The organism is Streptomyces sp. NPDC043867 (assembly GCF_056435845.1).
This window is the reverse complement of record NZ_JBWKDS010000002.1, coordinates 142,834-195,687: the sequence shown is the minus strand read 5'-3', so window position 1 is coordinate 195,687 and position 52,854 is coordinate 142,834. Positions and strand designations below refer to the sequence as shown.

At 72.7% G+C, this 52,854-nt stretch carries 48 protein-coding genes and 1 pseudogene (1 of these 49 only partly in view); 27 read left to right on the top strand and 22 right to left on the bottom strand.

Features of this window, described 5'->3' with window-relative positions:
• The first annotated feature begins 183 nt into the window (after positions 1-183).
• A complete protein-coding gene (locus AC069T_RS02855; RefSeq protein ID WP_478781000.1) occupies positions 184-1,488 on the top strand; it encodes a DUF6986 family protein in 1,305 nt (434 codons plus the stop codon).
• A gap of 82 nt (positions 1,489-1,570) precedes the next feature.
• Here the strand turns inward: AC069T_RS02855 and AC069T_RS02850 are convergent.
• Positions 1,571-1,660, bottom strand: a pseudogene (locus tag AC069T_RS02850) (GntR family transcriptional regulator); the annotation flags it as partial.
• 186 nt (positions 1,661-1,846) lie between these two features.
• Between AC069T_RS02850 and murJ the strand changes: the two are divergent.
• Positions 1,847-3,412: a murein biosynthesis integral membrane protein MurJ gene (gene murJ, locus AC069T_RS02845; protein ID WP_478780999.1), complete on the top strand. Its 1,566-nt coding sequence runs from the start codon at positions 1,847-1,849 to the stop codon at positions 3,410-3,412.
• Positions 3,413-3,576: 164 nt separating this feature from the next.
• Here the strand turns inward: murJ and AC069T_RS02840 are convergent, their stop codons facing one another.
• Positions 3,577-4,659 carry a LacI family DNA-binding transcriptional regulator gene (locus tag AC069T_RS02840; protein WP_478780998.1) on the bottom strand — a complete coding sequence of 361 codons (1,083 nt, stop codon included), beginning with the start codon at positions 4,657-4,659 and terminating at the stop codon, positions 3,577-3,579.
• 201 nt (positions 4,660-4,860) lie between these two features.
• Here AC069T_RS02840 and AC069T_RS02835 point away from each other — a divergent pair, with 201 nt between their 5' ends.
• From AC069T_RS02835 to AC069T_RS02825, 3 genes are all read left to right on the top strand, one after another.
• On the top strand, positions 4,861-5,811 hold the full coding sequence (locus AC069T_RS02835; RefSeq protein WP_478780997.1) for an ROK family protein: 951 nt from the start codon (positions 4,861-4,863) through the stop codon (positions 5,809-5,811).
• Positions 5,812-6,148: 337 nt separating this feature from the next.
• The gene (locus tag AC069T_RS02830; RefSeq protein WP_478780996.1) at positions 6,149-6,343 is read left to right on the top strand and encodes a hypothetical protein; all 195 of its coding nucleotides are present in this window, start codon (positions 6,149-6,151) and stop codon (positions 6,341-6,343) included.
• A gap of 151 nt (positions 6,344-6,494) precedes the next feature.
• Positions 6,495-7,535, top strand: coding sequence for an NUDIX hydrolase (locus tag AC069T_RS02825; protein WP_478780995.1), 1,041 nt, complete (start codon positions 6,495-6,497; stop codon positions 7,533-7,535).
• 232 nt (positions 7,536-7,767) lie between these two features.
• Here the strand turns inward: AC069T_RS02825 and AC069T_RS02820 are convergent, their stop codons facing one another.
• A complete protein-coding gene (locus AC069T_RS02820; RefSeq protein WP_478780994.1) occupies positions 7,768-9,123 on the bottom strand; it encodes a M20/M25/M40 family metallo-hydrolase in 1,356 nt (451 codons plus the stop codon).
• Positions 9,124-9,369: 246 nt separating this feature from the next.
• On the opposite strand from AC069T_RS02820, the gene AC069T_RS02815 reads away from it, so the two are divergent.
• From AC069T_RS02815 to AC069T_RS02805, 3 genes are all read left to right on the top strand, one after another.
• Positions 9,370-10,599 carry a geranylgeranyl reductase family protein gene (locus AC069T_RS02815; RefSeq protein WP_478780993.1) on the top strand — a complete coding sequence of 410 codons (1,230 nt, stop codon included), beginning with the start codon at positions 9,370-9,372 and terminating at the stop codon, positions 10,597-10,599.
• Positions 10,600-10,787: 188 nt separating this feature from the next.
• Positions 10,788-12,026, top strand: a complete 1,239-nt coding sequence (locus AC069T_RS02810) for a sensor histidine kinase (protein WP_478780992.1) — start codon at positions 10,788-10,790, stop codon at positions 12,024-12,026.
• Positions 12,023-12,688, top strand: a complete 666-nt coding sequence (locus tag AC069T_RS02805; protein WP_478780991.1) for a response regulator transcription factor — start codon at positions 12,023-12,025, stop codon at positions 12,686-12,688. Before AC069T_RS02810 ends, AC069T_RS02805 begins: the two co-directional genes overlap by 4 nt.
• Here the strand turns inward: AC069T_RS02805 and AC069T_RS02800 are convergent.
• Positions 12,649-12,924, bottom strand: a complete 276-nt coding sequence (locus tag AC069T_RS02800) for a DUF6332 family protein (protein WP_478780990.1) — start codon at positions 12,922-12,924, stop codon at positions 12,649-12,651. The two genes, AC069T_RS02805 and AC069T_RS02800, sit on opposite strands and share 40 nt — an antisense overlap.
• A 133-nt stretch (positions 12,925-13,057) precedes the next feature.
• Complete coding sequence (locus AC069T_RS02795; protein ID WP_478780989.1) at positions 13,058-14,560, bottom strand: MFS transporter; 1,503 nt, start codon at positions 14,558-14,560, stop codon at positions 13,058-13,060.
• An 85-nt stretch (positions 14,561-14,645) separates the two neighbouring features.
• Here AC069T_RS02795 and AC069T_RS02790 point away from each other — a divergent pair, with 85 nt between their 5' ends.
• Positions 14,646-15,056 (top strand): MarR family winged helix-turn-helix transcriptional regulator, encoded by a 411-nt coding sequence (locus tag AC069T_RS02790; RefSeq protein ID WP_478780988.1) that lies wholly within the window; start codon positions 14,646-14,648, stop codon positions 15,054-15,056.
• 95 nt (positions 15,057-15,151) lie between these two features.
• On the opposite strand, the gene AC069T_RS02785 is transcribed toward AC069T_RS02790, so the two are convergent.
• From AC069T_RS02785 to AC069T_RS02775, 3 genes are all read right to left on the bottom strand, one after another.
• Complete coding sequence (locus AC069T_RS02785; protein ID WP_478780987.1) at positions 15,152-15,937, bottom strand: maleylpyruvate isomerase family mycothiol-dependent enzyme; 786 nt, start codon at positions 15,935-15,937, stop codon at positions 15,152-15,154.
• A gap of 180 nt (positions 15,938-16,117) precedes the next feature.
• Positions 16,118-17,287 carry an MFS transporter gene (locus AC069T_RS02780; protein ID WP_478780986.1) on the bottom strand — a complete coding sequence of 390 codons (1,170 nt, stop codon included), beginning with the start codon at positions 17,285-17,287 and terminating at the stop codon, positions 16,118-16,120.
• A 424-nt stretch (positions 17,288-17,711) separates the two neighbouring features.
• A complete protein-coding gene (locus AC069T_RS02775; protein WP_478780985.1) occupies positions 17,712-18,491 on the bottom strand; it encodes a DeoR/GlpR family DNA-binding transcription regulator in 780 nt (259 codons plus the stop codon).
• Between the two features lie 131 nt (positions 18,492-18,622).
• Between AC069T_RS02775 and AC069T_RS02770 the strand changes: the two genes are divergently transcribed.
• Positions 18,623-19,513, top strand: a complete 891-nt coding sequence (locus tag AC069T_RS02770; RefSeq protein WP_478780984.1) for an SIS domain-containing protein — start codon at positions 18,623-18,625, stop codon at positions 19,511-19,513.
• 33 nt (positions 19,514-19,546) lie between these two features.
• Positions 19,547-20,398, top strand: a complete 852-nt coding sequence (locus AC069T_RS02765) for a class II fructose-bisphosphate aldolase (RefSeq protein ID WP_478780983.1) — start codon at positions 19,547-19,549, stop codon at positions 20,396-20,398.
• A gap of 159 nt (positions 20,399-20,557) precedes the next feature.
• Here the strand turns inward: AC069T_RS02765 and AC069T_RS02760 are convergent, their stop codons facing one another.
• Positions 20,558-21,733, bottom strand: a complete 1,176-nt coding sequence (locus AC069T_RS02760) for a methyltransferase (RefSeq protein ID WP_478780982.1) — start codon at positions 21,731-21,733, stop codon at positions 20,558-20,560.
• A gap of 166 nt (positions 21,734-21,899) precedes the next feature.
• Between AC069T_RS02760 and AC069T_RS02755 the strand changes: the two genes are divergently transcribed.
• Both AC069T_RS02755 and AC069T_RS02750 read left to right on the top strand, forming a co-directional pair.
• A complete protein-coding gene (locus AC069T_RS02755) occupies positions 21,900-22,562 on the top strand; it encodes an alpha-ketoglutarate-dependent dioxygenase AlkB family protein (protein WP_478780981.1) in 663 nt (220 codons plus the stop codon).
• Between the two features lie 31 nt (positions 22,563-22,593).
• Positions 22,594-23,835: an ROK family protein gene (locus AC069T_RS02750; RefSeq protein WP_478780980.1), complete on the top strand. Its 1,242-nt coding sequence runs from the start codon at positions 22,594-22,596 to the stop codon at positions 23,833-23,835.
• A gap of 23 nt (positions 23,836-23,858) precedes the next feature.
• Here AC069T_RS02750 and AC069T_RS02745 read toward each other — a convergent pair whose 3' ends face one another.
• From AC069T_RS02745 to AC069T_RS02735, 3 genes are read right to left on the bottom strand one after another with little or no spacing between them, the layout of a single operon-like run.
• Complete coding sequence (locus AC069T_RS02745) at positions 23,859-24,767, bottom strand: phosphotriesterase family protein (RefSeq protein WP_478781124.1); 909 nt, start codon at positions 24,765-24,767, stop codon at positions 23,859-23,861.
• Positions 24,764-25,348 (bottom strand): DUF4865 family protein, encoded by a 585-nt coding sequence (locus tag AC069T_RS02740; protein ID WP_478780979.1) that lies wholly within the window; start codon positions 25,346-25,348, stop codon positions 24,764-24,766. Before AC069T_RS02740 ends, AC069T_RS02745 begins: the two co-directional genes overlap by 4 nt.
• A gap of 50 nt (positions 25,349-25,398) precedes the next feature.
• Positions 25,399-25,959 (bottom strand): TetR/AcrR family transcriptional regulator, encoded by a 561-nt coding sequence (locus AC069T_RS02735; RefSeq protein ID WP_478780978.1) that lies wholly within the window; start codon positions 25,957-25,959, stop codon positions 25,399-25,401.
• Positions 25,960-26,145: 186 nt separating this feature from the next.
• On the opposite strand from AC069T_RS02735, the gene AC069T_RS02730 reads away from it, so the two are divergent.
• Together AC069T_RS02730 and AC069T_RS02725 are read left to right on the top strand one after the other, a co-directional pair.
• Positions 26,146-26,436 carry an SHOCT domain-containing protein gene (locus AC069T_RS02730; protein ID WP_478780977.1) on the top strand — a complete coding sequence of 97 codons (291 nt, stop codon included), beginning with the start codon at positions 26,146-26,148 and terminating at the stop codon, positions 26,434-26,436.
• A complete protein-coding gene (locus AC069T_RS02725) occupies positions 26,433-26,573 on the top strand; it encodes a hypothetical protein (RefSeq protein WP_478780976.1) in 141 nt (46 codons plus the stop codon). The genes AC069T_RS02730 and AC069T_RS02725 overlap by 4 nt, the downstream gene beginning before the upstream one ends.
• Positions 26,574-26,811: 238 nt before the next feature.
• On the opposite strand, the gene AC069T_RS02720 is transcribed toward AC069T_RS02725, so the two are convergent.
• A complete protein-coding gene (locus tag AC069T_RS02720) occupies positions 26,812-27,330 on the bottom strand; it encodes an ATP-binding protein (RefSeq protein WP_478780975.1) in 519 nt (172 codons plus the stop codon).
• Between the two features lie 182 nt (positions 27,331-27,512).
• On the bottom strand, positions 27,513-27,836 hold the full coding sequence (locus AC069T_RS02715) for a hypothetical protein (RefSeq protein WP_478780974.1): 324 nt from the start codon (positions 27,834-27,836) through the stop codon (positions 27,513-27,515).
• 315 nt (positions 27,837-28,151) lie between these two features.
• Between AC069T_RS02715 and cds1 the strand changes: the two genes are divergently transcribed.
• A complete protein-coding gene (gene cds1, locus AC069T_RS02710; protein ID WP_478780973.1) occupies positions 28,152-29,276 on the top strand; it encodes an L-cysteine desulfhydrase Cds1 in 1,125 nt (374 codons plus the stop codon).
• A gap of 364 nt (positions 29,277-29,640) precedes the next feature.
• On the opposite strand, the gene AC069T_RS02705 is transcribed toward cds1, so the two are convergent.
• Entirely contained in the window at positions 29,641-30,471 is an 831-nt protein-coding gene (locus tag AC069T_RS02705; RefSeq protein ID WP_478780972.1) for a DeoR/GlpR family DNA-binding transcription regulator, read from the bottom strand.
• Positions 30,472-30,740: 269 nt separating this feature from the next.
• On the opposite strand from AC069T_RS02705, the gene AC069T_RS02700 reads away from it, so the two are divergent.
• Positions 30,741-33,170 (top strand): hypothetical protein, encoded by a 2,430-nt coding sequence (locus AC069T_RS02700; RefSeq protein ID WP_478780971.1) that lies wholly within the window; start codon positions 30,741-30,743, stop codon positions 33,168-33,170.
• On the opposite strand, the gene AC069T_RS02695 is transcribed toward AC069T_RS02700, so the two are convergent.
• The 4 genes from AC069T_RS02695 to AC069T_RS02680 form a co-directional block, all read right to left on the bottom strand.
• Positions 33,140-35,578: a right-handed parallel beta-helix repeat-containing protein gene (locus tag AC069T_RS02695; RefSeq protein WP_478780970.1), complete on the bottom strand. Its 2,439-nt coding sequence runs from the start codon at positions 35,576-35,578 to the stop codon at positions 33,140-33,142. The genes AC069T_RS02700 and AC069T_RS02695 overlap by 31 nt on opposite strands.
• Before the next feature lie 192 nt (positions 35,579-35,770).
• Entirely contained in the window at positions 35,771-36,376 is a 606-nt protein-coding gene (locus AC069T_RS02690) for an Rv1733c family protein (RefSeq protein ID WP_478780969.1), read from the bottom strand.
• 230 nt (positions 36,377-36,606) lie between these two features.
• On the bottom strand, positions 36,607-37,437 hold the full coding sequence (locus AC069T_RS02685) for an MOSC domain-containing protein (protein WP_478780968.1): 831 nt from the start codon (positions 37,435-37,437) through the stop codon (positions 36,607-36,609).
• A 53-nt stretch (positions 37,438-37,490) separates the two neighbouring features.
• A complete protein-coding gene (locus tag AC069T_RS02680; protein ID WP_476750968.1) occupies positions 37,491-37,925 on the bottom strand; it encodes a DUF6643 family protein in 435 nt (144 codons plus the stop codon).
• Between the two features lie 304 nt (positions 37,926-38,229).
• On the opposite strand from AC069T_RS02680, the gene AC069T_RS02675 reads away from it, so the two are divergent.
• Positions 38,230-39,552: a TerD family protein gene (locus AC069T_RS02675; protein ID WP_478780967.1), complete on the top strand. Its 1,323-nt coding sequence runs from the start codon at positions 38,230-38,232 to the stop codon at positions 39,550-39,552.
• Positions 39,553-39,556: 4 nt separating this feature from the next.
• On the opposite strand, the gene AC069T_RS02670 is transcribed toward AC069T_RS02675, so the two are convergent.
• Positions 39,557-40,777, bottom strand: coding sequence for a glycosyltransferase (locus AC069T_RS02670; protein ID WP_478780966.1), 1,221 nt, complete (start codon positions 40,775-40,777; stop codon positions 39,557-39,559).
• A 16-nt stretch (positions 40,778-40,793) separates the two neighbouring features.
• Between AC069T_RS02670 and AC069T_RS02665 the strand changes: the two genes are divergently transcribed.
• The 6 genes from AC069T_RS02665 to AC069T_RS02640 all read left to right on the top strand — a co-directional run bounded on the left by AC069T_RS02665 (position 40,794) and on the right by AC069T_RS02640 (position 47,426).
• Positions 40,794-41,579: a glutamate racemase gene (locus tag AC069T_RS02665; RefSeq protein WP_478780965.1), complete on the top strand. Its 786-nt coding sequence runs from the start codon at positions 40,794-40,796 to the stop codon at positions 41,577-41,579.
• Positions 41,580-41,682: 103 nt separating this feature from the next.
• Positions 41,683-42,231, top strand: a complete 549-nt coding sequence (locus AC069T_RS02660) for a hypothetical protein (RefSeq protein ID WP_478780964.1) — start codon at positions 41,683-41,685, stop codon at positions 42,229-42,231.
• Between the two features lie 197 nt (positions 42,232-42,428).
• Positions 42,429-44,054 (top strand): apolipoprotein N-acyltransferase, encoded by a 1,626-nt coding sequence (gene lnt, locus AC069T_RS02655; RefSeq protein WP_478780963.1) that lies wholly within the window; start codon positions 42,429-42,431, stop codon positions 44,052-44,054.
• A gap of 45 nt (positions 44,055-44,099) precedes the next feature.
• A complete protein-coding gene (locus tag AC069T_RS02650) occupies positions 44,100-44,573 on the top strand; it encodes an NUDIX hydrolase (protein WP_358852173.1) in 474 nt (157 codons plus the stop codon).
• A gap of 60 nt (positions 44,574-44,633) precedes the next feature.
• Positions 44,634-45,434: a 3-hydroxybutyrate dehydrogenase gene (locus AC069T_RS02645; protein ID WP_478780962.1), complete on the top strand. Its 801-nt coding sequence runs from the start codon at positions 44,634-44,636 to the stop codon at positions 45,432-45,434.
• Between the two features lie 66 nt (positions 45,435-45,500).
• Positions 45,501-47,426, top strand: coding sequence for a helix-turn-helix domain-containing protein (locus AC069T_RS02640; protein ID WP_478780961.1), 1,926 nt, complete (start codon positions 45,501-45,503; stop codon positions 47,424-47,426).
• 45 nt (positions 47,427-47,471) lie between these two features.
• On the opposite strand, the gene AC069T_RS02635 is transcribed toward AC069T_RS02640, so the two are convergent.
• Positions 47,472-48,875, bottom strand: coding sequence for an MFS transporter (locus AC069T_RS02635; RefSeq protein ID WP_478780960.1), 1,404 nt, complete (start codon positions 48,873-48,875; stop codon positions 47,472-47,474).
• Between the two features lie 158 nt (positions 48,876-49,033).
• Positions 49,034-49,201 carry a hypothetical protein gene (locus tag AC069T_RS02630; RefSeq protein WP_478780959.1) on the bottom strand — a complete coding sequence of 56 codons (168 nt, stop codon included), beginning with the start codon at positions 49,199-49,201 and terminating at the stop codon, positions 49,034-49,036.
• Positions 49,202-49,368: 167 nt separating this feature from the next.
• Here AC069T_RS02630 and AC069T_RS02625 point away from each other — a divergent pair, with 167 nt between their 5' ends.
• The 3 genes from AC069T_RS02625 to AC069T_RS02615 all read left to right on the top strand — a co-directional run.
• Positions 49,369-49,941, top strand: a complete 573-nt coding sequence (locus AC069T_RS02625; RefSeq protein WP_478780958.1) for a PadR family transcriptional regulator — start codon at positions 49,369-49,371, stop codon at positions 49,939-49,941.
• A gap of 213 nt (positions 49,942-50,154) precedes the next feature.
• Entirely contained in the window at positions 50,155-51,879 is a 1,725-nt protein-coding gene (locus AC069T_RS02620) for an acyl-CoA dehydrogenase family protein (protein WP_478780957.1), read from the top strand.
• A 390-nt stretch (positions 51,880-52,269) separates the two neighbouring features.
• On the top strand, positions 52,270-52,854 hold the 5' portion of the coding sequence (locus AC069T_RS02615; RefSeq protein ID WP_478780956.1) for a type III polyketide synthase. It continues 600 nt past the right edge of the window; only the first 585 of its 1,185 coding nucleotides appear in the window; the start codon lies at positions 52,270-52,272; its stop codon lies off the right edge, out of view.

Below are 52,854 nucleotides of genomic sequence, written 5' to 3'. Positions count from 1 at the left end.
CCCCCCCCCCCCCCCCCCCCCCCCCCCCCCCCCCCCCCCCCCCCCCCCCCGCCCTCCCCCCCCCCCCCCCCCCCCCCCCCCCCCCGGCCGGTTCCGGGGGACCATTGACGCAGATCGCGACCGCCTATTAACTTCGCCATACGGATTTTTGATTCCGTGCAGCGGAAAACAGGAGGGTGTGGGATGGGTCAGGGTCAGCAGGAGAAGGTGGCAACGAGCCTCGCGGGCGCCGTGAGCGAGGAGATCAGCGCCTCCCTCGCCCCGGTCGACGCGGAGCTGGAGCGCGTCTATCCGGGAGACCCCGGCACCCGGCAGCCCGTCCACACGGTGTACGTCCCCGGTGACGCCTTCGCCGCCGACACCATCCGCTCCTGGGGTGACCGGGCCCTGGCGGCCCTGGACGAGCACGCCCCCGATGCCGCCTCCTTCGCCGCCGTCCTCGGCCTCGCCGACGACCTCGCGGGACCCGTGTACGACCGCGTGCGGGCCAAGCTGGAGCATGAGCCCGTCGAGGACCTGCGCGTCGACTTCGAGGACGGCTACGGCCCGCGCCCCGACGCCGAGGAGGACGCGGCCGCGGCGCGCGCGGCGCGACTGATCGCCGAGGCGTACGCGAACGGCACGGCGGCCCCGTACATGGGCATCCGCATGAAGTGCATGGAGGCCCCGGTCCGCGACCGCGGCATCCGCACCCTCGACATCTTCCTCACCGGCCTGATGGAGGCCGGCGGCCTGCCCGGGGGACTCGTCCTGACGCTGCCGAAGGTGACGTACCCGGAGCAGGTCACCGCGATGGTCCGGCTCCTGGAGGAGTTCGAGAAGGCGCGCGGCCTCGAGCCCGGCCGGATCGGCTTCGAGATCCAGATCGAGACCAGCCAGTCCATCCTCGCCGCCGACGGCACCGCCACCGTCGCCCGCATGATCCAGGCCGCCGACGGCCGCGCCACGGGGCTGCACTACGGCACCTTCGACTACAGCGCCTGCCTCGGTGTGAGCGCCGCTTACCAGGCCGGCGACCACCCGGCCGCCGACCACGCCAAGGCGGTCATGCAGGTCGCCGCGGCGGGCACCGGCGTCCGCGTCTCGGACGGCTCGACCAACGTCCTGCCCGTCGGTCCGACCGCCAAGGTCCACGACGCCTGGCGCCTGCACTACGGGCTCACCCGCCGCGCCCTCGCCCGCGCCTACTACCAGGGCTGGGACATGCACCCCGGGCACCTCCCCACCCGGTACGCGGCCGTGTTCGCCTTCTACCGCGGAGGCTTCGAGCAGGCCGCCGCCCGCCTCGCCCGCTACGCCAACCAGGCCGGCGGCGACGTCATGGACGAGCCCGCCACCGCGAAGGCGCTCAGCGGCTACCTGCTGCGCGGCCTCGACTGCGGTGCCCTCGACGTCGCCGAGGTGGCCCGGCTCAGCGGCCTGACCCGCGCCGACCTGGAGGCGTTCGCGTCCCCCCGGCGCGGCGACCTGACCGCGTCGGCCAAATAACCAGGTGCGGTGCGTGTACCGCTGGATCGTCGAAGACGACGAGGTGATCGGCGGGATCGCGCTGAGGCACGGCCCCGACGAAGTCCTGATCCAGACTCGTGTGGAGGGCTTCGAGGACGGGGACGCATGGCAGTAGGTCCAGGACGGAAGCTTCCTCCGGCGTCGACATCTTCAAGTGCGGCGTGCCCGCGGGCGGTTGCAGCCGTGGGACCCCGTGGGCATAGGTTGACGGCATGGAGCAGGGGCGAACTCCGCGGTGTCGCAGGCCGTGCCGCGGGAGCATGAGGCAGGCGGGCGGCCTGCCGCCCGGCGGAACAAGGAAGAGAGCAGGGGTGGGGCGGCTCGTTCGTCGTTGCTGATGGCCGTCGGCACGGTGGTCTCACGGGCGACCGGGCTGATCCGTCAGGTGCTGCAGGCCGCGGCGTTGGGGACGGCCCTGCTGGCCAGTACGTACAACACGGCGAACACGGTGCCGACGAGCCTGTACACGCTGCTGATCGGTGGCGCGCTCAACGCCGTGCTGGTCCCGCAGCTGGTGCGGGCCCGGGCGACGCAGCCCGACGGCGGGCGTGCCTACGAGCAGCGGCTCGTCACGCTCGTGGTGTGCGTGCTGGCAGCGGGGACGGCGCTGGCGGTGTGGGCGGCGCCGCAGATCGTGGGCGTGTACATGCGCGACACCCCGGACGGCCACCAGGCGTTCGAGCTGACGGTCACGTTCGCCCGGTTCCTGCTGCCGCAGATCTTCTTCTACGGCCTGTTCGGCATCTACGGTCAAGTCCTGAACGCCCGCGAGAAGTTCGGCGCGATGATGTGGACCCCCGTCCTGAACAACGTCGTACTCGTCGCGATGTTCGCCGCCTACCTGGGGCTGATGAACGTTCCCGGTCAGGTGGCGGACGTCACCGCCGCCCAGGTGCGGTTGCTGGGCATAGGGACGACCGCGGGCATCGCCGTGCAGGCTCTGGCGCTGATCCCGTTCGCACGGGCCGCGGGATTCCGGTTCCGGCCGCGGTTCGACTGGCGGGGCACGGGCCTGGGCGGGAGCGTCCACGCGGCGAAGTGGACGCTGCTGTTCGTCCTGGCGAACCAGGTCGCCCTGGCCGTGGTCACGAACTACGCCAACGCCGCCGACCAGGAACTGCCCGAGGCCGGCGCGGGCTACTCGGCCTACACCTACGCCCAGACCATCTGGATGCTGCCCCAGTCCATCGTGACCGTGTCCCTGGTGACGGCGCTGCTGCCCCGCATGAGCCGGGCCGTCACCGAGGGACGCATCCCGGATCTGCGCGCGGACCTGTCCCGGGGACTGCGGATCAGCGGGGCGGTCATCGTGCCCGCCGCCTTCCTCTTCGTCGCCCTGGGACCGCAGATCGCGTCGCTCCTGTTCGCCCATGGAGCAGCGGACGCCGACTCGGTCCGTCCGCTGGGGTACATGCTCCAGGCGTTCGGGCTCGGGCTGATCCCGTTCTCCGCCCAGTATCTGCTGCTGCGCGGTTTCTACGCGTTCGAGGACACCCGCACCCCCTTCTTCATGGCGGCCTGGACCGCGGGCGTCAACATCGCCCTGGCCACGGCCTGCCATCTGCTGCTGCCCCCGCGCTGGGCCGTGGTCGGCATGGCCGGGGCCTACACCCTGTCCTGTCTGGCGGGCCTCACCCTCACCGCGTGTCTGCTCCGCAGGAAGCTCGGTGGCCGCATCGACGACGGAGGTGTGCGCCGCACCTACGTGAAGCTGCTGGGCGCCGCGGGCCCGGCAGCGGCGCTGGGCTGGGCCGCGGCGCGTACGTGCACCGCGCTGGGGAGCGGAGCATGGCCGACCGCCGCCGCGCTGACCGCAGGCGCACTCACGACCGTTCTGGGGTACCTCCTGCTCGCCCGGCTGATGAAGGTCGCCGAGCTGCGCCGCCTGCCCGGCATGCGCTGAGCCGGAGGGCTTCGCCTTCGGCGTCGCGCAGGCTGGTGGGAGCAAGTCGGCTTCGCAGGAGGAAGTAGGGGCCGCGACGAGGCGCGACGCCGCGATGCGGAGACCAGGAGCGTGGCCCCGGTCCTCCGGTGCGGGCGTGCGCAGCGGGGTCCGGACTCCGGCGGTCAGCCCGAGGGGGGCAGTTCGCCCGAGCCCCGGGTGATCAGGCGGGTCGGCAGCTCGATGCGTTCGGGGGTGACGAGGCTGCCGTCCAGCTGGCGGAAGAGACGCTCGGCGGCGGTGCGGCCGAGGGCTGCGGCGTCCTGGGCGACGACGGTCACGCCGGGCTGAAGGAGATCGGCCAGCTCGAGGTCGTCGAAGCCGACCAGGGCGACGGGCCTGCCGCGCTCGGCGATGACACGGACGACGGTGACGGTCACACGGTTGTTGCCCGCGAAGACCGCGGTGACGGGGGAGGAGCCGGACAGCATGTCCTCGGCCGCGCGGCGCACCCGCTCGGGGTCCGTGACACCGAGGGACATCCAGGCGTCCTCCACCGGTATGCCCGCGTCCTGCATGGCGGTCCGGTAACCGCGCAGACGCTCGGCGGCGGTGTGGATGCGCGGCATGTCACCGATGAAGCCGATCCGCCGGTGACCGTGCGCGATGAGGTGGGCGACGCCGTCGCGGGCACCCCCGAAGCTGTCCGACAGCACGACGTCGGCGTCGACCCTGCCCGCGGGGCGGTCCACGAAGACCGTGGCGACGCCCGCCTTCATCTCCGGCTCCAGATACCGGTGGTCGTCACCGGCCGGGATGACGACGAGCCCGTCCACGCGGCGGGCGCACAGGGCGAGCACCAGCTCCTGCTCGCGCTCCGGGTCCTCCGCACTGGACCCGTTGATCAGCAGGGCGCCGTGGGCGCGGGCGACCTCCTCGACCGCGCGGCTGAGAGGGCCGTAGAACGGGTCGGCGAGGTCCTCAAGGACGAGACCGATGCTCGCGGTGCGACCCTTGCGCAGCACCCGCGCACTGTCGTTGCGGCGGAAGCCCAGCGCGTCGATCGCCTCCTGGACGCGGCGCTCGGTGTCCGGGGTGACGCCCGGCTCGCCGTTCACCACGCGCGAGACCGTCTTCAGGCCCACACCGGCACGCGCCGCCACGTCCTTCATGGTGGGACGATTGCCGTAACGGGTCTCTGATCGGCGGGCGGTCTCGGCCACGATGTGCTGTCCTGTCCTGTCGTCCACGGGGATGCGTAGGTCCATGGGGTTGTATGAGGATGTGGCGTCGAGCATAGAGCCTGGACAACGTTGTCAGATGCGGGAGACACTGTCCACCGCAATCTCCGGTCCCGCTCCCCACCAGGGGGAGCGTCGTCCTGCCGGGTTCCGGCCGGGGATCCGGGCCAGCCGCGGCAGTCGCCGCGCCGGGACCGGCATGACACAGCAGCGGGAGACCTGACTCTGATGCACACCGACCTCGTGGCCGCGCTCGACATCGGCGGCACCAAGATCGCCGGAGCGCTGGTGGACGGCCAGGGCCGGATCCTCCTGCGCGCGCAGCGCGCGACGCCCGCGCGGGAGGACGGCGACACCGTCATGCGGGCCGTCGAGGGCGTCCTCGGCGAGCTGGCGCTCTCCCCGCTGTGGGGCGGGGTGAGGGCCGTCGGCATCGGCAGCGCGGGCCCGGTGGACGCCTCCGCCGGCACGGTGAGTCCCGTGAACGTGCCGGGCTGGCGCGGCTACCCGCTGGTCGAGCGGGTCCGTACGGCCACGGCGGGGCTGCCGGTAGAGCTGATCGGTGACGGCGTGGCGATCACGGCGGCCGAGCACTGGCAGGGCGCCGCCCGCGGTCACGACAACGCCCTGTGCATGGTCGTGTCCACCGGCGTCGGCGGCGGTCTTGTGCTGAACGGCCAGTTGCACCCGGGCCCCACCGGCAACGCCGGTCACATCGGACACATCAGCGTCGACCTCGACGGTGACCCGTGCCCGTGCGGCTCCCGCGGCTGCGTCGAGCGCATCGCGAGCGGCCCGAACATCGCCCGGCGCGCGATCGAGGGCGGCTGGCAACCCGGTCCCGACGGTGACACCTCGGCGGCCGCGGTGGCCGCCGCGGCGCGGGCGGGCGACCCGGTGGCCGTCGCGTCCTTCGCGCGTGCCGCCCAGGCGCTCGCCGCCGGCATCGCGGCGACCGCGACCCTCGTCGAGATCGACGTCGCCGTCATCGGCGGGGGCGTGGGCAAGGCGGGGGACGTCCTCTTCACCCCGCTGCGCAGGGCACTCAGCACCTACGCGACGCTGTCGTTCGTCGAGCGGCTGACCGTGACGCCCGCGCTGATGGGTACGGACGCCGGTCTGGTCGGTGCGGCGGCGGCCGCGCTCAGCGGGAGGCCGAGCACGACCGCCGGGGTGTGAGTGCCCCGGGCGGGGAGCGAGCGGCGGCCCCGGTGGGAGGGCGGTCGGCGGCGGTTCCGGGCGGGGCGACGGGGCCTGCCCGGTCCGCACCGGAACCGGCGCACCGATGGCAGTGTCAGTGCCCGTCGCTACGCTGGCGGCAACGTAACTACGAACAAGTCGGGTTACTGCTGTGCCCCGTCCTTCCGCCCCGTCAGGGACAGCATCGGGAGGGCGGGGCATGCTGCTGCCCGGGGGCCCGTGAGCCCGACAGCGAGAGGTGTGAGCGGATCGCGCGGCGGTGGGTCCGGCGGGGGAGTACCCGTGACTCATCCCCGGGTCCGTAGTTGATCCGGGCATGAAGAAGCGAACCATGCTCGCCGTAGCCTCCCTCGCCACCGGATTCGTCGTCGCGGCGGTCACTCCCTCCCACGCCCTCGGAGGGGACGCGCTGGGCGACCTGAATCTCGAGAGCACCCTCAGCAACGTTGACCACACGGTCAGCAGCGACAGCCTGGCCATGGAGGAAGGCGTCCTGGACCAGGACGGCTGACCGGCACCTCCGCGGCGCCGGCATCCCGGGGGTCGGCCGGGGTGCCGGGGCCGGCGCGTGCCGCCCTTCGGGAGGCTCCCTCAACAGCGCCTGGTTTCCGTGGCAGGGTGGAGCGGGCAAGCCCCAGGGGGCCAACAGAAGAGGGGGAACCGTGATCGTCTGGATCAACGGTGCGTTCGGTGCGGGGAAGACGACGACCGCACGGGAACTGATCGACCTGATCCCGAACAGCACGCTCTTCGACCCCGAGGTCATGGGCGGAGCACTCACGCACCTGCTGCCGGCCAAGCGCCTCGCCGAGGTCGGCGACTTCCAGGACCTGCCGATCTGGCGACGCCTCGTGGTTGACACCGCGGCCGCCATGCTCGCCGAACTCGGCGGCGTCCTCGTGGTCCCGATGACCCTGCTGCGCCAGGAGTACCGCGACGAGATCTTCGGCGGCCTCGCCTCGCGCCGCATCTCCGTACGCCATGTGCTCCTCGCCCCGGCGGAAACGATCCTGCGGGAGCGAATAGCCGGGCGTGAGGTACCATCCGACCTGTCCGACGGCGAGCTGCGGGTGCGCCGGTGGTCCTTCGACCACATCGAGCCCTACCGTGCCGCGCTCGCCTCCTGGCTCACCGCCGACGCGCACCTCGTGGACACCAGCACGCTCACCCCGCACGAGGCCGCCGTGCGCATCACCGAGGCCGTGCGCAGCGGGGACGCGGCCGTCAGCGACATCGTGCAGACGCCCGAACCGACCGCCGAGACCCTGGCGGCCGGCGTGCTCCTCTTCGACGAGCGGGACCGGGTGCTGCTCGTCGACCCGACCTACAAGCCGGGCTGGGAGTTCCCGGGGGGTGTCGTCGAGCCGGGCGAGGCCCCCGCGCGCGCGGGCATGCGCGAGGTCGCCGAGGAGACCGGCATCGTCCTGGACGAGGTGCCCCGGCTCCTCGTCGTCGACTGGGAGCCGCCCGCACCACCGGGCTACGGCGGCCTGCGCCTCCTCTTCGACGGCGGGCGCCTGCCCGCCGACGAGGCCCGGCGCCTGCTGCTTCCGGGCCCCGAACTGCGCGAATGGCGTTTCGTCACCGAGAAGGAGGCGACCGCACTGCTGCCACCGGTGCGCTACGAACGGCTGCGCTGGGCGCTGCGGGCCCGGGAACGAGCGGCGGCACTCTACCTGGAGGCCGGTGTCCCGGTGGGCTGAGGACGACGGGCGTACGAGGAGCCGACTCCGGCGGATGAGCGCAGTCCGTCGGGCGCCGAGGGGCCTATGGGGCGTACGAGTCCGTTCGGGAGCCGAGGGGCCTACGGAGCGTACGAGTCCGTACGCCTGCGGAGGAGGCCTGCCCGGCGTCCTCCGCCGTGGGCGGGCCCCTCTGCCGAGGGCAGAGGGGCCCGGGGGCCGGGCCGGCGGAGGCTGGTCAGGCCCTGCCGGATCAGCTCGCCGCGTAGTTCCGCAGGAAGAGCGCCTCCGCCACGGACAGGCGCTCCAGCTCCTCGGGAGACACGCTCTCGTTCACCGCGTGGATCTGGGCCTCCGGCTCGCTGAGCCCGATCAGCAGGATCTCCGCCTGCGGGTACAGCGATGCGAGGGTGCTGCACAGCGGAATGGAGCCGCCCTGGCCGACGTACTGCATCTCCTCACCCGGATAGGCGACCGCCATGGCCTCGGCCATCGCCGCGTACGCCGGGCTGGAGGTGTCCGCCTGGAACGCCTGGCCCTGGCCGATCTGCTCCGTCCGCACCCGCGCCCCCCACGGCGTGTGCGCCTCCAGATGGGCCCGGAGCAGCTTGGTCGCCTCGCCCGCGTCGGTGCCCGGCGGCACCCGCAGGCTGATCAGCGCACGGGCCCCGGCCTGCACGGACGGCGTCGCCCCCACCACCGGCGGGCAGTCGATGCCGAGCACGGTGACGGCCGGACGCGCCCAGATGCGGTCGGCGACCGTACCGGACCCGATCAGCTGCACGCCGTCGAGCACCTTCGCGTCCCTGCGGAAGCTCTCCTCGTCGTACTGAAGCCCGTCCCACCGCGTGTCGCCGGTGAGGCCGTCGACGGTCGTCGAACCGTCCTCGGCGCGCAGCGAGTCCAGTACGCGGATCAGCGCGCCGAGCGCGTCGGGCGCGGCGCCGCCGAACTGCCCGGAGTGCAGGTTCCCTTCGAGCGTGTCGACCTGCACGCGTACCAGCGTCATGCCCCGGAGCGTTGAGGTGACCGTCGGCAGGCCCACCCGGAAGTTGCCCGAGTCGCCGATGACGATGGTGTCGGCGGCCAGCAGCTCCGGGTGCGCCTCGGCGTACCGCTCCAGACCGCCCGTGCCCTGCTCCTCGGAACCCTCCGCGATCACCTTGACGTGCACCGGCACACCGCCGTTCGCCTTCAGCGCGCGCAGGGCGAGGAGGTGCATGATCAGACCGCCCTTGCAGTCGGCGCTCCCTCGTCCGTACCAACGGCCGTCGCGTTCCGTCAGCTCGAACGGCGGAGACGCCCAGGCCGCCTCGTCCAGGGGCGGCTGCACGTCGTAGTGCGCGTACAGCAGGACCGTCTTCGCGCCCTCGGGCCCGGGCAGGAAGCCGTACACCGACTGCGTGCCGTCCGGGGTGTCGAGCAGTGCCACGTCCTGGAAACCCTCGGCCCGCAACGCGTCCGCGACCCAGCCCGCGGCGCCCTCGCTCTCGCTCCGGGGGTATTGGCCGAAGTCCGCCACCGACTTGAAGGCCACCAGCTCGGTGAGCTCCGCCTTCGCCCGGGGCATCAGCGAGGCGACGGTCTCGGCGACCGGATTCGACGACATGGGCACGCTCCTTGTGGGTGCGACGTGGTACTTCGGTGTACGAGTACCGGCTGTGCGGGGTGCACGGGGTGTGCGAGGTGTGGACCTTGTGGGGGTTGTTCCGCGATGTCTTCCTGGTGCGTACGCGCGTACCGGTGTGCAGGGCGCATACGCTGCCGATCCTCCCACAGTGGCCTGCGGCGATGCCCGCCGTAGGATGCGGGGGAAACATGCGGCAGGCGGCTGGATCGGGAGCACTGGACCATCGTGAGCAGCGAGAACTCTTCGACGGCGGACGACGCGCAGCGGGTATGGGACGTCGTCGTGGTGGGCGCGGGACCCGCGGGGGCCTCGGCCGCCTACGCGGCAGCGGTCGCGGGACGCAGCGTCCTGCTGCTGGAAAAGGCGGAGCTGCCCCGCTACAAGACGTGCGGGGGCGGCATCATCGGCCCCTCCCGTGACTCGCTGCCGCCCGGCTTCGAGCTGCCGTTCCGGGACCGGGTGCACGCGGTCACGTTCTCCCTGGACGGCAAGTTCGCGCGCACCCGGCGCTCCAGGCAGATGCTGTTCGGGCTGATCAACCGCCCCGAGTTCGACCAGCAGCTCGTCGAGCACGCGGAGAAGGCCGGTGCCGAGCTCCGGACGGGCGTGACCGTCTCGCGGGTCGAACAGCACGGCTCGGCGGTACCGGACCGGCGCACCGTCGCCGTCGTACTGCAGGGCGGCGAGTCGGTGCTCGCACGCGCCGTCGTAGGAGCGGACGGCAGCGCCAGCCGGATAGGAGCACACGTCGGTGTGAAACTCGACCAGGTCGACCTCGGTTTGGAGGTGGAGATCCCGGTGCCCGACACCGTCGCCGAGGACTGGAAGGGCCGCGTCCTCATCGACTGGGGCCCCATGCCCGGCAGTTACGGCTGGGTCTTCCCCAAGGGGGACACCCTCACGGTCGGCGTGATCTCGGCCCGCGGTGAAGGCGCCGCCACCAAGCGGTACTTGGAGGACTTCGTCGCCCGGCTGGGGCTCGCCGGCTTCGAACCGAGCATCTCCTCCGGGCACTTGACGCGCTGCCGCGCCGACGACTCCCCGCTGTCGCGCGGCCGGGTGCTGGTGTGCGGCGACGCGGCGGGACTGCTCGAGCCGTGGACCCGCGAGGGCATCTCCTTCGCGCTGCGCTCGGGACGGCTGGCGGGGGAGTGGGCGGTACGGATCGCCGAGGCGCACGACGCCGTGGACACCCGGCGCCAGGCCCTGAACTACGCCTTCGCGATCAAGGCGGGCCTGGGCGTGGAGATGAGCGTGGGCAAGCGTCTGCTCGTGGCCTTCGAGCGCCGTCCGGGTCTGTTCCATGCCGCGCTCACCGGTTTCCGGCCCGCGTGGAAGGCGTTCACGGGGATCACCCGGGGCTCGACCTCGCTCGGCGAGATGGTGCGCAGCCACCCCATGGCGGGACGCGCCCTGACCGCCCTCGACCGACAGCCCGCCCCGCCGACCGACTGATGCGTGAGGGCGTGAGCCTGCCGGGCCGCCGGTGCGTGAGGTGTGCGTCCGTCGGTGACGGGTGCGTGAGAGCGGCCGTCCGTGGGCCGGGCGAGTGCGCAGGCCCACCGCGTACTCCGCGGGGAGTACGCCTGATCACCACGCCCGGCTGACGCCGGGAACACCGGACGGCGTCTAGCGTGACGGTCATGGAAGAGCAGCACGCCCGCAGGCCCCCGGCCTCGGCCGGGCCGTCCCGGTGGTGGCGGTACGGGCCGCCGGGGCGCAACCGCCGGGACGACGAGGACCGGGGCGTTGGCCGGCCGTGGCGTTCCACCCTCCTGCTCACCGTCCTCGTGCTCGCCGGTTCGCAGTTCGCGGCCCACGCCCAGGCGGGCGAGCGCGCCTCTCTGGACACCTTCGCCCGCGTGCTGCTCCTCGCGGGCTGCGGCGTGCTGCTGTGGCGGCAGCGGTACCCGGTGTTCGTCGCCTTCGCCACGGCCGCGGCGGCGATGGTCTACCTGGGCGCCGGGTATCCGTACGGTCCGGTGTTCCTCACCGTGGCGGTCGGCTGCTTCGGCGCTGTCGTCGCCGGGCACCGCAGGGCCGCCTGGTCGGCGGTCGGGTTGCTGTGGGCCGGCCATCTGCTGGTGGCGCACTGGCTCTACCGCCGGCTGCCTCCGACGGGGGACGGCGCCGCCGCCTGGAGCCAGGAGATCGTGACGGCCGCCTGGGTGGTGGCGATCGTGGCGCTGTCGGAGCTGGTCCGCGTACGGCGTGAGCAGTGGGCGCGCGACCGGGCCGAGCGGGCGCAGGCCGCGGCGCGCCGCGCCGACGAGGAGCGGCTGCGGATCGCCCGCGAACTGCACGACGTGCTCGCGCACAGCATCTCCGTGATCAACGTCCAGGCGGGTGCCGGTCTCGCGCTCCTCGACTCCGACCCGGAGCAGGCGCGTACGGCACTCATCACCATCAAGGCCGCCAGCAAGGAGGCGCTCGGGGAGGTCCGGCAGGTTCTCGACACGCTGCGGGCACACGGGGAGGCGCCGCGGGCCCCGGCGCCGGGCCTCGGCCGGCTCCCCGAACTGGTCGAGCAGGCGGCGAGCGCCGGACTGACGGTCGAGGTGCTGGGTGAGGTCACGGGGCTCGCGCCCGGCACCGACCTCGCCGCGTTCCGCATCGTGCAGGAGGCGCTGACCAATGTCGTACGGCACTCGGGATCGCGGCACGCGCGGGTGCGGATCGACCGCACGGAGGGCGCGTTGCGGCTGCGGGTCGACGACGAGGGCCCCGCGACCGGCGCGGACGCCGGCGGCAGCGGCAACGGGCTCGGCGGGATGCGGGAGCGGGCCGCGGCGCTGGGTGGCACGATCGAGGCCGGACCGCGCGCCGACGGAGGTTTCCGCGTGCTGGCGCTGCTGCCACTCGGACTCGGGGAGGACCGGTGATCCGCGTACTGCTCGCCGACGACCAGTCGCTGGTGAGAGCGGGCTTCAAGGCGTTGCTCGACGCGCAGCCGGACATCGAGGTGGCCGGGGAGGCCGCGGACGGCGAGGAGGCGCTGCGCAGGGTTCGCGAACTGCGCCCGGACGTCGTCCTGATGGACATCCGCATGCCCCGCCTCGACGGTCTCGCCGCCACCCGCCGCATCACCGGCGAACCGGACCTCGAGGGTGTCAAGGTGGTCATGCTCACCACCTTCGAGCTGGACGAGTACGTCTTCGAGGCGATCCGCTGCGGAGCGTCGGGCTTCCTCGTGAAGGACACCGAACCGGACGAACTCCTGCGCGCGGTGCGGGCGGTGGTGGAGGGCGACGCGCTGTTGTCGCCGGGGGTGACCCGGCGGCTGATCGCCGAGTTCGCCGCCCGCTCCAAGGAGCCGGCGGCCGTCCGGTCGCTGTCCGCACTCACCGAGCGGGAACGAGAGGTGATGGCCCTGGTCGGCATCGGTCTGTCGAACGACGAGATCGCCCGCCGCCTGGTCGTCAGCCCGCTGACCGCGAAGACCCACGTCAGCCGGACCATGGTGAAGCTCGGAGCGCGTGACCGGGCCCAACTCGTCGTGCTGGCCTACGAGTCGGGACTGGTGCGGCCGGGCTGGCTGGGCTGACGGACGTGCTGGAAGCGGATCAGCACCGTCACCACGGTCGCGAAGAAGGTGACGGCCGCGAGACCGGCCGCGGCCTGCTTCAGCGTGTCCCCCGTCCCTCCACGAGGCCCGAAGAGGGCGGGGATGGCATGGAGCACGCCCAGGCAGGCCGCTCCGGCCAGCACCGCGCCCGCGAACAGCGCGTAGCCGATCTCGACCGTCATCGCGTCCCGCTCCGCCTGCGTACGTCTCCCCATGCACCGAGTCAAACAGGCGCACGCCCGGCGGGCAAGCAAATGTCCGCCGGGCGTTCCGGACCGGGGGTGAAGGACCGGGCCGGGCGTGAGAGCTGGGCGACGAGCCGGTAGTGGCGCTCGTGAGGCGGGCCGGTCAGTCGACGACCGCCACCCGCGCCTCCTCCGTCTCCTTGGGCGCCGCGCCCGGCTCCTCGTGCGGCGAGCGGGCGACCACGATCGTCTCCCGCATCCGCGGAGTACGCAGGCCGGTGAGGGTGACGAGCAGCCCGGCGAGGGCGATGCCGGTCACGACGACCAGGCCCGACCGGTAGCTGTCGAGGACGGCCTGCGGGGAGGAACTTCCGGAGGAGTTCGCGGTCACGACCGCCGTCACGACGGCAAGGAAGATCGCGCCGCCCACCTGGACCGAGGTGTTCAGCAGGCCGGACACCATGCCCTGCTCGTGGTCCTCCACGCCGTTCGTCGCCTGGATGTTGAGGGACGGGAAGACCAGGGCGCAGGCCGCGCCGATCAGCAGCATCGTCGGCAGGATGACCGCCGCGTAGACGGGGTCGAGGTCGACGCGGAGGAACAGGGCGTAGCCGACGACCATCAGGGCGAAGCCCACGGCGATGAGACGCGGGGTGCCGAACCGGTCGACGACCGAGCCCACCTTCGTGGAGGACAGCGCGACCAGCGCGCCGGCGGGCAGGAAGGCGAGGGCGGTGTGCAGCGCCGACCAGCCGAGCAGCGACTGCATGTACAGCGTCACCATGAACTGGAAACCGACGTACGAGCCGAAGAACGCCATCGCGCCGAGCTGGGCGCGGACCTGACTGCCGGAGCGGAGTACCCCGAGCCGGATCAGCGGGCTCGGGCTGCGGCGTTCGACGGCGACGAAGACCGTGAGCAGGAGCGCGACGGCGGCGAAGGAGAGCAGGGTACGGGCCGTCCCCCAGCCCACCTCGGGCGCCTGGACGACGGTGAAGACGAGCAGCAGCATCGAGGCGGTGCCGATCACGGCGCCCGGGATGTCGTAACCGCGGTGGTCCTTCTCGCGCTCGCTGCGCGGGATCAGCTTCAGGCCCGTGACCAGTGCGACGACGGCGATCGGGGCGGGCAGCAGCATGGTCAGCCGCCAACTGGCCTCGGTCAGCAGGCCGGACAGCACGAGCCCCATGGAGAAGCCGGTGGCCGCGCAGGTGGTGTAGATCGAGAGCGCGCGGTTGCGCAGCGGGCCTTCGGCGAAGGTCGTGGTGATGATGGACAGGCCGGCCGGCGCGGTGAACGCGGCGCTCAGGCCCTTGATGAAGCGGCTGGCGATCAGCAGCGGTCCCGAGTCGACGAGTCCGCCGAGCAGCGAGGCGAGTGCGAAGACGCCGAGGGCCACCAGGAAGACCTCGCGGCGGCCCAGCAGGTCGGCGGTGCGTCCGCCGAGGAGGAGGAGCCCGCCGTAGCCCAGGATGTAGCCGCTGACGATCCATTGGAGCGTCGACGTGGAGAGATCGAGTTCGGAACCGATGGACGGCAGGGCGACGCCGACCATCGACACGTCCAGCGCGTCCAGGAACATCGCGGCGCAGAGCACCAGCAGGGTGCCCCACAGCCGAGGCGTCCAAGTGCTCTGGGACGCGGGGGCGGTGAGCGGAGAAGTCATGACGAAGACAGTACATGCATGCGCATCCAATGCAAGTGCATTTAATTCTGATGCAACAAAATGGGTTCTTTGCTACGGTGCGCTCATGGCGGCGAAGAAGGCCGAGCGGGTGCTCGTGGACGAGTGGCGGGACATTCTCGCGGTACATGCGCGCACGCTTTGTGAACTCGACCGAGCACTGCACCGGTACGGCCTGGGTGCGAGCGACTTCGAGGTCCTCGACGTACTGGCGGGAGGGGCGGCGTCGGACGGCGGCCCCTCGTACCGCGTGCAGGAGATCTCCGAGCGGGTGCACCTGAGCCAGAGCGCGCTGTCCCGGCTGATCGGCCGCCTGGAGAAGGACGGGCGCGTCACGCGCTGTGTGTGCCCGACGGACCGCCGGGGCGTCCGTGTGGCCCTGACGTCGAATGGGCGCGAGCTGCACGGTGAGGTGCTGCCGGTGCAGCGGGCGGTGCTGCACCGGATGCTGGCGGACCGCCCGGCCGGATTCCGCTGACCTGAACGGCCCTCGGTCCGGTCGGGCCGCCCGGCTGCGAACCACCCGCCCTCGGATCGGGCAACTCGCCTCGCTCGTGCGCCTCTTCGGTCCGTTCAGTTCCAGGTGACGGCCGACTTCTCCCGCCACAGGTCGGCCAGTCCGGCGTCGCCCGCCACGCTCGGGAAGGGCCGACGGTTCCACAGTGCCAGGTACAACTGGTCTGCCGGACCGGCCAGTTCGCAGTCGGCGTCCCCGTCCTCGCCCGGCTCACCCACGGGCGGCTCAGCCGAGAGCCGTACGGTCCACACGGCGTCCACGGCGTCCACGGCGTCTGCGACTCCCGTGGCTTCCGCGAGGTCCGCGGTGCCGGTGGCTCGCACGCGGAGCACGCGGGGTACCTCCGAACGCACCCTGCTCTTCGGGCGGGCGTGGAATCCGCGCAGGAGCTCGTCGACACCGTCCACCGCGAAGGCCGTGGCGATCGCGGTCGGCTCACCCCCGAGTGCCGACTCGGCGTCGACCCGGTGCACGGTCGTCTCGTGGGCCTGCCGCCGCGCCCAGAAGGCCAGCGGGGAGGGTGCGGGCAGGAAACTCCAGCACTGTATGTCGGACGGTGCCGCGGCCAGTGTGTCGACGAGCCGGCGGTGGCCCTCTCGGAACCAGGCCAGGAGTTCTCCGCCGTCCAGGTCGGGCAGGCCGCCGTCGGGCTGGTACGAGGTGTGCCCGTCGGCGACGAACGCCGTTGCCCAGCGGTGCACCATGCCCGTGTGCCGCAGCAGGTCGCGCACCTGCCATCCCGGGCAGGTCGGCACTGCGGCCCCGGCCCCGGCCTCCGCGGCGGCCGAGGCAAGCAACTGGCCTTCGTGGTCGAGGGTTTCCAGGAACTCTGTGATCTTCATGGTGCAAGTGTGGCTGATGGACCGAGGGTCGGGGGAGAGCGGCTCAACCGCCAGGAGACAGCCCCGCACGTCCCCTCGCGCAATCCGGACCGCGCTGCGGGGACAAGAACTGCGCGCTCCCCGCGAGGGTTTCGGCCGAGCGAGCCTGCCACGTGCTCACCCGCTCCCCGAAGCGGGCCGTCAGCCCACCGCCGAGCGGCGGGTCGCGAAGCCGATGACGGCCGCCACCGCCGACAGTGCCGCCACGCTGGTGAGGGCCGCCGGCAGGGAGAGCCAGTCCGCCATGAAACCGATCGCCGGCGGTCCGAGGAGCATGCCGCCGTAGCCGAGGGTGGACGCGGTCGCGACGCCGCCCGGCCCGGCCAGCGCGCCCGCGCGTTCGACCGCGACCGGGAAGATGTTGGCGAGGCCGAGTCCCGTGACCGCGAAACCCAGCAGTGCCGCCCAGGCCGCGGGTGCCAGCGCGCCGAGCAGCATGCCCGCGCATGCCAGAGCGCCGCCCGCCACCAGTGTCCGCGTCCGCCCGGCCCGTTCCAGGAGTGTCGTGCCGCCGGCCCGGCCGATCGTCATGCTGAGTGCGAAGCACGCATACCCCGCCGCGGCGACGCCGGGGTGGGCGTCCAGGTCCTGTTCCAGGTGCAGGGCGCCCCAGTCCGCCAGGGCGCCCTCCCCGTAAGCGGTACAGAGGGCGATCAGACCGAAGACGACGACGAGCCCCCGAGTCCGCGCGTCCTGGCTTCGTGGAGTGCTCTCCCTCTCCGGGGGCTGCGCGCGGTCCGCGGGCGCCGGTGGCTCCAGGCGCAGCAGGGTACGGCCCACGACGGCTGTCACCAGCAGTCCGATCACGGTGAGGCCGAGCAGATGGTGTGCGGGGGAGAGCGTGCCCGCGACAAGTCCGCCGAGCCCGGCGCCGATCATGCCTCCCAGGCTGAAGGCGGCGTGGAAACTCGGCATGACGGGCCGCCGCAACGCGGCGACAAGGTCGACGGCGGCGCTGTTGAAGGCGACGTTGATCCCGCCGTACGCGGCTCCGAAGACCAGCAGAACGGCGCCCAGCGTCAGTACCGAGTGCGTGAGCGGCGGCAGTGCGACGCTGAGTGAGAGCAGTACGCCGCAGACAACCGTCACGGGGTGGTTGCCGAAGCGGCGGCACAGGCGCCCGGTGAGCATCATGGTGATCACGGCGCCGACGGAGACTCCGAGGAGCGCGAGCCCCAAGGCGCTGGCGGAAGCGCCGGTCTGCTCCTTGATGGCGGGGATCCGGACCACCCAGCCGGCGAAGATGAACCCGTCCAGTGCGAAGAAGGCGGTCAGGGCGGCCCGGAGCCGGGTGAGGTCGTTGCCCGGCACGACACTGTGCTGGACTCTTTTGTTTAGTAGCGGCACAAAGGCAGGTTAGGCGGGGCGCTGTGGCACGGCAAGGCCCTGACGTGCGTCAAGGGATACGGAGAGGGCGCACGGCGAGGCCCTGACGTGCGGCGGCAGTGATACGGAGAAAGCGCACGGCAACGCCCTGACGTGCGCGGCGATGCGGGAAAAGCGGCTAGGGCCTGTCGTTTGGATCACGCCGGCGTCGCGGGGTCCGGCACGCACATCTGCGGCGTTGTCGTCGGTCGCCGACGCTCCGCGTCGACTCCCTCCTCCGCCTTGCAGCTGCACGCGCCAGACCCCGCTCGGGTCGGTCAGGACGAACCGTCGGTCACAGCCAGCCTGATCCAAACGACAGGCCCTAGGTGGCTGAGTGGCTGCGCGACGGGGTTCTCGGACAGGCGGATCAGACCGCCAGGACCTCCACTCCCGCCTCCTCGAACCGCCGCACCGTCTCTTCGGCGACCGCGGTGTCCGTGACGAGGGTGTCGACCGCGTCGGCCGCGCAGATCCGGGCGAACGCGCGCTGTCCCAGCTTGCTGGAGTCGGCCGCGACGATCACCCGCTCGGCGCGCTCGCACAGCAGGCGGTTGATCGCGGCCTCCGCCTCGTCGTGCGCCGCCGCCCCGTGCTCGGCGTCGAAGGCGACCACGCCGAGCACGGCCACGTCGATGGTGATCTGCCCCAGCACGCCGTCCGCGAGCGGGCCGATGAGCTCGTACGACGACGGGCGCGCCACCCCGCCGGTCACCACGATCTTGAACTGGGGCCGCACGGCCAGTTCGTTGGCGATGTTGAGCGCGTTCGTCACCACCGTCAGCGCGGGTGAGCCGGACGCCAGGTCGGGGCGTGCGGACAGGGCGCGGGCCACCTCCGTGGTGGTCGTGCCGCCGGTCAGGCCCACCGCCTCGCCCGGCGTGACGAGATCGGCCACCGCCTTGGCGATCCGTTGCTTCTCCGGGGCCCGGCGGGCGGTCTTGTAGCGCAGCGGCAGTTCGTACGAGACCCCGTGGACCACCGCGCCGCCGCGGGTGCGGACCAGCATCTGCTGCTCGGCGAGCTGGTCGAGGTCGCGCCGGATCGTCGCGGCGGACACCTCCAGCTCCGCCGCGGCCTGCTCGACGTCCAGCCGGCCCCGCTCCACGAGCAGGTCCAGCAGCGTCTTCCAGCGGGCGTCGCGCGACATCCGCACTCTCCGTTCCTCGATCTTCCGCGACCCTAGCGCACCCATTCCCCTGGCAAATGCTTGATTGTGCTCGAAAGATGGCTATATCTTGCACGAATAAGCATAGGCGGCATGCGTAGGAGGGATACGGCATGACCCATGTCGAGAACGAGCTGATGACTCAGCCCGAGTGCTGGGCACGAGCCGCCGAACAGGCCGAGGGGCACGGTGCCGCGCTGCCGACACCGGGGGAGCGGGTCGCCGTCGTGGGATGCGGCACCTCGCTCTTCATGGCCCAGGCCGCCGCCGCGCTGCGCGAACGGTCGGGGCAGGGCGAGACCGACGCCTTCGCCGCGTCCGAGTTCCCGCACGGCCGGACGTACGACCGGGTGGTCGCCCTCACCCGCTCCGGCACCACCACCGAGGTGCTGGAACTCCTCGGCCGGCTCCGGGGCCGTACGCGTACGACGGCCGTCACCGCCGACCCGCGCACGCCCGTCATGGACTGTGCCGACGACGTCGTGGTCCTCGACTTCGCGGACGAACGGTCCGTCGTGCAGACCCGGTTCGCGACCACCGCCCTCACCCTGCTGCGCGCCCACCTCGGTCTGCACTCCGACGCCGTCGTGGCCGACGCGGCCACCGCACTGGAGACTCCGCTGCCCGAAGGGCTCGTCGACGGCTCGCAGTTCACCTTCCTCGGCCGCGGCTGGACCGTCGGACTGGCCTGCGAGGCCGCGCTCAAGATGCGCGAGGCGTCGCTGGCGTGGACCGAGGCCTACCCCGCGATGGAGTACCGGCACGGTCCCATCAGCATCTCCACCCGCGGCACGGCCACCTGGATGCTCGGGGACGCCCCTGACGGGCTGGCCGAGCAGGTGCGGGCGACCGGCGCCCTGTGGGTGGCCGGCGCGCTCGACCCGCTGGCCGAACTCGTCCGCGTCCAGCGGCTCGCGGTCGCGGTCGCCGCCGCCCGCGGGCTCGACCCGGACCGGCCGCGCCACCTCACCCGCTCGGTCATCCTCCGGCAGAACGCACAGTGAGTCGGCCCAACCAACTGCACAGAAGGAGGAGTTGTGCCACTCGCCGCAACCGGTGACCTGATCGCCGCCGCCGTCGGGACGCGGACCGCCGTCCCCGCGTTCAACATCATCACGCTGGAGCACATCGAGGCGGTCGTCACCGGAGCCGAGGCCGTGAACGCGCCCGTCGTCCTCCAGGTCAGCGAGAACGCCGTGCGGTTCCGGCACGGACGCCTGCTCCCGCTGGCCCGTGCCGCGGCCGCGGCGGCGGAGCGTGCCGCGGTCCCCGTCGCGCTCCACCTCGACCACGTGCGGAGCGACGCGCTCCTGCGCCAGGCCGCCGACGCCGGGTTCAGTTCAGTGATGTACGACGCGGCCCGCCTGCCGTACGAGGAGAATCTCGCCGTCACCCGGGCGGCCACCGACTGGGCGCATGCCCAAGGGCTCTGGATCGAGGCCGAGTTGGGCAAGGTGGGTGGCAAGAAGGGGGAACCGGCGCTCGACGCGCACGCGCCCGGTGCCCGCACCGACCCCACCGAGGCCCGCGCCTTCGTGGCGGACTCGGGCGTGGACGCCCTGGCGGTCGCGATCGGCAGTTCGCACGCGATGACCACCCGCACCGCCGCCCTCGACCACGAGCTGCTCAAACGGCTGGCCGCCGCCCTGGACGTGCCGCTCGTCCTGCACGGTTCCTCGGGCGTACCGGACGACGAACTGACGGCGGCCGTCGCGGGCGGAATCGCCAAGGTCAACATCGGAACGGCACTGAACCTCGCCATGACCGATGCCATCAGGGAGTTCCTCGCCGCCCACCCCGAGGCGGCGGACTCCCGCACGTACCTCGGCGTGGGGCGGGAGGCCATGGCGCGGACGGTGGCGCGCCTCATCACGGTGCTGCGCGGCTGAGACGCACCGCCCGGGCCCGCCGGTGAGTGTCGGAGACGCACCGGTGAGCGTCTGAGTCGCACTCGGTGAGTGCCCGAGTCGCGTCCGGTGCGCATCGGCTCACGGGGCCGGCGCGCACCGGACGCGAGCCCCGTGAGCCGGCACCGCAGCCGGACGCAGCTACTTCTTGACCGCCCTGAGGAGCACGAACTTGGCGTCGCTCGCGACCAGTTCACTGTTGCCGAACAGGCGGCGCAGCTTGAGGTGGTAGCCGAGATGCCGGTTGCCGATGACCCACAGCTCGCCGCCCGGCCGCAGCGCACGGCGTGCTCCGCTGAACATCCGCCACGCCGTCGCGTCGGTCGTCGCCTGGTGGGAGTGGAAGGGCGGATTGTTCAGCACGACGTCGACACTCGCGCTCGGTACGTCGGTCAGCCCGTCCCCGACGAGGAACTCCGCCGAGCCCGTCATGTCCGCCGGGCCGTCCGCCGCCGGCTGCTCCACGTTCAACCGGTACGTCGCCTCGGCGGAGGCGACCGCCTGGTAGGACTCGTCCACGAACAGCACGCTCGCCCGCGGATTGGCCAGCGCGACCGCCGTACCGACGACCCCGTTGCCGCAGCCCAGGTCCACGACGCGCTCGGCGCCCCGGCTCTCCGGCAGGTGCTGGAGGAGGAAGCGGGTGCCGATGTCGAGGCGGTCGGCGCAGAAGACCCCCGCGTGATTGGTGACGGTCCGTCCCGACACCACGCCGACACCGTCGGGGAGTTCGTAGCGGTACGGCCACGGGTTCGTCGTCCGTACGAGCCCCGGCGCGGGGGTGCTGAAGATGAGCCGGGCCTTCTGCTCGGCGAGGGACGTGCGGGTCGGGCCGACGATCCGCTCGAACAGGCGCAGCGTCGAGGTGTGGATCTCCTTCACCATGCCGGTGCCGACGACGACCGTCCCCTCGTGCAGGGCCGGTGCGAGCCGGTGGAGCTGGTCCTCCAGCAGCGCGAGGCTCCGGGGGACACGCACGATCAGGACGTCGACGCGGTCGGGCGGGGTGTCCCGCGTGGTGAGGAGGCGTACGGAGTCCTCGTCGACGCCGTTGCGCCGCAGATTCGCCCGGGTGGCCTCCCGCGCGAGGTAGGAGTCGGTGATCTGCACCGGCCGGTGCGCCGCCAGTGCCGTGGTCAGCGCGCCCCACCGGTCGCCGGCCACGACCACCGACCCGGACAGGGAGGTGTCGCTCGCCGCGAGGTGGCGCAGGACATAGGCGTCGGACGCGTCCCAGGCACGCAGCCGGTCGCGGGGGTCCTCGGGGAAGCGGGCCAGTGTGTACTCGCCCCAGGGTGTGGCCATCCGGTCGTTCATCGTGCCCCAGGCTATCCGAGGCGCAGCTCAGCACCGGTCAGGGTGGGTGCGGCCGGGGCACACAGGGCGCGCCGGGCCGCGCGGGCACCGCGATGCCGGGCCGCGGTCCCGGCCCTGACCCCGTGCAGTCGCCCGGCCCCGTCGGCGCCTGAGTGATGATGGAGCGATGGACAGCGAGCTGTTTCCGCGCGGACGGACGGAGGTCGCGCCGGGCGCGGTGCACCTGCCGGACTGGCTCGACCCCGTGGGCCAGCGGCAGCTGCTGGCGGCCTGCCGCGCGTGGGCCGAACCGCCCGCGGGGCTGCGCACGGTCCGCACCCCCGGCGGCGGCACCATGACCTCCCGACAGGTCTGCCTGGGCCTGCACTGGTATCCCTACGGGTACGCGCGCACCGTGGTGGACGGCGACGGCTCGCCGGTGAAACCCTTCCCGGACTGGCTGGCGGACCTCGGTCGCCGCGCGGTGACGGATGCCCTCGGCCGGGCGGCCGCGAATCACCCCGACCACGACATCGCACTGATCAACTTCTACGACGCGGACGCCCGGATGGGCATGCACCGCGACAGCGACGAGAAGTCGGACGCGCCGGTGGTGTCCCTGAGCCTCGGCGACACCTGCGTCTTCCGGTTCGGGAACACCGAGGCGCGGACACGGCCGTACACGGACGTCGAGCTGCGCAGCGGGGACCTCTTCGTCTTCGGCGGCGCCTCCCGGCTCGCGTACCACGGGGTCCCGCGGGTGCACGCGGGCACGGCGCCCCCCGAGTTGGGGCTCACCGGCAGGCTGAACGTCACTCTCCGGGTCGGCGGCTTCCCGGACGCGTCCTAGCGCCTGTCCGGATCATGGGAGACTCGCCCTCATGAACGGCAAGGCGGCCCCCCGGGCGGCGGGGGAAGGGAACACGCGGACGCGGCTGGACCGGGGGCGTGGTGCGCTCGGCCCCGCCCTGGAGCTCGTGCACACCGGACGTGCGCCGACCCGTGCCGTGCTCACCGCCGAACTGGGGGTCACCCGGGCGACGGCCGGCGCGGTGGCCGCGGAGCTGGAGGCGCTGGGCCTGATCCGCGTGGACGCGCGGCCCGGAGCGGCCGCCGGATCACAGGGCCGCCCCTCGCACCGCCTCGAGGTCGCCGAGGACGGCCCCGTCGCGCTCGCCGCGCAGGTCCACGCCGACGGGTTCCGCGCGGCGCTGGTCGGCCTGGGCGGCCGGATCGTCGCCACCGCGCCCGGCTGCGAGACGGTCGACGCCGACCCGGCGAAGGTCCTCGGCTCGGTGGTCGAGGCGGGCGCCGACCTGCTGGCGGCGACCGGGCGGCGCTGCGTCGGCGCCGGACTCGCCGTGCCGTCGGCGGTCGCGGAACCGGACGGCCTCGCCCTCAACCCGCTCCACCTCGCCTGGCCCGCCGGTGCGCCCGTCCGGCAGATCTTCGCCGAGCGGGTGCGCGCCGCCGGCATCCTCGGACCGGCCTTCGCGGCCAACGACGTCAACCTCGCCGCGCTCGCCGAGCACCGGCACGGCGCGGGCCGCGGCGCCCGTGACCTGCTGTGCGTGGCCACCGGCCACCGGGGTGTGGGCGGTGCGCTCGTGCTGGACGGGCGGCTGCACACGGGCAGTTCGGGCCTCGCGCTGGAGGTCGGGCACCTCACCGTGAATCCCGAGGGGCGGCCCTGCCACTGCGGGAGCCGGGGATGCCTCGACGTCGAGGCGGACCCGCTGGCCTTCCTGGACGCCTCAGGACGCACGCCGGGGCCCGAGGTCTCGCTGCTCCAGCAGTCCAACGACCTGATCCGCGGCCAGTACGCTGACCCGGCCGTCCGCACGGCCACCGAGGCACTGATCGACCGGCTCGGGCTCGGGCTCGCGGGACTGGTCAACATTCTCAATCCGGACCGCATCATCCTCGGCGGACTCCACCGCACGCTCCTGGACGCCGACCCGGACCGCCTGCGCGCCGTGGTCGCCGACCGCAGCCTGTGGGGGCAGAGCGGCGGCGTGCCGATCCTGCCCTGCACGCTGGACCACAACAGCCTGGTGGGCGCCGCCGAGCTGGCCTGGCAGCCGGTCCTCGACGACCCGCTGACGGCGCTCGCCGTCCTCTGACACCCCGGATCGGCGCGGACCTCCTAGGACCACTCGACCGCGAAGGCGCGGCCGGGGTTCTCGACGAGGACGCGTTCCACCAGCTCCCTGCCGAGGGCGGCTTCGAGCCGCGGCCGGACCCGGCGCAGCAGATACGGCATCCCGGGGCCGCCGTTGACCGAGCGGGCACCGGCGGTCGTCGTGTCGCCGCCCAGGAGCAGCCGCTGGCCGAAACCGGCCTCGGCCAGCGCCCGTACGGCGTCCGGCATGCGCCAGTCCGTGGCGTGGTGGGCGCGCGAGGGCCCGTCGAAGGCGAGGTAGGCACCCGCCTCGGCGGCCTGGCGCTGCACCACTGGGTCGGGCGACCGGTTGAGGTGGCCGAGGATCACCCGGTGCGGCGGAACGCCCAACTCCCCGCACAGCAGGTCGAGTACGTCGAGCGCACCCGTGCCCAGCTCCAGGTGGACGGCGACGGGGGCGCCCGTGGCGTGATGTGCCTCGGCCGCCGCGGTCATGGTCCAGCGGGCGTGTGCGTCCAGGGCGTGGAAGCCCCCGGCGACCTTGATCAGCCCCGCCCGGACCCGTGTCGTGCCGATGCCCCGCGTCAGTTCCGCGACGAACACCTCCGCCAGCCTGCCGCGCAGCCCGGTGAGCAACTCCGGTGCGTAGTGCTCGGCTTGGTGCAGGCCCGTCGCGGCGACCACGTGCACTCCCGTGTCGCGGGAGAGGAGCGGCAGATCCGCGGCCCGCCGGCCGAGTCCGTACGGCGTCCACTGCACCACGCTCGCACCGCCCTGCTCCCGGAACGCGGCCAGTTCGGCCCGCGCGGAGGCGGCGTCGCACAGTTCCTGGCCGGGGAGGCGGGGGCTGCCGAAGAAGAGGTGGTCGTGCGCGTCGCAGACGCCCAGCTGCCCGGGGAGCACATCCCCGAGGACGGTGCGGACCGTGCTCACCACTGCGGCCCCCGCGGCAGCAGGCCCCGCCCGGGCTGCGACATGTGCAGGACCTCGAACACCTCACCGGCCGCCTTGGGGGCGTTGTGGGCCCACACCGAGAAGTGCACCACCTCCCAGTTCCGGGTGTCGACGGCGGTCGCCGCGCAGACGGCACCGTCCAGTGCGGCCAGCCGCCCGGCCTCGCGCGCCGCTTCCTGCGCCGCCTCCGACAGCGGCACGCCCTCCGGGAGGGGCCGGCGGCGCCGCACCGCGACCGCGCCGGGAGTACCGGCGGCGCCTCCTTCCTCGTACGCGAGTCCGGTCCACTGCTGCACCACGGGCCGTCCGAAGTCGTCGACGATCCCCTGGAAGGGGCCGGTCCAGAGGAAGGCGTTCATGCCCTCCACCGTGTTCCACAGGTAGAACGGGGCGTACTGGTTGACCGGGGAGCCGTGCACGCCCCGCTCGCGTATCAAATAGGTCTTGAAGCCGAGACCGTCCCAGTCGTCGAGCCGGTGTCCGAGCCGCTCGACCCGGTCGCGGACGATGCTCATGTCGTAGTCGGCGGGCAGGGTCAGCTCGTACTGCATGGCGTGCATCGTGCCTCCGAAAGGGCTGATCGGGCCGGGTGCCGGCCGGGAAGCCGCGCTCAGCGCGAAGGGGAGAGGAGGGCGAGCAGTCCGCGCACGCCCGTGTCGAACGCGGCGGCCGAGCCGGACGCCCGGGCGAGGACGTAGCCGCCCTGGACGGTGGCGACGATCGTCGCGGCGATCTCCTCCGCGTCGAGGGAGGGAGCGAACTGCCCCTGTTCCTTGCCCTCTTCGACGATGTGGGCGAGGCGCTCACGCAGCCAGTCGAGCGTCGCGTCGACGGGAGCGCGCAGTTCCTCGCTCGCGATGACGTCCGGATCCATCGTCAGCCGCCCGACGGGGCAGCCGCGCAGCACGTCGCGCTCGCGCCGCAGATACGCCTCGATGCGCTTGTACGGGGTGCCGGAAGCGCTCAGTACGCCCTCGGCGGTGGCCCGCAACTCCTCGGCGGTCCGGGTGATGGCGGCCAGGGCCAGCTCGGGCTTGCCCTTGAAGTGGTGGTACATGCTGCCCTGGCCGGCGCCCGCGTGCTGCTGGATCGCCCTGGGGCTGGTGCCCACGTAGCCGCGCTCCCACAGCAGTGCGCGTGTGGACTCGATCAGTCGCTCCGGGGTGCTCATGACCGCACTGTACATACTAGTAGGTACAGAAGTCGATAGGGTGCGGTGAGCCACGGGAGCAGCCGAAGAACTGCTGCGTACTCCCGGGGAGGTACGCACACTGCCGACGTCCGTACGACGACCCGGCACCCCTCCCGGGGAGAGGCTCGGAGCATCACGAGGCAACCACCGAGGAGATGAACCGAGATGCAGACCCTGGCGAACTGGGACGGCGGCCCCGGCCCGTGGATCCTGTTCTTCCCACTGATCTGGGCGGCCGTCGTGATCGGTGTCGTGACCGTCCTGCGCGGCACCGCCCGGCGCGGCCGAGGCGGTCCGTGGCGGACCGCCGGCGGAGGCCGCCCGGCCGGTGACTCGCCGATCGCCGTGCTCGGCCGCCGCTTCGCCTCCGGCGAGATCGACGAGGACGAGTACTGGCGCCGGCTCTCCGTCCTGGACGAGCAGTTCGGGCGTACGGGCAAGGGAGAAGCGGCATGAGCACGGGACCGGCCGTCACCGTGACGGCCACGGTCCGCCGTGCCGCCCGGGTCACCGAGGCCGTCGAGGTGTACGGCTTCGGTGACCCGGCCGTGCGGACCCGGCCGTGCGGACCCGGCCGTGCGGACCGGGGTTGAGCGCCGGGTTCCCGGCCGGAGGCTTCGCCGCGATCGGCCCGCACCGTCCGTGCGGTCCACGGCCGGTCGGGGCGTGGACCGCACGGACGGTAAAGGCCGCTCAGCTCATGGCGGTCGCGCCGGTCGCGCCGGTCGCCCTCGCGGGACTGCGTCCGGCCCGGCGCACGGCACGGCCGGACGTGCTCCGCGCCCTCGCCGCCGAATCACGCAGCCCCTCGACGCGGAGGTCACCGCCCGGTCAGCCGGCAACGGCGGACCGGGCGGGAGCGTGCTCGGGCCTGCGTCCCTCGGGGCCGAACCTGTGCGCAGGTGTCTCCAGAGCGGTGCCGTACGGCGGCCGGGGCGGTGCGGCGAGCGCGGCGGAGTGCGCCGGCAGCGTGAACCACACGGCCTTGCCCGAGTCCCCGTTCGGCCGCACACCCCAGCTCTCGCTCATGGCGGCGACCATGGCGAGGCCGCGGCCGCAGGTGGCGAAGAGCTCCGCGTCCTCCACGACGGGCAGGCGCGGGTCGTTGTCGTGCACCGAGACCGTGAGCCGGTCGAGCAGGAACTCGATCTCCACGGTGCACATCTTGTCGGGCTGGGCGTGCCGGTGAACGTTGGTCAGAAGCTCGGTCACGCCGAGCGCCGCGCGGTCTATCAACGAGTCCAGATGCCAGTAGCGCAACTGCGCAGATACGATTCTGCGGACCTGGCCGATCCGCGCCGGCAGGGCTTGGAGCCCCACCGTGCAATGCCTGCTTGGCTGGCTGATCACGGCTGCGACTCCCCGAATTGAGGTCCGGAAGAAGACGGAGATCGGATCCAGCAGATGGCTGCGTGGAACGACCGCCTGCTGTGATGTCCGGCGGGCTGGTTCGCAGCGTTATCGCCGGTAAACCCAGAGTGACGTGAGATCAGCGTCACCCAGCGGAGGCCGTCCCGCAACTCGCGGCGCATTCAACCGTTGCGCCCCGCCGCCCTGCGCACCGCTTCGATGAACCGCCGTGCCGAGGGCGGGCCCGGCATTCCCGGCGCCGGATCGTGCTCTCCGAGAGTGAGCTGGTAGCGCGTGCCGTTGATGTCGGCCGACGCGCGGTCGTCATGGGCGAACCACGGCTTCGACGCCCGCACCGCCTGTACCGGCGCGCTGTCGATCTCGCTGCCGTAGCTGGTGAGCAACTCGAGCCTGCCGTCGCTGATCCGGACCTGTCCGGCCCGGGTGAGTGAGCGCAGCCTCTTTTCGATCCGCACCCCCGTGGCCGTGAACTCCGGCTCCGCCATGACGCCCCGCCCCCTCGCGCGGTCGGCTCCCGCTCCGTCGTGCTCCAGCGTGGTTCCTGGTCCAGTGAAGCATCCCCGTGCCGTGCAGTCTGCCCGCCTCCGGCGACGAGCACCAGTACGCACGACGAGGTCGCACCGGGGCGGCGGAAGCACTCGCCCCGATGCGCCCCCGAACCGCGACACCCCGTGCCCCAGGGCCTCCTTTGAGTTGCTCAAAGATGCGTTTATGCAGGTGAGAAGCGTGAGGAAGGTGTTTATGATCGAGGTGTCCGACCATGTCGACCGGCGTCGGCGCAATGCGTAAGGAGCCCCGCCGTGACCACCACCCCTCCGGCCAGAACCGGCCAGACCCTCGACGTCGACCACAGCGACACCGCGTATCGTGCCTGGCTCAAAGAAGCCGTCCGCAAGGTCCAGGCCGACGCCAACCGTTCGGCCGACACGCATCTGCTGCGCTTCCCGCTGCCCGAGCAGTGGGGCATCGACCTTTATCTGAAGGACGAGTCCACCCACCCGACCGGCAGTCTCAAGCACCGGCTCGCCCGTTCGCTCTTCCTCTACGGCCTCTGCAATGGCTGGATCCGGCCCGGACGCCCCGTCATCGAGGCGTCCAGCGGGTCGACGGCCGTCTCGGAGGCGTACTTCGCGAAGCTCATCGGGGTCCCCTTCGTCGCGGTGATGCCGCGTACGACGAGCGCCGAGAAGTGCCGGCTGATCGAGTTCCACGGCGGGCGGTGCCACTTCGTGGACGACCCGCGCCGGATGTACGAGGAGTCCGCGGCCCTCGCCGTCGAGACCGGCGGCCACTACATGGACCAGTTCACCTACGCCGAGAGGGCCACGGACTGGCGCGGGAACAACAACATCGCGGAGTCCATCTTCCGCCAGCTGGAGCGGGAGCGGTTCCCCGAGCCGGCGTGGGTCGTCGCCACGGCCGGCACGGGCGGCACCTCGGCGACGATCGCGCGGTACGTGCACTACATGCAGCACGACACCCGCATCTGTGTCGCCGATCCGGAGAACTCGTGCTTCTTCGAGGGATGGACGACGGGTGATCCGGCCGTCACCACCGACTGCGGATCCCGCATCGAGGGGATCGGCCGGCCGCGGATGGAGCCCAGCTTCGTGCCCGGCGCCGTCGACCGGATGATGAAGGTCCCCGACGCCGCCAGCGTGGCCGCCGTCCGCGCCCTGGAGCGGGTCATCGGACGCAAGGCGGGCGGGTCGACCGGTACCGGCCTGTGGAGCGCGCTGAAGATCGTCGCCGAGATGGTCGCGGAGGGCCGCACGGGAAGCGTGGTGACCCTGCTGTGCGACCCCGGTGACCGCTACCTGGACAAGTACTACTCGGACGCCTGGCTCGAGCAGCAGGGGCTGGACATCGCGCCCTACACGGCGGCGATCGAGTCGCTGCTGCTGACGGGGGTGTGGCAGGACTGAACCGGCGCGGGGAGCCCGCCGGGGGTGGGGCCACGCCGGGCTCGGCGAGGTCCGGGGGCGACCTGGCGGGCGGTGACGCGCAACCGGTTTCCTCAGGGCACGGAGGTCGGCCGAGCGTCCAGCTCCACGACCGCGTGCCGGAAGGCACGGCCCACCGCGGGTCCCGGCCGCAGAGCCGGCCGGAAAGGGGCGGGCCCGTCTGCGGCGCACTTCCACCGCACCCGCGTGCCCGGCCCGGCGGGCGTCAGCCGCCACGCCTCCACCAGTGCGCGTGCCCCCGGTGCGTACGGGATACCGGTCCGGGTGGGAACGTCAGGTCCCGCGGCGCCGCGCCGCGGGCGACGACACCTTGTCCGGCGGACCGTCAGATGTCCGTACCGTCTTCCGGTTCGCCCGCCACCACCAGGCGCGTGAGGTGCTCCGCGATCTCCGTGCGCACCTCGGCCGACAGCCCGGCGTCGGTCACCCACGTGTCGACCTGCTCCAGCGCGGCGAACGAACTCAGTCCCACCGTGCCCCACTTGGTGTGGTCCGCGACCACGACGACGCGCCGCGCGGACTGCACCAGCCGCCGGTTCGTCTCGGCCTCCGCCAGGTTCGGCGTGGACAGACCGGCCTCCGCCGATATGCCGTGCACCCCGAGGAACAGCAGGTCGAAGTGGAGCGCGGCGATCGCCTGGTCGGCCACGGGGCCGACGAGCGAGTCGGAGGGCGTGCGCACTCCACCGGTCAGGACGACCGTGGCGGCTCCCTGCCGCTGGCCCGAGACGCGCTGCGCCGAGTGGAAGACGTCCGCGACCCGCACCGAGTTGGTGACCACGGTCAGGTCCGGCACGTCGACGAGCTGATGGGCGAGCGCGTACGTCGTCGTGCCGCCGGAGAGCGCGATCGCCGTCCCGGGAACGACCAGCTCGGCCGCGGCCCGGGCGATGTCCTCCTTGGCCGTCAGCTCCAGACCGGACTTGGCCTCGAAACCCGGCTCGTGCGTGCTCGCCTCGGCCAGCGGGACCGCGCCGCCGTGCACCTTCTCCACCACGCCCTGGCGGGCGAGGGCGTCGAGATCGCGGCGGACCGTCATGTCGGAGACGCCGAGCTTGCGCGTCAGCTCGTTGACCCGGACCCCGCCGCGGCGCCGTACCTCGTCGAGGATGAGGGCGCGCCGCTGCTCCGCGAGGAGGTTCTGATTCTCGCTCACGTCCGCTCCGGTTCCTTTCGCCTCAGCCCGCCCGACACGCCGCCCGGACCCGCTCCGACGAGGGACATTCTCCGCGCAGGGGGTCCGGAGGACGACCCATCCTCGCACGGCTCGCCGACGGTCGCGCCACTGCCTGCGCACGGGTTCCGGCCGTCACCGTCACACGTACGGGGGAGATTCCGTGACGAGAGGTGTGAGCCGGTCCCCGAATGGAGATCCTGTGCCTGCACATGACACGCCATCGGGCAGCACGGGGGAAGTGCGGAACAGTGGAGCGTGCACGGGAACAGGCCTCGACCGGGGAGCGCGGCGACTCCCTCCAGCACTCGACGGGAGAGCACGCCGACGCTCCCGGGCGGCCAGCGGGGGACGAGACGGCCCTCGAACTCCTGGTCCACGGAGTCGGCGGTGCCACACCCCAGGACATGCTCGACGACCCGCGCACGGTGCGGATCACGGGCGACGAGACAGCGGCCGTCTACCGGCGCATCGACGACGCCGACGCCGAACAGCGCCCCGGCGGGTGCCGCGCGACCCCGGTGCCCGAGGCGTACGTCTGGTGCAACCTCACCTCGGGCAACGGCGCCCGGGCCCTGTGGCTGTTGCTGCTGCCGTTCATGGTGGTCAACCTCGCCCACTGGATGCGCCCCACCGCCCAGGGCAGGACCCGGACCGTGCGGCTGTACGGACTGATCGTGCGGCTCGCCGGACTCACCCTGACCGTGCTCCTGGTGGCCGCCGCCTGCGAGGTGGCCCTCGACCTGACCGCCTGGCAGTGCGCGGGCACGCGCGCGTGCGCCGCGAAGCACTCCTGGCTCGGCTTCCTCTCGCCCGCCGTGTCCGACGGCGGCTGGTGGAGCCCGCCCGGGCGCAGGCTGGCGCTGGCCGGAGCGGTGCCTGCCGCGCTCACCGGACTGCTCTGGTACCTCTCCCACCGCACCTGGAGCGCGTACGAGTCGCAGCAGCCGATGTCGCGCCGCGCCGAGCCCGACGAGGAGACCGGGCGCACCGGTCTCGGCCGCCCCGGGTTCTGGTACGGGCGACGCCTGGTGGCCCGGCTGCGCGCCGCGCACACTGCCGCGGGCTTCCTGACCGTGGCCGCGGCGGTCGGCACCTCGGCCGCCCGCCACGACCGGGCGTCCGGCGGCCCCGCCCTCCTGGAGGTGCTCGGTCGGCTCCTCGACGCGACGCTCGTCGTGGGCGCGGCCGTCGTGGTGTGGGTGGTCTGCCGCCGGGGCCGCAGTGAGCACCGCCTCGACCGGAAACTCGACGAGACACTCGTCCGCCGGCTGCCGCAAGGCGCGATGGTCCTTCTCGGGCTCACCATGCTGTACGCCGGCTGGTCGCGCCCCGGCTGGGAGTCGACGGGACGGCTGTCGGGTGACACGACGTTCGGTGCCATCTGCCTCGGACAGGGACTGCTCGTCGTCGCGCTCGGCGTGGTCGCCCGTGTCCTGTACCGCACCCGTCCCGACCGGCGCACCGCGATGCGCGGTCTGGCCGGTCCCGCCGTCGCGATGCTGGCCTGCGCGCTGGGCAGCGTGATGTCCGGGGGAGTGGCCCAGCGGGTCGCCGACTGGCTCGACGGCACCCGGGACACGCTGGTGAGCCCGCCGGTGCTGCTGACGTGGCAGGCGTCCGCGATCCCGCCCCTGCTGCTGGTCCTGCTGGCGCTCGCCGGATGGCTGGCCGGGCGCACCCGGCTGCTGCGGCGCGTCGAGATGACGCGGGTGGAGCTCGAATACCCCGGCGAGGCCAAGGACACCGTCCGTACCCGGCGCATCGCGTCCACGCGCGCACACGCCTCCCTCACCGACCGCGCGCCCCGCATCGTCGGCATCGTCTCGGCGGCGACCCTGTTCTTGGGCGCGGCAGCCCTGGCCGGAGCCGCGATGACCGAGAAGGCGCCGGGCGAGGCGGCCCGCGGTTCGTCCGCGTTCGTGCAGGGCGCCGCCCAGACCGCGCAGGCCCTGGGATCCTGGCTGATCGGGCTCGGCTTCATCCTGTTCGTCACCTGGGGTCGCCGCGCCTACAAGGACGCCTCCGCGCGCCGAACCATCGGCATCCTCTGGGACGTCGGCACCTTCTGGCCCCGGGCCGCCCACCCCTTCGCTCCTCCCTGCTACGCGGAGCGCGCCGTACCCGACCTGACCTGGCGCATGGCCTCCTGGACCCGCGCCACCGGCGGACGGCTCGTCATCTCCGGCCATTCCCAGGGCAGCGTGCTCGCGGCCGCCGCGGCCTGGCAGCTGAAGCCCTCCGTCCGCAGGCGGGTCGCCCTGCTCACGTACGGATCACCGCTGGAGCGCCTGTACGGCCGCTGGTTCCCCGCGCAGTTCGGGCCGGCCGCGCTGACCTCCCTGCACCGCGAGGTCGACTGCTGGCGCAACCTGTACCGCCCCACGGACCCCATCGGCGGCCCCGTCCGGCTGCCGGGCGACTGCGGGCCGCAGGTCGACCGCGAGGCACTGAAGGACCCCCTCGCCTACGGCCGCACCGAGCGCCACCCGCTGCCCGCGCCGGTCCTCGGACACAGCGACTACCAGGCGGATCCGGCGTTCGCGGAGGAGCGGGAGCGGCTGCTCGCACGGCTCACGCCGGACGTGCCCGGCCCGCGAGCCACGTGTGACGACGAGGAGCCGCCGCGTCCGCCGGACGGCGACGGTCCTCAGGGCACCTCCGGCAGGTCTTCCGCGTAGAGCAGGGTGAGGTCGTCCGTGCTCGGCTCGGGCAACTGGGCGACGCGCCCCGCGTGCCGCTCCACCATCGCCTCGAACGTCTGGCGCGCCGTGCGGCCGTTGCCGAAGGCGGGGCCCTTCGGGATCGCCGTGAAGTACTTGAGAAGAGCCTCACAGGCGCCGGGAGCGAGCCGGTACTCGTGCTCCTCCGCCTGCTGTTCCACGATCCGCAGCAACTCCTCCGGCACGTAGTCGCTGAAGGTGATGGTGCGTGAGAAACGCGACGCCACACCGGGGTTGACGGAGAGGAACCGCTCCATCTCGGCGGTGTAACCCGCGACGATCACCACCACGGCCTCCCGGTGGTCCTCCATCAGCTTGACGAGCGTGTCGATCGCCTCGCGGCCGAAGTCGCGTCCCGAGTCCTCCGGGGACAGCGCGTACGCCTCGTCGATGAACAGCACACCGCCGCGCGCCCGGTCGAAGGCCTCCTGGGTGCGGATCGCCGTCGATCCGATGTGCTCGCCCACCAGATCGACCCGGGAGACCTCGACGAGGTGCCCCTTTTCCAGCACGCCGAGCGAGGCCAGGATCTCGCCGTAGAGACGGGCGACGGTCGTCTTGCCGGTGCCGGGGGAGCCCGTGAAGACCAGGTGGCGGCGCGCGGAGGCCGCCTTCAAACCCGCTAGTTGCCGGCGGCGGCCGACCTCGATCATGTCGGTCAGGGCGCGCACCTCGCGCTTGACGCTCTCCAGGCCGACGAGCGTGTCGAGTTCACCGAGGACGGCCTTCGACGGGCGCGCGGGCCGTTCGGGCTCCGGCGCGGGCGCGGCGAGCGGGTCCTGCCCGGCGGTGCGCTGGTCCGGGACGGCGCCCAGCAGGCCGAGGGAGTGGCTCGCGGTCTGTACGGCCGTCTCTGGCGCCGGGGGCCGGGGGTGGGCGCTCTCGTCGCTGGTGCAGTCCTCGACCAGCGGCCCTCCGCCTGGCGCCGCGCCGGTGGCGGCCTCCGCGAACTCGTAGCCCCCGCGCGCGCACCGCTCCGTGCGGCACTTCTTCAGCGTCGTGCGGCAGCCGTCGATCACGTGGAAGCCGTAGCCGCCGCTGCCCGTGACCCGGCAGTTGTGGAAACTGCCGCGGCCGCCGGCCGACACGTAGAAGCCGGCCTCCGCGGGCGAGTCGACCGTGCAGCGCTCGATGGTGGGGTCGGCGCCCTTGGTGACGATCACGCCGGTCTGGGTGCCGTCCACCGTGCAGCCGGATAGGGTGCCGCCGCTGCCGTGGTCGCGGAACCAGGCGCCGGTCGCGGCGTCCCGGATCCGGCAGTCGTCGAGCTGCGCGGTGGCGCCGTCGCTGACCGACACCGCCGTGTTCCGCACCTGTGAGAGGTCGCTGTCGACGACGTCGGCCCGGGAGCCGCGGTCGAGGACGAAGAGGGCGTCCGGCACGTCGTGCACCCGGCACGATTCGAGGACGACGGCCGCGCCGTCGCTGACCCACACCGCGGGGTAGTCGCCGGTGCTGTCGAAGATCTCGCACTGGTTGGCGTCGACGCGCGTGCCCGGGTCCCACACGGACAGGCCGTTGCGGCCGAACTGCCGCACCGTGGTGCGCGTCAGGGTGAGCACCGAGCGGGAGCGCAGGTCGACCGCGTTCTCCGGGATGTCGTGGATGCGGCAGTCGGCGAGCGTGAGGACGGCGTCGGTGTCGAGCGTGACACCGTCCGCGGTCGTACGGTGCACGTCGCAGTCGGTGAGGTGCGCGGTGGCCCGGCCGGTGATCTGCACCCCGGAGCCCTTGACCTCGTACACCTCGCAGCCGACCGCCTCCAGGGACGAGTTCTCGCCCGTGGCCGAGAGACCCGCGCCCGAGGCGTGGTGGATCCGGCAGCGCTCCAGGCGGGGGCGGCCGCCGCCGCGCACCGCGACGCCCGACTGGCCGGCCGCGACGACCTCGCACTCCTCGAAGACGCCGCCTCCACCGTCGAGCACCGCGATGCCGACGCCCGCCGGATTGTCGACCGTGCACCGGCGCACCGTCGGGCGCGCGCCGCCGCGCACCTCGATCCCCGCCGCGGACCGCGTGACGATCCTGAGGTCCATGAGTTCCGGCGTGCCCTCCTCGACGAGTACCGCGGGGGCGGCCGCGTCCTGGCCCTCCACGTACAGGTCCTGGACCACGGCGGAGGCGCGCACGGTGAGCGGCACCCCGTCCACCGGGGCGATGCGGACCGAGCCGGGCGTGCCGTCCGGGCCCCGCAGGGTCACCGCCCGCTGGACGACGAGGTTCTCCCGGTAGGTGCCGGGAGCGATGGTGAGGACGTCGCCGTCGGCCGCGGCCTCCAGGGCGGCGGCCAGCGATGCGTACTCACCCGTGCGGCGCCGCCACCGCGACGTGCCGGTGTGCGTCACCTGGACCGTGCCCTGTGCCATGGCGCTGCTGTGCCCCCACCTAGTCGTACGCGGGTCCTGAGTGGCCGGCCGCGTCATGTCGAGGAACGGATCCCCCGAGGGGATCTGATCATGTCGAAGACCGCGGACAACCTCTCACGAAGGTGCCGAACCGTTCGGCCGGTCCACCGTAGCGTGCGCGGGCACGGCGGGTTGACCGGAGCGGGAAGGCCGTCAGCTGCCGGTGCCGGTCCTTCCCCAGTCCGGGCCCGCCCGGTCCCAGGCCCGGTCCCAACGCGCGTACCTGCGAAGGACCATGCGCCACACGATCAGCCGCCTGCCTCCCTCGACGAGCCCGGCGGTCACCGCCGCCGCTCCGGACCCGGCCAGGAAGGCGTGCGTCGTCGCCGTGGCGGAGTCCAGGGGGCGGCCGGCTATGCGGCCGTGCCGGTCGGTCCACACGATGAAGCGGTCACCGCGGTGGGGTGCCCTGAGGTCGGCCATGACCGTGCCGTGCCGCGCGGTGCGGTCCGGGCCGGTCCAGCGGGCCAGTACCCGGCTGTGCGCGTCGCGCGTCGAGGAGGTCTCGGGGTCCGGGTCGAGAGGGGAGCGGTCCAGCCGCCTGACCACGGTGGCCACGACCTGATGGCGTGCCTCGCGCTGGTCACGGACGGACTGCTGGAGTGCCCGGTGCGCGGCGCCTCCGACGGCGATTCCGGCGAGCGGAGCGGCGAGGAACACCAGCAGGACGGCCGCCAATGCCAGCCAGGCCTCGATGAGATCGGTCGTCCGCCGCAGCGGATTGCGCCGCCACCGCCAGAGTCCGCCGAGTGCTCGCACCGTCCACCCCCTTCCGCCTCCGTGATAACCCTCCGCGAGGCCGTTCACCCGTGAGCCCGGGGAAGAGAGAGCGAAATCACCCGCCCGTCCCCGCGGCCTCTCATGGACTGCTCATGCCGTCCCAACGCCGGTGCCGCGCCCACGGGTTCCCGCCCGGGAGTTCCCTCACCGGACCGGGACGAGCGGGTCCGGGAGGAGCGGGTCCGGCGCGTCGAGGGTCCGGGCGGCGGTCAGCCGAGAATCCGCACGGGGTCCCCGACCCGCACCGTGCCGGGGGACTCCGGCACCAGGTTCTGGCCGAAGGCGAGCTTGTCACCGACACGGCGGTGGCGGCCGAGGGTGCGCAGCGGTTCCTTGCCGCGCTCGGCGGTGCCCTGGTCGGTGGTGGTCACGACGCAGCGGCCGCACATCTTCGCGACCCGGAAGGTGACCTCGCCGATGGCGATGCGCGCCCAGTCGTCCTCGGCCCACGCCGGGGTGCCGGTCACGACGACGTTCGGCCGGAAACGGTTCATGGGCAGGGGGCCCTCGTCGGGGTGGTCGCCCTGGGCGATCAGGGAGTTGAGGGTGTCCAGCGAGGAGAGTGTGGTGAGCAGCAGCGGGTAGGCGTCGGCGAGGCTGACGGTCTCGCCGGGGTGGGAGTGCGGGGCGTCGTCGATGGGCCGGCGCGTGGCGGGGTCGTCGAGGTGGACGAGGGTCACGTCGGTGCCCAGGTAGGTGCTGAACCACGCGCTCGCGGACGCGTCGGCGGCGACCGTCTCGATCTTCTGGCGCGGGAACGCCGCCGAGGTCGTGGCGAGGGGATCGGGCACCGCCACGGTCAGCGGGTCGAGACCGGGCCCGGACAGCCGGATGCCGCCGCCGGGCAGGGGCTCGGCGGCGGCCAGTGCGAGGCGGGGCTGCTGGCGTTGCGTGACGACCTTCCCCGCGTCGTCGATCAGTGCCCAGCGCCGGTCTCCGGCCAGCCCCCAGGGCTCCACCACGGCCTCACCGGGCGCGTGGGCCCGCAGTGCCTTGACCGGGTGGACATGAATCGCGTGCAGCGCCGGATTGTTCGACATGGGGCCATGGTGCCAGCAGGCACCGGTCCCGGCCCCGACGGGTCGACGGCCGGTCAGTAACCGCGGTACTGCTGCCCGTTGTTGTACGGGTCCTGGTACGGCACGGGGGCGGGGCGGGGAGCCGCGGGGCGCATGGCCTCGTAGCCGGTGCCGGCCGCCATGGGGCGAGGCTGCTGTTGCTGCGGGCCCGGGTAGCCACGGGGTCCCGCGGCCTGCTGCGGGATGTAGCCGGTCGGAGCCTGGTGGAGCGGTGCGGGCTGCTGGGCCTGCGGGTAGCCGTAGGCCTGCTGGGAGGGCCCGGCGGGCAACGCGGGAAGAGCCGACGGCAGCGCGGGCAGGTGGCTGCTCGTGTCGTACGCGGAGGGGACCCGGATGGGGGCGATCTGAGGGGTGCCCCGTTCGGCGACGAGGGAGTCGTAGATCGGGGTGTCCGGGAAGGACGGCGCGGAGTAGTAACCGCCGCCATAGGTGGAGCGGGGGGAGGTCATGGCACATAAGTTAAGCCCACGATGTGCTGGTTGGGGAGACCGATAAGAGGGTTGTTTTCCACGTCGGCAGTGACGTGGGATCCCCAATGGGAGCGAATTCGGCAAAAAAGGACGCCAAACGGGGTTGAGATCGTGTAAAGGTCCAGTTCCTGGGGGGTTACCGGCGGTCGGCGCCGGGGCTTCCGGCCCGGATCATGGGCGTTCGCGGCCGGGGGGATTAGGTTGGCCCGGACGGATCCGGAGTCGGCCGGGTCTACCGCACTGTCCCGGGTGGCGCGGTGCGAAGACGTCGATGGGGGCGTACATGTCAATGTCCAAGGGGTCGAACGTGGCCGTGCCGACGGCCGCGCTCCGTGTCGAACTGGGCCGGCGTTCCGGTCCCGGCGTGCCCGACGCCGACGCGTCGGCACTGCTGCTGGTGTCCGGAAAGGTCCGCTCGGACGACGACTTCGTCTTCTACAACCAGCCGCAGCACGCCTCCGGTGCGGTCCGCCACGAGGGCAGGGGCGAGGCGGGCGGTCAGGCGACCGACACGCTCCTCGTCGACCTCGCGCGCGTGGAGCCCGCCATCGAGACCATCGTCCTGGCCGCTTCCACGGACGGCGGCACGTTCGGACAGATCCCGGGCCTGTACATCCGTGTGCTCGACGCCCGGCAGGGCACCGAGATCGCCCGTTTCGACAGTGCCGCCACCGTCGAGACCGCCTTCGTGCTCGGCGAGTTCTACCGCCGCCAGGGCGCCTGGAAGTTCCGTGCCGTCGGCCAGGGCTACGAGAGCGGACTCGAAGGGCTCGCCACGGACTACGGCATCACCGTGGACGAACCCCGGCAGGCGGCGCCCCCGGCCGCGCCCGGTCGCGCCGGCGGCCCGCCCCCGACGGCGCCGCCCGTCTCCGCGCGCCCGCCGGCCGGGCCCCCGCCCCTCGCACCGCCCGTCACCGTGCCGCCGCCCGCAACGACTCCGCCGCCCGCACCTCCCACGCCGCCGGTCCGGCTCACCAAGGTCACGCTCACCAAGGAATCCCCGTCGGTCTCGCTCAGCAAGCAGGGCGGCACGTCCGGTGCCATGCGGGTGAACCTCAACTGGGAGGTGCGCAAGCAGTTCTCGGGGTGGGCCGGCAAGCTCGGCCGGGCCGTCGCGATGCACTCGGACCTCGACCTCGACCTGTGCGCCCTGTACGAACTGACGGACGGCCGCAAGGGTGTCGTGCAGGCACTCGGCAACGCCTTCGGGTCGCTGCACCAGCCCCCGTACATCCATCTCGACGGCGACGACCGCACCGGTGCCGCGACGAGCGGCGAGAATCTTTCCATCAACCTCGACCACAAGCAGAGCATCCGGCGCATCCTCATCTTCGTCACCATCTACGAGGGCGCGCGCTCCTTCGCCGACCTGCACGCCACCGTCACCCTCCAGCCGCTGAACGGCGCGCCGATCGACTTCTCGCTCGACGAGTGCACGGTGCCCTCGACCGTCTGCGCCCTCGCGCTGATCACCAGCGACCGCGGCGACCTCGTCGTCCAGCGCGAGGCCCGCTACCTGATCCCCGAGCGCGGCGTCAGCCCGCAGCGCACCGTCGACCACGCCTACGGGTGGGGCATGAACTGGACCCCCGGCAGGAAGTGAGCCGTCAGCTCTCGTCGAGGGCCGCGGTGTCCGGACGTGCGTAGGTGCGGCCCTTCCAGGCCGCACCGCGCCCCCGGTAGTGCTGCACGGCGGAGTCGACCGTCATGAGGAGATAGAGGAACGCGGTCGCCGGCAGCAGCGGAGCGAGCCACAGCGGCAGGCGGTAGTAGCGCAGCATCGGCAGGTACGTCGCCGTCATCACCAGCCAGGCGAGCCCGCCCGCGAGCGCCGCTCCCGCACTCCGCCCCGCCAGTCCGGCCACGAGCGTGACGGGCGGCGCCAGGTACACCAGCGCCAGACCCAGGACCGTGCCCAGCAGCAGCGGCGGGCTGTGCCGCAGCTGGGCGTACGCGCTGCGGGAGACCATGCGCCACAGGTCGTGCAGCCGTGGGTAGGGGCGCACGCTGTCCACCCGCTCGGCGAGCCCCAGCCAGATGTGGCCCCCGCTGTTCTTGACCGCTCTCGCCAGCGCCACGTCGTCGATGACGGCGTGCCGGATCGCCTCGGGGATCCGCGCCCGCTCGGCGGCGTCGGTGCGCAGCAGGACGCAGCCGCCCGCCGCTGCCGCCGTCCGCGAGCCGCGCACCCCGATCCGGCGGAACGGGTAGAGCTGGGCGAAGAAGTAGACGAAGGCGGGCACCACGAGCCGCTCCCACCTGCTGTCCACACGCAGCCGGGCCATCAGGGAGACGAGGTCGAAGCCGCCCGTGCGCGCCGCCGCCACCAGCTCCCTGAGGCTGTCCGGCGCGTGCGCGATGTCGGCGTCCGTCAGCAGCAGATATTCGGGGGTACGCGCGCGTGCGAGTCCGATTCCGTGCCGTACGGCCCACAGTTTGCCCGTCCAGCCGGCGGGGGGCTCGCCGGGGGAGTCCACGGTGAGCGGCAGCCCGCCGTGACGACGGGACAGCTCCCGGGCCAGCTCCCCGGTGCCGTCCGTACTGCCGTCGTCCACCAGGAAGATCTCGGCCCGCCCCGGGTAGTCCTGCGCCAGCAGCGACGGAAGACTGTCCGGCAGCACCGCGGCCTCGTCCCGCGCGGGGACGACGACGCACACGGACGGCCAGTCGTCCGGCTCCCGGCGCGGCGGGAGCCGTACGTCCGTGCGCCAGAAGAAGCCCTGGCAGAGCAGCAGCCACAGCCAGGCGGCGAGTGATCCCACGGCAGTCCACACAACGGCGCTCACCCGGCGAAGTCTGCCCCACCCCGCCGGCCCGCCGAGGCCCATCGTCTATGGTGACCGGGTGAAGATCGCGCTCATGGACTCCGGAATCGGCCTGCTCGCCGCGGCCACCGCGGTACGCCGTCTGCGGCCCGACGCCGATCTCGTCCTCTCCTCGGACCCCGGCAGCATGCCCTGGGGGCCCCGGACGCCGGAGGACGTCACCGCGCGCGCGCTCGCGGTCGCCGAAGCGGCCGCCCGGCTCGATCCCGCCGCGCTGATCGTCGCCTGCAACACCGCCTCCGTGCGTGCCCTGCCCGCCCTGCGCGCCCGCCTGGAGCCCGAGGTGCCCGTGATCGGCACGGTCCCGGCGATCAAGCCGGCCGCGGCGGGTGGCGGACCCGTGGCGATCTGGGCCACGCCCGCCACCACCGGCAGCCCCTACCAGCGGAACCTCATCCGCGAGTTCGCCGCCGGGGTGCGGGTCACCGAGGTGCCCTGCCCCGGGCTCGCCGACGCCGTGGAGCACGGGGACCAGGCGGCCGTCGACGCGGCGATCGCGGCGGCCGCGGCCCGCACCCCCGGCGACGTGACCACCGTCGTCCTGGGCTGCACCCATTACGAGCTGGTCGCCGAGCGGATCCGCGAGGCCGTCCAGCAGCCCGGTCTTCCGCCGCTCGTGCTGCACGGTTCGGCCGGTGCGGTGGCCGCCCAGGCACTGCGCAGGATCGGCGCGTCCCCCGCGCCGGACGCACCCGCCACCGGCTCCCTCACGGTGCTGCTCGGCGGACGCGAGGGCGCCCTGCCCGCGGCCGCCCTCGCGTACGAGGAAGGCCGCCTCCTGCAGACGGTCAGCCCCGCCCGCTGACCGGAAACCCCCGGCGGCACCTCGCGGAGCGGGCCGCCCGGCCGGAGCAGTCACAGTCCGCCACCAGGTACCCGCGCTGCGAAACCTGAGTAGTCTCATAGGCATGAGGGACCACCCCCACGGCGAGAACGCCCCCCACCCGAAGGTCTGGACGGGACGCGCGAGGAACCGCGTCCAGTGGCTGCCGGCCCTCGGCGGTGCCGCCTGCATGGCGCTCGGTATCGAGCTGGCCGTCGACTCCGCATGGACCTCGGACAGCGCGCCGCTCGTGATGTCCGTCGTCGGATGCATCGCGACGGGACTGCTGATCCTCTTCGGCACACTGGCCTTCGTGCACGTGGCCGTGACCGTCGACAAGGACTGCCTGGAAGTGCGCTGCGGCCACATCGGTCTGCCCCGCCGCCGCATCCCGTTGGCGCACGTGGTCGGGGCGGACTTCGCGCCCCAGGTCACCCCGCGCCAGTGGGGCGGCTGGGGCTACCGCTGGCGGCCCGAGAAGGGGACGGGAGTGATCGTCCGGCGCGGCGAGGGCGTGGTCCTGCGCCTCGGCGACGGTCACACGTTCACGATCACGGTCGACAACGCGGAGGCGGCGGTACGGATCATCCGCGACCACCTGCGTCCGGGTACGGGGACACCCGCAGCGCCCTGACGGACACCCGGCGCGGCTCGCCGTGCCGGTGGCGGCGCCCGGGTCGGCAGGGGAAGCCGCAGGACCCGGTCGGGACCGCCGGGACACCTGCCTCTTCCGGGGGTGCTTCCTCGCCGTGCGGGCGCGCCGGGTCCGTCCCGGGCGGGCAGGGCCGACCGTGCTGTCGGTGCCCAGGTCACGCGCCGTAGACTCGCCGGGTGACCGCGACCGCAACCTCCGTGGACGAGCCGGAGCAGCTCGGACCCCAGGCCCCGCCCGTCTCCCGCGGTGCCGGACGGGTGCGGCGGCTCGTTCCGTGCGCCGCCGCGGCACTCTCCGGCCTCCTGCTCTACGTCAGTTTTCCGCCCCGCACGCTGTGGTGGCTCGCGCTGCCGGCCTTCGCCGTCTTCGCCTGGTCCCTGCGCGGGCGCACCTGGAAGACGGCTCTCGGCCTCGGCTACCTCTTCGGCCTCGGATTCCTGCTGCCGCTGCTGGTGTGGACCGGCGTGGAGGTCGGCCCCGGCCCGTGGGTGGCGCTCGTCGTCGTCGAGGCGGTGTTCGTCGCGCTCGTCGGCGCGGGCATCGCGGCGGTCTCCCGGCTGCCCGCGTGGCCCTTGTGGGCGGCGGCTCTGTGGACGGCGGGTGAGGCGGCACGCGCGCGTGCGCCGTTCGGCGGCTTCCCCTGGGGCAAGGTCGCCTTCGGCCAGGCGGACGGTGTCTTCCTTCCCCTGGCCGCCGTGGGCGGGACTCCCGTGCTCGGTTTCGCGGTCGTGCTCTGCGGCTTCGGTCTCCATGAGGCCGTCCGCCTGGCCGTCGAGGGCCGCCGCGCCGGTGCCGTAAGGCGCGGGGCCGCCGTGGTGGCCCTGCTGAGCGTGGCCGTGCCCCTCGTGAGCGCGCTCGCCGCGCGTTCCCTGGTGAGCGACAGGGCGGAGGACGGCACGGCGACCGTGGCGGTGATCCAGGGCAACGTGCCGCGGGCGGGACTCGACTTCAACGCCCAGCGGCGCGCCGTTCTCGACCACCACGTCAAGGAGACCGAGCGCCTGGCCGCCGAGGTGACGGCGGGCAGGGCCGCCCGGCCCGACTTCGTGCTGTGGCCGGAGAACTCCTCGGACATCGACCCGTTCACCAACCCGGACGCGCGCGCCGTGATCAACGGCGCGGCCCGGGCGATCGGCGCCCCGATCTCGGTGGGCGGCGTCGTCGAGCGCGACGGCAGGCTCTACAACGAGCAGATCCTCTGGGACCCGGACGAGGGCCCCGTCGACCGCTACGACAAACGACAGGTGCAGCCCTTCGGCGAGTACCTCCCGATGCGCTCCCTCCTCGGTGCCGTCAACGAGAACTGGACGTCCATGGTGCGCCAGGACTTCAGCCGCGGCAGCGAACCGGGCGTTTTCACCATGGCGGGCACCCGGGTCGGTCTCGCCACCTGCTACGAGGCCGCCTTCGACTGGGCGGTGCGCGACACGGTCACCCACGGCGCCCGGATGATCTCGGTGCCCAGCAACAACGCCACCTTCGACCGCAGCGAGATGACCTACCAGCAGCTGGCCATGTCCCGCGTGCGCGCGGTGGAGCACAGCCGCACCGTCACGGTGCCCGTGACCAGCGGAGTCAGTGCCGTGATCATGCCGGACGGGCACATCACCCGGCGGACCGGGATGTTCGTCGCCGACTCCCTGGTCCAGAAGGTGCCGCTGCGCTCCTCCGAGACCCCCGCGACCCGCCTCGGGATCCTCCCCGAGATGGTCATCGTGGCGCTCGCGCTCGGCGGACTCGGCGCATCGGGCGCCTCGGCGGTCCGTGCCCGGCGCGGCGACGATGCCCGGGCCCGCGTCTGACGGCGGGCAGCGCGGGCGGGGGAACGGGGCCGTTAGGGTCGCTCCATGGCCACTCCCGACTTCATCCGCACGATCCGCGCCTCCGCGGGCCACCAGCTGCTCTGGCTCCCCGGGGTCACCGCCATCGTCCTCGACGACGACGGCAGAGTGCTGCTGGGGCGCCGCACCGACACCCGCAAGTGGTCGGTGATCGGTGGCATCCCGGATCCGGGTGAGCAGCCCGCGGCCTGTGCCGTGCGGGAGGTCTTCGAGGAGACGGCCGTGCGCTGCGTCGTCGAACGCGTCGTGCTCGTCCAGGCCCTGGAACCGGTCACGTACGCCAACGGCGACACCTGCCAGTACATGGACATCACGTTCCGGTGCCGGGCCGTCGGCGGCGAGGCCCGGGTCAACGACGACGAGTCGCTCGAGGTCGGCTGGTTCGGCATGGACGCCCTGCCGGAGCTCAACGAGTTCGGACGGTTCCGGATCAAGCAGGCACTGTCCGATGCACCCACGTGGTTCGACCCCATGAACTGAGCGCGAAGTATGGGTGGTGACCATATCGGGACGGGTGCGGGGGCTGCCTAGGGTCGAGACATGACCGCGCCCAGTGCCCTTCCGGGTCTCCCCGCCCCGCCTCTCGACCTCGGCGGCCGCACCGCCCTCGTCACCGGTGCCGCGAGCGGCATCGGCCGTGCCTGCGCGCTGCGGCTCGCCGTCGCGGGCGCCAAGGTGAGAGCGGTCGACCGGGACGCCGCGGGCCTGGACTCGCTCACCGAGCAGGGGCGGGGACTGCCCGGCACCGTCGAGTCGCACGTCCTCGACCTGACCGACCTGGACGCGGCGGAACTCGTCGCCGCGGGCACCGACGTCCTGGTGAACAACGCGGGACTGCAACTCGTCCGCCCCCTGGAGGAGTTCCCGCCGGACGTCTTCCACACCGTGCTGACCGTGATGCTGGAGGCCCCGTTCCGGCTCATCCGCGGAGCACTGCCGCACATGTACGGGCAGGGGTGGGGCCGGATCGTCAACGTGTCCTCGGTGCACGGCCTGCGGGCCTCGGCCTACAAGTCGGCGTACGTGTCCGCCAAGCACGGCCTCGAAGGACTGTCGAAGACCGCCGCCCTGGAAGGCGCCCCCCATGGAGTCACCTCCAACTGTGTGAGCCCGGCCTATGTGCGCACCCCACTGGTCGAGAAGCAGCTCGCCGACCAGTCCCGGGCGCACGGGATCCCCGAGGAACGGGTGCTCACCGAGATCCTGCTGCGGGACAGCGCCGTCAAGCGGCTCATCGAACCCGAGGAGGTCGCCGAGGCCGTCGCGTACCTGTGCAGCCCGCATGCGTCCTGTGTCACCGGCACCTCCCTCGCGCTGGACGGCGGCTGGACCGCCCACTGATGGACCCCCGGCCGAGTTGTCCACAGGGCTGGCGGCGCCGGCCCGCCGACAGGTAATCCTGTGAGCATGTCCCGCGATCACGTGCAGTCCGCCGAGCGCTCCGCAGCCGGCGCCGAGGCGCCCTTCCTGGAGCTGCTGGCCCGCGGCGCGTCCGCCGACGCGTACGAGCAGCCGGTCCTGCTGGCCCGCGCCGAGGGCCGGCCCGCCGAGCGCGTCGCCGCGCTCGAGCAGGCGAAGCTGCTGGCGCTGCGCGTGCGCTCGGAGATGGAAGGGCGGCGCCGCCGCGAGGCGGAGCTCTCCGCGCTCTTCGAGACCGCACACGACCTGGCGGGACTGCGCGACCTCGACGCCGTCCTGCAGGCCATCGTCCAGCGCGCCCGGTCGCTGCTGGGCACGGACGTGGCGTACCTCAGCCTGAACGACCCGGTCAGGGGCGACACCTACATGCGGGTCACCGAGGGTTCGGTGGCCGCGCGCTTCCAGCAGTTGCGGCTCGGCATGGGGGAGGGACTGGGCGGACTCGTCGCGCAGACCGCCCGCCCGTACGTCACCGACGACTACTTCGCGGACGACCGCTTCCAGCACACGCACACCATCGACACGGGGGTGCGGGACGAGGGGCTGGTCGCGATCCTCGGCGTGCCGCTGATGATCGGGCACCACGTCATCGGGGTGCTGTTCGCCGCCGACCGGCGCGCCCGTGTCTTCGAGCGGGAGCAGATCGCCCTGCTCGGTTCCTTCGCCGCCCTGGCCGCGGCCGCCATCGACACCGCGAACCTGCTCACCGAGACCCGCTCGGCCCTCGACCGGCTGGGCCGGGCCAACGAGATCATCCAGGACCGCAGCGCGGTGATCGAGCGTGCCTCGGACGTCCACGACCGCCTCGCCGAGCTCGTGCTGCGCGGCGGCGGGGTCCATGACGTGGCCGCCGCGGTGTCCGAAGTCCTGGACGGCACAGTGGAGTTCACCGAGGACGGCACCACCACCGACGCGGCCCTGGAAGCGTCGCGTGCGGAGGGGCACGCCGTGCGCCGCGGCGGCGACTGGATCGCCGCCGTGACGGCCGGGGGAGAGCTTCTGGGCGCCCTGGTGCTGCGCGGCCAGCCCGGCCTCGACCCCGTCGACCAGCGCACCCTGGAGCGCGCCGCGATGGTCACCTCCCTGCTGCTCCTCGCCAGACGCTCGGCCGCCGAGGCCGAACAGCGCGTGCGGGGCGAGCTGCTGGACGACCTGCTCGACTCCCGCGACCGGGACCCCCGTCTGCTGCGCGACCGCGCCGCCCGGCTCCACGCCGACCTCGACGCCCGCCACGTGGTGCTCGCCGCCCGGCTCGACGGCCCGGCGGCCGACGCCGACCAGGAAGCCGCCGCCCGCCGGCGCCTGTGGTCCGCCGCCTCGCATCTGGCAGGCACCCGGCGCGGGCTCGCCGCCGCACGGGACGGCGGCACCGTCCTGCTGCTGCCCCTCGACCCAGGCGACGCGGCGACGGACCTGGCCCGTCGCACCGCCGGACACCTCGGCAAGGCCGTCCACGAGGCCGTCACCGTGGGCGCCTCGCCCCCCGTGCAGGACCTCGCGACCCGCCCCGACGCCGTGGCCGCGGCGTACGCGGAGGCGCTGCGGTCCCTCGAAGCCCTCCGGCTGCTCGGTCGCGCCGGGGACGGTGCGGCCGCCGAGGACTTCGGGTTCCTGGGACTGCTGCTCGCCGGGGACCGCGACATCACCGGGTTCGTCGAGCGCACCATCGGGAGGGTCGTGGCGTACGACGAGCGGCGCGGCACCGACCTGGTGCGGACCGTCGACGCGTACTTCGCGTGCGGCATGAGTCCGGCGCGCACCAAGGACGAGCTGCACGTCCACGTGAACACGGTGGCGCAGCGACTGGAGCGCGTGGGGCGGCTGCTCGGGGACGACTGGCAGCGCCCGGCCCGGGCGCTGGAGATCCAACTCGCCCTGCGCCTGCACCGGTTGTCGGCTGCGGCACGGCAATGACCCTCGTACGCGTCGGCGTACGAGGGTCAGTGGCGCGTTCCCGGGTCAGACGGCCCGTACGTCCGCCGGCGCCGCCGCCGGGGCGGGCTCCGCGTCGGACGGGGTGTCCATGTCGGTCAGGTCCCGGTGCCTGGTCTCCTTGGCGACGCCCACCGCGATCAGTGTGAGGACGACCGCCGCGATCACGTACAGCGCGATCGGAGTCGAGTCGTCGTACTCGGCCAGCAGGGCGGTCGCGATGAGCGGGGCGGGCGCGCCGGCCGCGACGGAGGCGAACTGGGCACCGATGGACGCGCCCGAGTAGCGCATCCGGGTCGCGAACATCTCCGAGAAGAAGGCCGCCTGGGGCGCGTACATCGCCCCGTGCAGCACCAGGCCGACGGTCACCGCGAGGATGAGGCTGCCGAAGCCGCCGGTGTCGATCAGGCGGAAGAACGGGAACATCCACAGCCCGACTCCGGCCGCGCCCAGCAGGTAGACGGGACGGCGGCCGACGCGGTCCGAGAGGGCGCCCCAGGCGGGGATGACGGCGAAGTGCACGGCGGACGCGATGAGCACCGCGTTGAGCGCCGTCTGCCTGGAGACACCGGCGGACGTGGTGGCGTACACCAGGATGAAGGCGGTGATCACGTAGTAGCTGATGTTCTCCGCCATGCGCGCGCCCATCGCCACCAGCACGTCGCGCCAGTGGTGGCGCAGGACGGAGACCAGCGGCATCTTCTCGGGTTCCGCGGCCGGGGCGCCGGCAGCCTCCGCCGCCTCGCGGGCCTGCGCCTGCGCCAACGCCTCCTTGAACACGGGGGATTCGTCGACAGACAGCCGAATCCACAGACCGACGACGACCAGCACGCCGGAGAGCAGGAACGGGATGCGCCAGCCCCAGGAGCCGAAGGCGTCGTCCGACAGCGTGGCGGTCAGCAGCGAGAGCACTCCGGTCGCCAGGAGCTGTCCGGCGGGCGCTCCCGTCTGCGGCCAGGAGGCCCAGAAGCCGCGCCGTTTCGCGTCCCCGTGCTCCGACACCAGCAGGACGGCGCCGCCCCATTCGCCGCCGAGCGCGAAGCCCTGGACCAGGCGCAGGGTGGTCAACAGCACCGGAGCGGCGACGCCGATGGTGCCGTACGTGGGCAGCAGGCCTATCGCGAAGGTCGCTCCGCCCATCAGCAGCAGGCTCAGCACCAGCAGCTTCTTGCGGCCCAGGCGGTCGCCGTAGTGTCCGAAGACGAGGGCGCCGACCGGGCGGGCCGCGAACCCGACGGCATAGGTCAGGAACGAGAGCAGGGTTCCCACGAGCGGTTCGGAGTTGGGGAAGAAGAGCTTGTTGAAGACGAGCGCGGCGGCCGATCCGTAGAGGAAGAAGTCGTACCACTCGATGGTGGTGCCGATGAGACTCGCGGCGACGATGCGCTTGAGGCTGGACGGGGCTGGCGGAGCGGTCGCGGGGGAGGACATCGGCACCACTTCCTGGCGTTCGACGGGGACGATTGCGTGTCGCCACACCGTAGAAACGCGCAGAGCAGAGGCGTATGTGGTGGGACACCATAGTTCTCCGCCTGAGAGTGCGCACGCTCCCCATGTCTGCGGTGCGGGGGTCCCGGTGATGGCCTCGGTCAGGTCGCCGAGGAACGTGTGAACGCGGCGGCCACGGCATCTCCGAGCTGAGCCAGGAAGTCCCTGGGGTGGCGGCCAACGCCGGAGGCTTCGGAGGCGACGGGCATGCTGCTCTCCCGGGTCCGCCGGTCGAGCACCGCGTACCGGCACGCCGTATCGACGGTCATCGACCACATCGAGAGCTACGTCCTTCGATAACCGCCCGCATCCGGTTTCGGGCCGCCCTGTCTCGCGAGGGGCTCCACCCGCGCCGGGGACGTCCGCGGGGTGAGCCTCGTCGCATCGGGGCGGGCGAGGCTTGCTATGCAACGAGTTGCATAGCAAGATCGGCGTCATGGCGCTCGAACAGGCGATCCTGGTGTCGCTCCTGGAAAAGCCGGGATCCGGCTATGAACTGGCCCGGCGTTTCGAGCGGTCCATCGGCTATTTCTGGACCGCGACGCACCAGCAGATCTATCGCGTGCTCAAGCGCATGGAGAACGACGGCTGGGTCGACGTCCGGGACGTCCCGCAGCAGGGGCGGCCGGACAAGAAGGAGTACTCCGTCGCCGACCTCGGACGGGCGGCGCTGTCCTCCTGGCTGCGCGATCCGATCGAGCCGGAGAGCGTCCGTCACGACCTGGCGGTGAAGATCCGGGGCGCCGCCTTCGACGACCCCGCCGGCCTGATCCGCGAGGTGGAGCGACACCGGCAGGCACACCGGGGCCGGCTGGCGCACTATCTCGCGGGCGAGGTAAGGGACTTCACGGGGTCCGAGGCGGCGGCAGCCGGTACGCGGGCGCCCCTCGACGCGCAACGAGAACTCCAGCACGTCGTCCTGCGCGGCGGTATCGCGTACGAACGGATGATGATCGACTGGCTGGACGACGTACTCGTCACGCTGGCCCGGTTCGGTCCGGGCCGCTGATCGGCGCCGCGCCAGGGACGCCCTGCGGCCTGCCGCTCGTCCCGGGCCCGCCCGCACCCTCCGCCGCTCCCGGGGCCGGCCCGTGCCCTCCTCCGCTCCCGGACCGGTCCGCCGCCTCCCTCCGCAGCTCCTCCCCGGCCGCACCGCCCAGCCGTCAGATCTCCCGATGTCCGACCGATGTCCGCCCTCACCCCTGCCGAAAGGCGTCCCATCATGACTGACCAGCTCATATTCAACCCGCGCGGCTACGACCCCGCGCACTTCGACCCCGAGACGCGCCGCCTGCTGCGTGCCACCGTCGACTGGTTCGAGGAGCGCGGGAAGCGGCGGCTGCTGGAGGACTACCGGACCCGTGCGTGGCTCGGTGACTTCCTCGCCTTCGCCGCCAAGGAGAACCTGTTCGCCACCTTCCTGACGCCGTCGTCCGCCGCGGGGGAGGGGGAGCCGGACAAGCGGTGGGACACCGCCCGGATCGCCGCGCTCAACGAGATCCTCGGCTTCTACGGCCTGGACTACTGGTACGCCTGGCAGGTGACGATCCTCGGCCTCGGTCCGGTCTGGCAGAGCGACAACGCCGCCGCCCGCACCCGCGCCGCGGAACTCCTCGCCCAGGGAGAGGTGTTCGCGTTCGGCCTGTCCGAGAAGGTCCACGGCGCCGACATCTACTCCACCGACATGCTGCTCGAACCCGACGGCGACGGAGGCTTCCGCGCCACCGGCTCCAAGTACTACATCGGCAACGGCAACGCCGCAGGACTCGTCTCCGTCTTCGGCCGCCGCAGCGACGTCGAGGGCCCCGACGGCTACGTGTTCTTCGCCGCCGACAGCCGTCACCCTGCCTATCACCTGGTCAAGAACGTCGTCGACTCCTCGAAGTTCGTCAGCGAGTTCCGACTGGAGGACTATCCCGTAACGGCCGCGGACGTCCTGCACACCGGCCGCGCGGCCTTCGACGCCGCCCTCAACACCGTCAACGTCGGCAAGTTCAACCTGTGCACCGCCTCGATCGGCATCTGCGAGCACGCGATGTACGAGGCCGTCACCCACGCCCACAACCGCATCCTGTACGGCCGCCCCGTCACCGCCTTCCCGCACGTGCGGCGCGAGTTGACCGACGCCTACGTCAGGCTCGTCGGCATGAAGCTGTTCAGCGGCCGCGCCGTCGACTACTTCCGCTCCGCGGGCCCGGACGACCGCCGTTACCTGCTCTTCAACCCGATGACGAAGATGAAGGTGACCACGGAGGGCGAGAAGGTCATCGACCTGATGTGGGACGTGATCGCCGCCAAGGGTTTCGAGAAGGACAACTACTTCGCCCAGGCGGCGGTGGAGATCCGCGGTCTGCCGAAGCTGGAGGGCACGGTCCACGTCAACCTGGCGCTGATCCTGAAGTTCATGCGCAACCACCTCCTCGACCCGGTCGAGTATCCCGGCGTCCGCACCCGCCTCGACGCGGCCGACGACGACTTCCTGTTCCGGCAGGGGCCGGCCCGCGGCCTCGGCTCGGTGCGCTTCCACGACTGGCGGCCCGCCTTCGAGGCATACGCGCACCTGCCCAACGTGAGTCGTCTGCGCGAACAGGCCGACGCGCTCTGCGCGTTCGTCACCACCGCGGCCCCCGACGCGGAACAGAGCCGCGATCTCGACCTCGCCCTCGCGGTCGGTCAGCTCTTCGCTCTCGTCGTGCACGGACAGCTCGTCCTGGAACAGGCAGCCCTCACCGGACTCGACGAGGACGTGCTCGACGAACTCTTCGCCGTGCTCGTGCGGGACTTCTCCGCCCACGCAGTCGAACTGCACGGCAAGGACTCGGCGACCGAAGCGCAGCAGGAGTGGGCGCTGGGCGCCGTGCGGCGACCGGTCGTCGACGAGGCCCGCACGGGGCGGGTCTGGCAGCGCGTCGAGGCGCTGTCCGGCACGTACGAGATGGCCCCGTAGACGCGCAGTGCACCTCACCGGAGGCCGGGCCGCTCGAGCCCGGCCTCCGGTTTGTCAGCGCTCGGCTCTCGTCGAGATCCTGGCCGTGAAGACTCCGGCCGCCCCCAGGTGACGCTGTGCGGCAGACCATGCCGTTTCACGGACTGACGGCCGGTCAGCCGTGAGCCGCGGCACCGCTCCGAGGTTTCCTCTTTCGGCGATGTGTGCCGAATCACCCCTTCCAGTAGGCGCCCAAGTTGTCTGCGTCACAGCGGAAATGTCCCTTTGGCGTCCATGCTTCCTAGGACAGCGACTCCCGAAGCGGAGCCCCTCCTCATGGGCACGAAGTTCCGAAGTGGCCCATGACGCAGCCCTCTTGACGTTCTTCCGTGTCCTGGAAAGGTGCCCATCATGGCCGCATACCTCTGTCCTCCTGCCGTCATACACGGCGAGCACACCGTGGAGACCAGCCGGATCGTGGCGGAGGTGCGCGACCGGCACCCGCACGCGCCGTGGGCGCCGCGGATCGACGGCATCGCGGCCAGTACGGGCATCGAGACCCGCGGGTGGATGCTGCCGCTGGAGACCGCCCTCGCGCCCGGCAACGGCGGCGGCCTGGGGGCTGCCGGCGTCGGGCCCGCCCAAGAGGCCCTGGCACGCGACGGGTTCACCCCGCAGGACGTGGACCGCGTGATCGCCGCCCTCGAGGCGATACCCGCGCCGCAGACCGTCCAGGAGCGCACCGCGCCGGCCTGGGAGGCCGTGCAGTCCTACGGGGAGCGGGCGGCGCGCGGGGCCCTGCAGATCGCCGGGCTGGACGCCGCGGACGTCGACTGCCTGATCACCAGTCACTCGACCACCCCGGCGCTGCCGGGTCTGGACATCGCGCTGGCCAACCGGCTTCCGCTCCGCGACGACGTACTGCTGCTGCCGGCCACGCAGTGGGCCTGTGTCGCGGGGACCCGCTCGCTGGCCCTGGCGGCGGACCTCGTGGCC

Coding starts and splice junctions, on each gene's coding strand:
- murJ (WP_478780999.1), top strand. CDS start 1,847: ATGGCCGTCGGCACGGTGGTCTCACGGGCGACCGGGCTGATCCGTCAG.
- AC069T_RS02730 (WP_478780977.1), top strand. CDS start 26,146: ATGCAGACCCTGGCGAACTGGGACGGCGGCCCCGGCCCGTGGATCCTG.
- AC069T_RS02770 (WP_478780984.1), top strand. CDS start 18,623: ATGACCCATGTCGAGAACGAGCTGATGACTCAGCCCGAGTGCTGGGCA.
- AC069T_RS02775 (WP_478780985.1), bottom strand. CDS start 18,491: ATGTCGCGCGACGCCCGCTGGAAGACGCTGCTGGACCTGCTCGTGGAG.
- AC069T_RS02820 (WP_478780994.1), bottom strand. CDS start 9,123: ATGTCGTCGAATCCGGTCGCCGAGACCGTCGCCTCGCTGATGCCCCGG.
- AC069T_RS02835 (WP_478780997.1), top strand. CDS start 4,861: ATGCACACCGACCTCGTGGCCGCGCTCGACATCGGCGGCACCAAGATC.
- AC069T_RS02830 (WP_478780996.1), top strand. CDS start 6,149: ATGAAGAAGCGAACCATGCTCGCCGTAGCCTCCCTCGCCACCGGATTC.
- AC069T_RS02640 (WP_478780961.1), top strand. CDS start 45,501: ATGTCCCGCGATCACGTGCAGTCCGCCGAGCGCTCCGCAGCCGGCGCC.
- AC069T_RS02840 (WP_478780998.1), bottom strand. CDS start 4,659: ATGGACCTACGCATCCCCGTGGACGACAGGACAGGACAGCACATCGTG.
- AC069T_RS02660 (WP_478780964.1), top strand. CDS start 41,683: ATGAGGGACCACCCCCACGGCGAGAACGCCCCCCACCCGAAGGTCTGG.
- AC069T_RS02695 (WP_478780970.1), bottom strand. CDS start 35,578: ATGGCACAGGGCACGGTCCAGGTGACGCACACCGGCACGTCGCGGTGG.
- AC069T_RS02635 (WP_478780960.1), bottom strand. CDS start 48,875: ATGTCCTCCCCCGCGACCGCTCCGCCAGCCCCGTCCAGCCTCAAGCGC.
- AC069T_RS02735 (WP_478780978.1), bottom strand. CDS start 25,959: ATGAGCACCCCGGAGCGACTGATCGAGTCCACACGCGCACTGCTGTGG.
- AC069T_RS02715 (WP_478780974.1), bottom strand. CDS start 27,836: ATGGCGGAGCCGGAGTTCACGGCCACGGGGGTGCGGATCGAAAAGAGG.
- AC069T_RS02620 (WP_478780957.1), top strand. CDS start 50,155: ATGACTGACCAGCTCATATTCAACCCGCGCGGCTACGACCCCGCGCAC.
- AC069T_RS02685 (WP_478780968.1), bottom strand. CDS start 37,437: ATGTCGAACAATCCGGCGCTGCACGCGATTCATGTCCACCCGGTCAAG.
- AC069T_RS02740 (WP_478780979.1), bottom strand. CDS start 25,348: ATGCACGCCATGCAGTACGAGCTGACCCTGCCCGCCGACTACGACATG.
- AC069T_RS02750 (WP_478780980.1), top strand. CDS start 22,594: ATGAACGGCAAGGCGGCCCCCCGGGCGGCGGGGGAAGGGAACACGCGG.
- AC069T_RS02790 (WP_478780988.1), top strand. CDS start 14,646: ATGGCGGCGAAGAAGGCCGAGCGGGTGCTCGTGGACGAGTGGCGGGAC.
- AC069T_RS02855 (WP_478781000.1), top strand. CDS start 184: ATGGGTCAGGGTCAGCAGGAGAAGGTGGCAACGAGCCTCGCGGGCGCC.
- AC069T_RS02795 (WP_478780989.1), bottom strand. CDS start 14,560: ATGACTTCTCCGCTCACCGCCCCCGCGTCCCAGAGCACTTGGACGCCT.
- AC069T_RS02680 (WP_476750968.1), bottom strand. CDS start 37,925: ATGACCTCCCCCCGCTCCACCTATGGCGGCGGTTACTACTCCGCGCCG.
- AC069T_RS02800 (WP_478780990.1), bottom strand. CDS start 12,924: ATGGGGAGACGTACGCAGGCGGAGCGGGACGCGATGACGGTCGAGATC.
- AC069T_RS02630 (WP_478780959.1), bottom strand. CDS start 49,201: ATGACCGTCGATACGGCGTGCCGGTACGCGGTGCTCGACCGGCGGACC.
- AC069T_RS02670 (WP_478780966.1), bottom strand. CDS start 40,777: ATGGGCCTCGGCGGGCCGGCGGGGTGGGGCAGACTTCGCCGGGTGAGC.
- AC069T_RS02810 (WP_478780992.1), top strand. CDS start 10,788: ATGGAAGAGCAGCACGCCCGCAGGCCCCCGGCCTCGGCCGGGCCGTCC.
- AC069T_RS02725 (WP_478780976.1), top strand. CDS start 26,433: ATGAGCACGGGACCGGCCGTCACCGTGACGGCCACGGTCCGCCGTGCC.
- AC069T_RS02755 (WP_478780981.1), top strand. CDS start 21,900: ATGGACAGCGAGCTGTTTCCGCGCGGACGGACGGAGGTCGCGCCGGGC.
- AC069T_RS02760 (WP_478780982.1), bottom strand. CDS start 21,733: ATGAACGACCGGATGGCCACACCCTGGGGCGAGTACACACTGGCCCGC.
- AC069T_RS02625 (WP_478780958.1), top strand. CDS start 49,369: ATGGCGCTCGAACAGGCGATCCTGGTGTCGCTCCTGGAAAAGCCGGGA.
- AC069T_RS02650 (WP_358852173.1), top strand. CDS start 44,100: ATGGCCACTCCCGACTTCATCCGCACGATCCGCGCCTCCGCGGGCCAC.
- AC069T_RS02675 (WP_478780967.1), top strand. CDS start 38,230: ATGTCAATGTCCAAGGGGTCGAACGTGGCCGTGCCGACGGCCGCGCTC.
- AC069T_RS02645 (WP_478780962.1), top strand. CDS start 44,634: ATGACCGCGCCCAGTGCCCTTCCGGGTCTCCCCGCCCCGCCTCTCGAC.
- AC069T_RS02785 (WP_478780987.1), bottom strand. CDS start 15,937: ATGAAGATCACAGAGTTCCTGGAAACCCTCGACCACGAAGGCCAGTTG.